The organism is Micromonospora humidisoli (assembly GCF_016900955.1).
Classification (GTDB): domain Bacteria; phylum Actinomycetota; class Actinomycetes; order Mycobacteriales; family Micromonosporaceae; genus Micromonospora; species Micromonospora wenchangensis.
In genome coordinates, this window is record NZ_JAFEUO010000001.1 from 1,093,870 (window position 1) to 1,149,688 (window position 55,819).

The 55,819-nt window shown below is 72.4% G+C and carries 53 protein-coding genes and 1 tRNA gene (2 of these 54 running past the window's edge); 31 read left to right on the forward strand and 23 right to left on the reverse strand.

Annotated elements, in window-relative coordinates; genetic code table 11:
• A protein-coding gene (locus JQN84_RS04805; RefSeq protein ID WP_204957153.1) for a DeoR/GlpR family DNA-binding transcription regulator crosses the window boundary here: on the forward strand, nt 1-676 show its 3' portion. Its footprint begins 101 nt before the window's first position; the window shows 676 of its 777 coding nt (coding positions 102-777); its start codon lies off the left edge, out of view; the stop codon is at nt 674-676.
• Between the two features lie 10 nt (nt 677-686).
• Here JQN84_RS04805 and JQN84_RS04810 read toward each other — a convergent pair whose 3' ends face one another.
• Together JQN84_RS04810 and JQN84_RS04815 are read right to left on the reverse strand one after the other, a co-directional pair.
• On the reverse strand, nt 687-950 hold the full coding sequence (locus JQN84_RS04810; RefSeq protein WP_372445901.1) for a hypothetical protein: 264 nt from the start codon (nt 948-950) through the stop codon (nt 687-689).
• Complete coding sequence (locus JQN84_RS04815) at nt 944-1,192, reverse strand: DivIVA domain-containing protein (RefSeq protein WP_204957155.1); 249 nt, start codon at nt 1,190-1,192, stop codon at nt 944-946. The genes JQN84_RS04810 and JQN84_RS04815 overlap by 7 nt, the downstream gene beginning before the upstream one ends.
• A gap of 305 nt (nt 1,193-1,497) precedes the next feature.
• Between JQN84_RS04815 and JQN84_RS04820 the strand changes: the two genes are divergently transcribed.
• The 4 genes from JQN84_RS04820 (at nt 1,498) to JQN84_RS04835 (ending at nt 3,358) form a co-directional block, all read left to right on the forward strand.
• Entirely contained in the window at nt 1,498-2,361 is an 864-nt protein-coding gene (locus JQN84_RS04820; protein WP_204957156.1) for a helix-turn-helix domain-containing protein, read from the forward strand.
• Entirely contained in the window at nt 2,358-2,585 is a 228-nt protein-coding gene (locus JQN84_RS04825) for a DUF397 domain-containing protein (protein ID WP_204957157.1), read from the forward strand. Before JQN84_RS04820 ends, JQN84_RS04825 begins: the two co-directional genes overlap by 4 nt.
• Nucleotides 2,586-2,729: 144 nt before the next feature.
• The gene (locus JQN84_RS04830; RefSeq protein WP_204957158.1) at nt 2,730-2,978 is read left to right on the forward strand and encodes a type II toxin-antitoxin system Phd/YefM family antitoxin; all 249 of its coding nucleotides are present in this window, start codon (nt 2,730-2,732) and stop codon (nt 2,976-2,978) included.
• Nucleotides 2,975-3,358, forward strand: a complete 384-nt coding sequence (locus tag JQN84_RS04835; protein WP_204957159.1) for a PIN domain-containing protein — start codon at nt 2,975-2,977, stop codon at nt 3,356-3,358. Before JQN84_RS04830 ends, JQN84_RS04835 begins: the two co-directional genes overlap by 4 nt.
• A 28-nt stretch (nt 3,359-3,386) precedes the next feature.
• Here JQN84_RS04835 and JQN84_RS04840 read toward each other — a convergent pair whose 3' ends face one another.
• Entirely contained in the window at nt 3,387-3,764 is a 378-nt protein-coding gene (locus tag JQN84_RS04840) for a winged helix-turn-helix transcriptional regulator (protein WP_088642232.1), read from the reverse strand.
• 116 nt (nt 3,765-3,880) lie between these two features.
• Between JQN84_RS04840 and JQN84_RS04845 the strand changes: the two genes are divergently transcribed.
• Both JQN84_RS04845 and JQN84_RS04850 read left to right on the forward strand, forming a co-directional pair.
• Nucleotides 3,881-4,246 (forward strand): DoxX family protein, encoded by a 366-nt coding sequence (locus JQN84_RS04845; protein ID WP_204957160.1) that lies wholly within the window; start codon nt 3,881-3,883, stop codon nt 4,244-4,246.
• Between the two features lie 57 nt (nt 4,247-4,303).
• Nucleotides 4,304-4,738: a hypothetical protein gene (locus tag JQN84_RS04850; RefSeq protein ID WP_204957161.1), complete on the forward strand. Its 435-nt coding sequence runs from the start codon at nt 4,304-4,306 to the stop codon at nt 4,736-4,738.
• Here JQN84_RS04850 and JQN84_RS04855 read toward each other — a convergent pair.
• Nucleotides 4,712-5,143: an NUDIX domain-containing protein gene (locus JQN84_RS04855; RefSeq protein WP_204957162.1), complete on the reverse strand. Its 432-nt coding sequence runs from the start codon at nt 5,141-5,143 to the stop codon at nt 4,712-4,714. The genes JQN84_RS04850 and JQN84_RS04855 overlap by 27 nt on opposite strands.
• A 101-nt stretch (nt 5,144-5,244) precedes the next feature.
• On the opposite strand from JQN84_RS04855, the gene JQN84_RS31900 reads away from it, so the two are divergent.
• Entirely contained in the window at nt 5,245-5,367 is a 123-nt protein-coding gene (locus tag JQN84_RS31900) for a hypothetical protein (protein ID WP_255553776.1), read from the forward strand.
• 82 nt (nt 5,368-5,449) lie between these two features.
• Here JQN84_RS31900 and JQN84_RS04865 read toward each other — a convergent pair whose 3' ends face one another.
• Nucleotides 5,450-6,304, reverse strand: coding sequence for an alpha/beta fold hydrolase (locus JQN84_RS04865; RefSeq protein ID WP_204957163.1), 855 nt, complete (start codon nt 6,302-6,304; stop codon nt 5,450-5,452).
• Nucleotides 6,305-6,360: 56 nt separating this feature from the next.
• Here JQN84_RS04865 and JQN84_RS04870 point away from each other — a divergent pair, with 56 nt between their 5' ends.
• The 3 genes from JQN84_RS04870 to JQN84_RS04880 all read left to right on the forward strand — a co-directional run bounded on the left by JQN84_RS04870 (nt 6,361) and on the right by JQN84_RS04880 (nt 9,387).
• Nucleotides 6,361-7,029, forward strand: coding sequence for a TetR/AcrR family transcriptional regulator (locus tag JQN84_RS04870; protein WP_204957164.1), 669 nt, complete (start codon nt 6,361-6,363; stop codon nt 7,027-7,029).
• A gap of 42 nt (nt 7,030-7,071) precedes the next feature.
• Complete coding sequence (locus tag JQN84_RS04875; protein ID WP_204957165.1) at nt 7,072-8,337, forward strand: Bcr/CflA family efflux MFS transporter; 1,266 nt, start codon at nt 7,072-7,074, stop codon at nt 8,335-8,337.
• Between the two features lie 63 nt (nt 8,338-8,400).
• Complete coding sequence (locus JQN84_RS04880; protein ID WP_204957166.1) at nt 8,401-9,387, forward strand: sporulation protein; 987 nt, start codon at nt 8,401-8,403, stop codon at nt 9,385-9,387.
• Between the two features lie 124 nt (nt 9,388-9,511).
• Here JQN84_RS04880 and JQN84_RS04885 read toward each other — a convergent pair whose 3' ends face one another.
• Nucleotides 9,512-9,796, reverse strand: coding sequence for a hypothetical protein (locus JQN84_RS04885; protein ID WP_176739158.1), 285 nt, complete (start codon nt 9,794-9,796; stop codon nt 9,512-9,514).
• Nucleotides 9,797-10,195: 399 nt separating this feature from the next.
• On the opposite strand from JQN84_RS04885, the gene JQN84_RS04890 reads away from it, so the two are divergent.
• Nucleotides 10,196-10,603 (forward strand): hypothetical protein, encoded by a 408-nt coding sequence (locus tag JQN84_RS04890; protein ID WP_204957167.1) that lies wholly within the window; start codon nt 10,196-10,198, stop codon nt 10,601-10,603.
• Between the two features lie 66 nt (nt 10,604-10,669).
• On the opposite strand, the gene JQN84_RS04895 is transcribed toward JQN84_RS04890, so the two are convergent.
• Together JQN84_RS04895 and JQN84_RS04900 are read right to left on the reverse strand one after the other, a co-directional pair.
• A complete protein-coding gene (locus tag JQN84_RS04895) occupies nt 10,670-13,000 on the reverse strand; it encodes a HelD family protein (protein ID WP_504739423.1) in 2,331 nt (776 codons plus the stop codon).
• A 188-nt stretch (nt 13,001-13,188) separates the two neighbouring features.
• Entirely contained in the window at nt 13,189-14,328 is a 1,140-nt protein-coding gene (locus tag JQN84_RS04900; protein WP_204957168.1) for a LolA family protein, read from the reverse strand.
• Between the two features lie 95 nt (nt 14,329-14,423).
• On the opposite strand from JQN84_RS04900, the gene JQN84_RS04905 reads away from it, so the two are divergent.
• Nucleotides 14,424-15,080: a response regulator transcription factor gene (locus tag JQN84_RS04905; RefSeq protein WP_204957345.1), complete on the forward strand. Its 657-nt coding sequence runs from the start codon at nt 14,424-14,426 to the stop codon at nt 15,078-15,080.
• 41 nt (nt 15,081-15,121) lie between these two features.
• Entirely contained in the window at nt 15,122-16,690 is a 1,569-nt protein-coding gene (locus JQN84_RS31220) for a HAMP domain-containing sensor histidine kinase (protein WP_239484929.1), read from the forward strand.
• A gap of 345 nt (nt 16,691-17,035) precedes the next feature.
• Here JQN84_RS31220 and JQN84_RS04920 read toward each other — a convergent pair whose 3' ends face one another.
• The gene (locus tag JQN84_RS04920; RefSeq protein WP_204957169.1) at nt 17,036-19,069 is read right to left on the reverse strand and encodes a tetratricopeptide repeat protein; all 2,034 of its coding nucleotides are present in this window, start codon (nt 19,067-19,069) and stop codon (nt 17,036-17,038) included.
• Between the two features lie 57 nt (nt 19,070-19,126).
• A complete protein-coding gene (locus tag JQN84_RS04925; RefSeq protein ID WP_204957346.1) occupies nt 19,127-19,588 on the reverse strand; it encodes a MarR family winged helix-turn-helix transcriptional regulator in 462 nt (153 codons plus the stop codon).
• 50 nt (nt 19,589-19,638) lie between these two features.
• On the opposite strand from JQN84_RS04925, the gene JQN84_RS04930 reads away from it, so the two are divergent.
• Nucleotides 19,639-20,160 carry a VOC family protein gene (locus tag JQN84_RS04930; RefSeq protein WP_204957170.1) on the forward strand — a complete coding sequence of 174 codons (522 nt, stop codon included), beginning with the start codon at nt 19,639-19,641 and terminating at the stop codon, nt 20,158-20,160.
• A 24-nt stretch (nt 20,161-20,184) separates the two neighbouring features.
• Nucleotides 20,185-21,090: a hypothetical protein gene (locus JQN84_RS04935; RefSeq protein ID WP_204957171.1), complete on the forward strand. Its 906-nt coding sequence runs from the start codon at nt 20,185-20,187 to the stop codon at nt 21,088-21,090.
• Here the strand turns inward: JQN84_RS04935 and JQN84_RS04940 are convergent.
• The 4 genes from JQN84_RS04940 to JQN84_RS04955 form a co-directional block, all read right to left on the reverse strand.
• Complete coding sequence (locus tag JQN84_RS04940; RefSeq protein ID WP_204957172.1) at nt 21,050-21,580, reverse strand: potassium channel family protein; 531 nt, start codon at nt 21,578-21,580, stop codon at nt 21,050-21,052. The genes JQN84_RS04935 and JQN84_RS04940 overlap by 41 nt on opposite strands.
• A gap of 127 nt (nt 21,581-21,707) precedes the next feature.
• A complete protein-coding gene (locus JQN84_RS04945) occupies nt 21,708-21,887 on the reverse strand; it encodes a DUF4236 domain-containing protein (protein ID WP_007075522.1) in 180 nt (59 codons plus the stop codon).
• A 116-nt stretch (nt 21,888-22,003) separates the two neighbouring features.
• Nucleotides 22,004-22,459: an RrF2 family transcriptional regulator gene (locus tag JQN84_RS04950; RefSeq protein ID WP_204957347.1), complete on the reverse strand. Its 456-nt coding sequence runs from the start codon at nt 22,457-22,459 to the stop codon at nt 22,004-22,006.
• Between the two features lie 7 nt (nt 22,460-22,466).
• Nucleotides 22,467-23,381 (reverse strand): helix-turn-helix transcriptional regulator, encoded by a 915-nt coding sequence (locus JQN84_RS04955; RefSeq protein ID WP_204957173.1) that lies wholly within the window; start codon nt 23,379-23,381, stop codon nt 22,467-22,469.
• Between the two features lie 167 nt (nt 23,382-23,548).
• Between JQN84_RS04955 and JQN84_RS04960 the strand changes: the two genes are divergently transcribed.
• Complete coding sequence (locus JQN84_RS04960; RefSeq protein WP_204957174.1) at nt 23,549-24,325, forward strand: glucose 1-dehydrogenase; 777 nt, start codon at nt 23,549-23,551, stop codon at nt 24,323-24,325.
• Nucleotides 24,326-24,398: 73 nt separating this feature from the next.
• On the opposite strand, the gene JQN84_RS04965 is transcribed toward JQN84_RS04960, so the two are convergent.
• Nucleotides 24,399-24,830: an SsgA family sporulation/cell division regulator gene (locus tag JQN84_RS04965; RefSeq protein ID WP_053653619.1), complete on the reverse strand. Its 432-nt coding sequence runs from the start codon at nt 24,828-24,830 to the stop codon at nt 24,399-24,401.
• Nucleotides 24,831-25,123: 293 nt separating this feature from the next.
• Here JQN84_RS04965 and JQN84_RS04970 point away from each other — a divergent pair, with 293 nt between their 5' ends.
• The 6 genes from JQN84_RS04970 to JQN84_RS04995 all read left to right on the forward strand — a co-directional run bounded on the left by JQN84_RS04970 (nt 25,124) and on the right by JQN84_RS04995 (nt 31,339).
• On the forward strand, nt 25,124-25,756 hold the full coding sequence (locus JQN84_RS04970) for a TIGR02611 family protein (RefSeq protein ID WP_204957175.1): 633 nt from the start codon (nt 25,124-25,126) through the stop codon (nt 25,754-25,756).
• A gap of 56 nt (nt 25,757-25,812) precedes the next feature.
• A tRNA-Val gene (locus tag JQN84_RS04975) sits at nt 25,813-25,884 on the forward strand.
• 712 nt (nt 25,885-26,596) lie between these two features.
• Complete coding sequence (locus tag JQN84_RS04980) at nt 26,597-27,385, forward strand: SCO2525 family SAM-dependent methyltransferase (RefSeq protein WP_204957176.1); 789 nt, start codon at nt 26,597-26,599, stop codon at nt 27,383-27,385.
• 221 nt (nt 27,386-27,606) lie between these two features.
• On the forward strand, nt 27,607-29,448 hold the full coding sequence (locus JQN84_RS04985) for an SCO2524 family protein (RefSeq protein ID WP_204957177.1): 1,842 nt from the start codon (nt 27,607-27,609) through the stop codon (nt 29,446-29,448).
• Nucleotides 29,448-30,377 (forward strand): SCO2523 family variant P-loop protein, encoded by a 930-nt coding sequence (locus JQN84_RS04990; RefSeq protein WP_204957178.1) that lies wholly within the window; start codon nt 29,448-29,450, stop codon nt 30,375-30,377. Before JQN84_RS04985 ends, JQN84_RS04990 begins: the two co-directional genes overlap by 1 nt.
• Nucleotides 30,374-31,339, forward strand: a complete 966-nt coding sequence (locus JQN84_RS04995) for an SCO2522 family protein (protein ID WP_204957179.1) — start codon at nt 30,374-30,376, stop codon at nt 31,337-31,339. Before JQN84_RS04990 ends, JQN84_RS04995 begins: the two co-directional genes overlap by 4 nt.
• Nucleotides 31,340-31,343: 4 nt before the next feature.
• Here JQN84_RS04995 and JQN84_RS05000 read toward each other — a convergent pair whose 3' ends face one another.
• Entirely contained in the window at nt 31,344-32,303 is a 960-nt protein-coding gene (locus tag JQN84_RS05000) for an SCO2521 family protein (RefSeq protein ID WP_204957180.1), read from the reverse strand.
• Between the two features lie 244 nt (nt 32,304-32,547).
• Here JQN84_RS05000 and JQN84_RS05005 point away from each other — a divergent pair, with 244 nt between their 5' ends.
• The 7 genes from JQN84_RS05005 (at nt 32,548) to JQN84_RS05035 (ending at nt 47,669) form a co-directional block, all read left to right on the forward strand.
• Nucleotides 32,548-36,753 (forward strand): HEAT repeat domain-containing protein, encoded by a 4,206-nt coding sequence (locus JQN84_RS05005; RefSeq protein WP_204957181.1) that lies wholly within the window; start codon nt 32,548-32,550, stop codon nt 36,751-36,753.
• Between the two features lie 62 nt (nt 36,754-36,815).
• On the forward strand, nt 36,816-38,618 hold the full coding sequence (locus tag JQN84_RS05010) for a RyR domain-containing protein (protein ID WP_204957182.1): 1,803 nt from the start codon (nt 36,816-36,818) through the stop codon (nt 38,616-38,618).
• On the forward strand, nt 38,608-39,120 hold the full coding sequence (locus tag JQN84_RS05015) for a hypothetical protein (protein ID WP_204957183.1): 513 nt from the start codon (nt 38,608-38,610) through the stop codon (nt 39,118-39,120). Before JQN84_RS05010 ends, JQN84_RS05015 begins: the two co-directional genes overlap by 11 nt.
• A gap of 50 nt (nt 39,121-39,170) precedes the next feature.
• A complete protein-coding gene (locus tag JQN84_RS05020; protein ID WP_204957184.1) occupies nt 39,171-39,602 on the forward strand; it encodes a hypothetical protein in 432 nt (143 codons plus the stop codon).
• A gap of 59 nt (nt 39,603-39,661) precedes the next feature.
• Nucleotides 39,662-43,345: an RICIN domain-containing protein gene (locus JQN84_RS05025; RefSeq protein WP_204957185.1), complete on the forward strand. Its 3,684-nt coding sequence runs from the start codon at nt 39,662-39,664 to the stop codon at nt 43,343-43,345.
• An 86-nt stretch (nt 43,346-43,431) separates the two neighbouring features.
• On the forward strand, nt 43,432-46,641 hold the full coding sequence (locus tag JQN84_RS05030) for an ATP-binding protein (protein ID WP_204957186.1): 3,210 nt from the start codon (nt 43,432-43,434) through the stop codon (nt 46,639-46,641).
• A gap of 113 nt (nt 46,642-46,754) precedes the next feature.
• Nucleotides 46,755-47,669, forward strand: a complete 915-nt coding sequence (locus JQN84_RS05035; protein WP_204957187.1) for an NAD-dependent epimerase/dehydratase family protein — start codon at nt 46,755-46,757, stop codon at nt 47,667-47,669.
• A gap of 24 nt (nt 47,670-47,693) precedes the next feature.
• On the opposite strand, the gene JQN84_RS05040 is transcribed toward JQN84_RS05035, so the two are convergent.
• Nucleotides 47,694-48,167 (reverse strand): MarR family winged helix-turn-helix transcriptional regulator, encoded by a 474-nt coding sequence (locus JQN84_RS05040; RefSeq protein ID WP_204957188.1) that lies wholly within the window; start codon nt 48,165-48,167, stop codon nt 47,694-47,696.
• 98 nt (nt 48,168-48,265) lie between these two features.
• Between JQN84_RS05040 and JQN84_RS05045 the strand changes: the two genes are divergently transcribed.
• Entirely contained in the window at nt 48,266-49,111 is an 846-nt protein-coding gene (locus tag JQN84_RS05045; RefSeq protein WP_204957189.1) for an alpha/beta fold hydrolase, read from the forward strand.
• Nucleotides 49,112-49,162: 51 nt separating this feature from the next.
• On the opposite strand, the gene JQN84_RS05050 is transcribed toward JQN84_RS05045, so the two are convergent.
• From JQN84_RS05050 to JQN84_RS05075, 6 genes are all read right to left on the reverse strand, one after another.
• Complete coding sequence (locus tag JQN84_RS05050) at nt 49,163-50,821, reverse strand: glycoside hydrolase family 27 protein (RefSeq protein ID WP_204957190.1); 1,659 nt, start codon at nt 50,819-50,821, stop codon at nt 49,163-49,165.
• A gap of 171 nt (nt 50,822-50,992) precedes the next feature.
• The gene (locus JQN84_RS05055) at nt 50,993-51,433 is read right to left on the reverse strand and encodes an Rv0361 family membrane protein (RefSeq protein WP_204957191.1); all 441 of its coding nucleotides are present in this window, start codon (nt 51,431-51,433) and stop codon (nt 50,993-50,995) included.
• Between the two features lie 96 nt (nt 51,434-51,529).
• Nucleotides 51,530-53,788, reverse strand: coding sequence for a catalase (locus JQN84_RS05060; protein ID WP_204957192.1), 2,259 nt, complete (start codon nt 53,786-53,788; stop codon nt 51,530-51,532).
• Nucleotides 53,789-53,878: 90 nt separating this feature from the next.
• Nucleotides 53,879-54,325, reverse strand: coding sequence for a hypothetical protein (locus JQN84_RS05065; RefSeq protein ID WP_204957193.1), 447 nt, complete (start codon nt 54,323-54,325; stop codon nt 53,879-53,881).
• A gap of 51 nt (nt 54,326-54,376) precedes the next feature.
• A complete protein-coding gene (locus JQN84_RS05070) occupies nt 54,377-54,853 on the reverse strand; it encodes an iron chaperone (protein WP_307821013.1) in 477 nt (158 codons plus the stop codon).
• A 223-nt stretch (nt 54,854-55,076) separates the two neighbouring features.
• Nucleotides 55,077-55,819: the 3' portion of a hypothetical protein gene (locus JQN84_RS05075; protein WP_204957194.1), read on the reverse strand. The gene runs 19 nt beyond the window's last position; 743 of the gene's 762 nt are visible here — the last part of the coding sequence; its start codon lies beyond the right edge, outside the window — the gene reads right to left on this strand; it ends in the stop codon at nt 55,077-55,079.

The following is a 55,819-nucleotide window of genomic DNA, read 5'->3' on the forward strand; positions in this document are numbered from 1 at the left end:
GACGATCCGCCGCGACCTGGAGGTGCTCGCCGAACGGGGGCTGGTCGACAAGGTGCACGGCGGGGCGACCCTGGCCGGCCCCGGGTCCGCCGAGGAACCCGGCTTCGCCGCGAAGTCGGTCCGCCAGCAGGGCGAGAAACGGGCCATCGCCGGCCGGGCCGCCCGGATGGTCGAGCCGGGGATGGCCGTCGCGCTGTCGGCCGGCACCACCACCGCCGCGCTGGCCACCCTGCTCGGCGACGTACCCGGGCTGACCGTGGTGACCAACTCGATCCCGGTCGCCGACGCGCTCTACCAGAACCCGCGCGTCGACCAGACGGTGGTGCTGACCGGCGGCATCCGTACCCCGTCGGACGCGTTGACCGGGCCGGTGGCCGAGGCGGCGATCCGTACCCTGAACGTGGATCTGCTCTTCCTCGGCGTGCACGGGATGAGCCCGCGCACCGGGTTCACCACCCCCAACCTGCTGGAGGCGGCGGTCAACAAACGGCTGATCGGGGCGGCCCGGCACCTGGTGGTGCTGGCCGACCACACCAAGTGGGAGACCATCGGCATCGCCACCATCGCCCCGCTGGCCGAGGCCGACCTGCTGATCACCGACGCCGGGCTGCCGGCGGACGGCCGCCGGCAGATCGGTGAACAGGTCGGTGAGCTGGTCGTCGTCGAGGTCGACTGACCCTGGCTCATCAAACGGGGTCGCACGGCCCGTCGTGGTCGGCCCGCGCCCGGCAGCGCCGCCGGTCCGGCAAGATCCGGTCACAGAACACCCACCGTCGTACGTCCTGGGCGTCCTCGGCGGACACGGTGGCCCCGGCGACCTCGACCCCCGGCACCAACGCCAACGACCGGGCCAACGCGTACGCGAACCGCAACGCCTGCTCCCCGGCCGTGACCGTGAGGGGCAGGTGCAGCACGTAGCGGGGACCGGTCGTCGGCCCGTGGCTCAGCACGGGGGACGGTTGGCCTGGGCGCTGCGGCGGTCCCGCAGCAGCCGCTTGAGCCTGGTGTTCTCCCCGGTCAGCCGGGTCACCTCCTGATGCAGGCTGGCCAGCTCCAGGGCGAGCCGGATCAGGAACCGGCGCACCTCCCGGGGGTCGAGGCCCCGCCGTCCGAAGCCGGCGGTGGGGAACTGGTGGTCGCGGACCAGGACCGGATGCAGCCGGGCCGGCAGGGTGCCGTCGTCGCGGATCATTCGTCGCCTCCTGATGGGGTACGGGGTCGCGGGAACCTACGCCGCCGTGATAGGTATTCAGCAAGTCGGTCGGAGCCGGAATTCGGCTTCATGTTGAGACCCGACGAGATCCGGTATGCGGCTGCCACCCGCGAGGCCGGCTTTCGTCACCTTCTCGGCTGTTGGCACAGCCGCGGTTACTGCGCTTGCACCGGGCGTCCCCGGGGGCCGGTGATCACCCTCACCCGAAGGCCACATTTCCAGTGGGTTGGAACTGGAGCAATGGTTCCTTCGCGGGCCTCGTCAACTTTTTCGAGAGGTGGATCATGCCGCACAAGCCGTTCATACGGACCCTGCGCGCGCAGTGGCTCGGCCAACAACTCCGCGCCCTCCGGGAAGAACGCGGAATGACCTTGAAACTCGTCTCGGAGCACCTGCAACGCGACATGTCCGCGCTCGGCCGCTACGAGCGGGCGGACTGGCCGATCCGCAAGGGCGACGTCATCGCACTGCTCGACCTCTACGGCTTCCACCACGCCGCCGAGCGGGCCCGCCTGCTGGCGCTGGCCGAGGACGTGTGGCGCACCGACCGCTGGGACGAGGACTACGGCGACGTCGTCGACTCGTCCTTCATCGAGTACCCGTGGTTGGAGAGTCGCGCCGACAAGGTGTGTTGCTTTCACATGACCCTGGTGCCGGGGCTGCTCCAGACCCGGGCCTACGCCGAGGCGGTGATCCGGAACGCGGCGGAGCCGGAGGCGTCCGAGTCGATGATCAACCGCTGGGTCGAGCTGCGGCTCTCGCGGCAGGAAGTGCTCTCCAAGGAACGCCCGCTCACGATTCATGTGGTCATCGACGAGTCCGTCGTGCGTCGTCGGGTCGGTGGTGTCCAGGTCCTTCGGGACCAGCTCGCACACCTGGTGAAACTCCAAGCCCTGCCGCATGTCCGCATTCAGATCATGCCGTTCTCGGTCGCCCTCCACCAGGGACTCGATGGCACGTTCTGGATCTTCCATTTACCCGAGCCGTATCCTGCGGTCGCCTACGTCGAATCCCTCGGCGGTCGGCTCTACATGGAGTCACCAAAAGCCGAGCGCTTTCTCCGGGCGTACGATCGTCTGTCGAAATCCGCACTCAGCAAAGATGAGTCGACCGCCCTGATGGGGGCCATTGCAGAGGAGTTGGCATGAACGAGGCTATGCCCGAGGTCGCCTGGCACATCAGCACCAAGAGCGACAGTAACGGCGGGAGTTGCGTGGAGGCGGGGCCGTTGCTCGACGGCTCGGGTCGGGTGGCGGTGCGGCACAGCAAGGCGCGGGACGCGGCGACGATCGTCTACACGGCTGACGAGTGGGCGGCTTTCGTCGGCGGCGTCAAGGACGGCGAGTTCGACTTCGCCAACGCCTCCCACTGAACGTCGGCTCCGGGAGGATCTTGGTGATTTCGGCCCTCCAGGGGGCCATCTGCCGCCAAGATCCTCCGCCGCCGTGGTATCGCGGTGCGCCTGTCCGTAGTGAGGTTGGCCAGCACCGCGTAGCACATGTGCTACGTTGGTCTTATGCATGAGGTGGGGCTTCGGGAGATGCGGCAGAACGCCAGCGACCTGGTGCGTCGTGCGCAGGCGGGTGAACGTTTGACGATCACCGTTGCCGGCCGTCCGGCAGCCGTGCTCGGCCCGGTCAGCCCTCGGACCTGGCGGGAGTGGGACGACCTCGCCGGGGTGTTCGACCAACCTACGGACCCCGCCTGGGCAGACGATCGGGATCTCTTGGACGGTGTCGTCACCGACCCGTGGGCAGAACGGTGAGTCGGGGCATCCTCGACACCAGCGTCCTCATCGCCAACGACGTAACACCGATCCCGGGTGAGCTGGCCATCAGCGTTGCCAGTCTTGCCGAACTCCAGTTCGGTGTCCTGGTCGCCAAGACCGCCGAGGCGAGGGCACTCCGGTTGGCGCGGTTGAGTGCTATCCAGCGCCGATTCGATCCGCTGCCCATCGATGACGTGATCGCCGACAGCTACGCACGACTGGCTGCCCGCGTCGTCGAAGCCGGCCGTCAGCCGCGCGCCAGAGTGATGGATCTGCTCATCGCCGCGACCGCACACGCCCATGACGCCGCCGTCTACACCCGCAACGCCGGCGATCTCGCAGGACTCGAAGACCTGATCACGATCCGCACCATCTGACTGACCCGGTGATCTGACAACGTTGCCGTCATCCGGACTTGTCCTGGTGGAGCGCTCGGCTGGCCTCGATGTGGGGGACGTGTTCGATGGCCCAGCCGGCGAGGGCCAGCGCGGGCGGGATGAGGCTCTTGCCGGTGGGGGTCAGCGCGTACTCCACCCGGGGCGGTACCTCCGCGTACGCCGTCCGCGACACCAGGCCGTCGCGCTCCAGGTGGCGCAGGGTCAACGTCAACATGCGCTGGGAGATGCCGGGTATCTGCTGGTGCAGCTCGGTGAACCGCAGCGCGCCCCCGTCGAGGGTCGCCACGATCAGCAGCGTCCATTTGTTGCAGATGCGGTCCAGGATCGCCCGGATCGTCCGGCCGCCGTCGCCCCGGATCATGCAGGTGTGTTCGTACTGCGACATGACCACCCCCTGTGCCTTACGCACACCCGTGTGCCTTTTGTAAGCCCTCCGATAGTGACACATGATGTGGCTAGTTCCTTCTCGTAACCATTGGGTTCAGAGCTGGAGGGCCCGTCATGACACTCGCCTACTGGATCGTCGCCGCGCTGCTGGCCGTCTTCTACCTCTACGCCGGGGGCAAGAAGGTCGTGCAGAGCCGGGAGCAGTTGCAACCGATGATGGGCTGGGTCGACCGCGTACCCATGCCCTTGGTCCGGACCATCGGGGTGCTGGAGGTTCTCGGCGCGGTCGGCCTGGTCCTGCCGCCGCTGACCGGGATCGCACCCTGGCTCGCGGTCGCGGCGGCAGTCGGGCTCGTCCTGATCCAGGTCGGCGGTATCGCGGTGCACCTGTCCCGGGGCGAGACCCGCCAGATCGGGCTCAACGTCGTCCTGCTGGTGACCGCCGCCGCCGCGATCTGGCTGGCCACCGTCTGGGTCTGAGCCGCACGAGGGTCGTCCGCTGGCCGACGCACCGCCGGCACCAGGCAGAATGCCGGGATGGCACTCGACAGGTCCGGGAAGTTGTGGCGCGGGGAGAACGTCGACGACCTCGCCGACTACCTCCGCTACTTCGCGGCCGGCGGCTACCCGGTCGACACGGTGGTGGAGTCCCGGTGCGCCGGGTGCGACGGCCGGGCCTTCCGCGTCGACATCGACGAGGAGGAGGCGACCCGGCGGACCTGCCTCGCCTGCGGCGCGGTCGCCTTCATCGGCGACAGCGCCGACTACTGGGTCGAGGCCGGTCACGACTCCTGCTCCTGCCCCTGCGGGGGTGAGGAGTTCGCCGTCGCGGTCGGCTACGCGCTCGGTGCCGACGGCGAGGTGCGCTGGGTCAGCGTCGGCCTGCGATGCCTCGCCGACGGCACGCTCGGCGTCTACGCCGACACGAAGATCGACTACCTCCCGTCACGCCACCTCCTCGACCAGGCGTGAGCCGGGCGGCCCGTCCAGGGTGCGGAGCAGCGCCGGCAGGCCACCGTGCACGAGGGGGAGGCTGCCCAACTCGCTGAGCCCGACCCAGGCGAGGTCGTCATGCTCGTCGGGCGCACGGTTGGTGGGGGAGCCGAGCCAGGCTCCGACGTGCCACACACCGATGTGTACGGCGTCCTCGCCGCTGCCGGACCGCAGGTCGCCCAGCCGGGAGCAGGACTCCGCGACGATTTCGACGCCGACCTCCTCGCGCAGCTCACGGGCGAGGGCCTGTCGATCGGACTCGCCCGCCTCGACGTTGCCCCCGGGCAGATCCCACAGATCCGGGTACGCCAGGCGGGCCGGACTGCGGTGCACCAGCAGGACCGCGTCGTTCACCACCAGCGCCCCGCAGACGACGATGTGCATGCCGGGATTCGAACACAGGGGTGGGACAGTCGGGCCGTGGTCGGGTCCGGCCGTACCAAATTCGGTGTCGTCGGCGTCGTGACGCCCGGTATCCCGGGCAGATGCGTGAAGAGGTGCTTCCCGGCGGTAACACCACGGGTGCCGTGTTGATCGACGGTGTCGTCCACAAGCGGGCGTCGCGGTGGACGACCACCGAGGCCCTTCCGGCCAGCTTCTGGGCGTGATCCTGACCGGCTTCCCCGACGGCGGGCCGGCGTCGGTCGCGTCACACGGTCGACGCCGGCCCGCCCCCCGTTCGCCGGCTCGTCAGGAGCGGGCGCGCTCCGAGGTGACCGGGGTGGTGAAGAACTCGGCCAGCGCGTCGACCAGGTGCTGCGGAGCCCGGTTGAGCGCGTCGTGACCGGCGCGCGGCACCACCAGCGTGCGGGCGTGCGGCAGTGCCCCGGCCAGCGCCTCGTTGATCGGCCGGTAGTAGGGCGGGCCACTGCCGCCGCAGGCCAACAGCACCTCGGCGGTGATCCCGGCCCACCGCTGCGGCGGGCTGTCGTGGTGCTGGATCAGCGCGCTCTCGTCCAGGGTGGACGGCAGCAGCTCGCCCATGCCGCGCCCGATCGGCGTACGCAGGAACAGCCGGCAGATGGCCACCTGGACGGCCAGCGGCAGGCGCGACGTGGCCGACTGGGTGTTGAGGCCGGCCCCGGTGATCGCCATGGCGCGGGCGATGTCGCCCGCGTGTGCCGCCGCGCGGGCGGCGGGCACCCAGTCGAGCGGGAACAGGCTGTTGACCTGCACCGCCGGGTCGTAGAGGGCGAGCCGGTCGATCGGCAACCCCCGGGCGGCGGCGCGCAGGGCCACGAAGCCGCCGCCGCTGTGGCCGAGCACGTTGCCGACCCCGGTGGCGGCCAACAGCGCGGCGAGGTCGTCGACGTCCTGCTCGCCGTCGTAGGGCTCGGCGCGGGCCGCCGCGTCGTCCCGCCCGCGACGGTTGTAGAGGTGCACGGTGAACCGGTCGGCCAGCCGCAGGGCCAACCGGCGGTAGATGCCGATGGTGACGCCGCCGCCGTGCACCACGATGATGCCCGGCCCGCTGCCGGTGGAGTGGAGCACGATCTCGGCGTCGTCGGCCGCCGGTACCCGCTGCACGGTCCAGTGCTGTTCCATCTCGTCCTCCCCGACATCGAAACCGCGAACGGCGTTTGCAGTTTTAGAGTGTAGCGGTGACCTCACCCGACGAGCCAGCGCGTCCGCCGATCTGGTCCCGGCCGGCCCGGGGGCAGCGCGGCCCCGCGCCGTCGCACTCCCGAGACGAGATCGTGGCCGCCGCGATCGCGGTGGCCGACGCCGACGGCATCGGCGCGGTCTCCATGCGGGCGGTCGCCGCCGCGCTGCACACCGGCGCCGGCTCGCTCTACCGCTACCTGTCCTCCCGCGACGACCTGCTCGACCTGATGGTCGACCGGGCCGCGGGTGAGCTGTGCCCCTACCCGGAGGCCGGCGACGACTGGCTCGACACCATGCTGCTTCTCGCCCGTCGGCAGCTCGACCTCTACCGGCGGCACTCCTGGCTGGTGGCGGTCCTGCCCCGGCCGACCGCCCCCGGCCCGCAGAGCCTGGCCTGGTTCGACCACTGCCTGTCCGTCCTGCGGCCGGTGCCGGCGGCGACCACCACCAAGTTCGAGGCGATCGCCATGATGACCGGGGTGACGTCGCTGTTCGCCCGGCAGGAGACCGCCGCGCCGCCGGTCGGCTTCACCGGCATCGACCTGGCGGCGTACCCGAACCTGGCCGCCGCCATCACCGACCCGTCACCGTCCGCGCCCCGCGACCTCTTCGCCACGACGGTGCGCAGCGTCCTGCGTGGACTGCTCGTCGACGACGCCGGGTGAGGTGGGCTGACGCCCGACGGTCAGCTCGTCTACGGTCCATGGGTGACACCTCCGCGGGTCAAGACGCCGTCCACGTCGTACCGACCCGGCCGGGCGGCGGGCAGGCCGTCCATGGTCGCGCTGGTGCTGCTGACCGGGGTGGGGCCGTTCGCCACCGACGCGTACATCGCCGCCCTGCCCGAACTGCGGCGCTCCCTGGACACCAGCGCCACCATGGCGCAGCTGACCCTGACCGCGTTCATCATCGGCGTGGCCGCAGGTCAGCTCCTGCTCGGCCCGGTCAGCGACATCCGGGGGCGGCGCGGCATCGTCCTGGTGAGCACCGTGAGTTTCGCGTTGCTGTCGCTGCTCTGCGCCGCCGCCCCGACCGCCGGGGTGCTGGTGCTCGCCCGGCTCGGGCAGGGGATCGCGGCCGGCACCGGGGTGGCGCTGGGCCGGGCGATGGTGACCGACGTGTGGCAGGGCGACCGGGCCGCCGCCCGGTTCGGCAGCATCGCCTCGGTGACCTTCCTCGGCCCGGTGCTGGCACCGGCGGTCGGCGGGGTGATCCTCGACCACGGCACCTGGCGTACCGTCTTCCTCGCTCTCACCGGGCTGGGGGCGGCGATGGCGGTGGCCGCGCTGGTCGGCCTGCCGGAGACGCTGCCCGCGCACCGCCGGCACGACGGTGGCCCGCGTGCGGCGCTGTCACGGATGGCCGGCCTGCTGCGGGACCGGACGGTGCTCACCAACCTGATCGTGCTCTGCCTGGCCATCGCCGGCTTCTTCACCTACATCGGCGGCTCGGCGTTCGTCTTCCAGACCGCCTACCGGGTGGACGAGTCCCGCTACACCCTCATCTTCGCCACCAACGCCGCCGGCATGGCCGCCGCCGGGCTGCTGTTCCGGGTGCTGGTCAGGCGGCTCGGCGCCGGCCGGCTGCGGGCCGTCGGGCTCGCCGCGTCCACGGTGGCCACCCTCGTGCTGCTGGTCGTCGCCCTGGTCGACCGGCGGGCCGGGGGGCCGCTTGCCGTGCCGTGGACGCTGCTCGCCGTGGTGGTCGCCGGCATGGGCCTGACCCTGCCGGCCAGCACCGCGCTGACGCAGGAGGCCGGCCGGCGTTCCGCCGGCACCACCGCCGCGCTCCAGGGTGGTCTGGGTTTCCTCGCGGGTGCACTGGTCACGCCACTCACCGGTCTCCTCGGGTACGCCACCCTGCTGCCCATGGCCTCGGCCATGGCGGTCTTCTTCGTGGCGGCCTGCGCGGCGCTGATGCTGCTGGCCCGCCCCGGTGTGCCCTTTCAGCCACTTCACAGTCCTGGCGGTTAGGGTGCGCAGGGTAACCGTGCGTGCTCCACGGTGGAGTACGCCGACCGTGAAGCGGGAGTTCCGATGGTCTTCAAGAAGATGCTGAGCGCGTTCGGGGTCGGCGGGCCCAGCGTCGACACCGTCCTGGCCAACCCGAACACCCGGCCCGGCCTGACCCTCGACGGCAACGTGAACCTGATCGGCGGGGACGCCCCCGCCAACATCGAGCAGATCGGCATCGGCCTGGTCACCCGGGTCGAGATCGAGGGCGGCGACAGCGAGTACGCAGGCGTCATGGAGTTCCACCGGATGGTGGTCAGCGGCCCGCTCCAGCTCGCCCCCAAGCAGCAGCTCGCCATCCCGTTCCAGTTCCCGGTGCCGTGGGAGACCCCGATCACCGACGTCTACGGTCAGCGTCTGCACGGCATGACCATGGGTCTGCGGACCGAGCTGGCCATCGCCCGGGCGGTCGACAAGAGCGACCTCGACCAGGTCAACGTGCACCCGCTGCCGGTGCACGAGCACATCCTCGGCGCGTTCCAGCAGCTCGGTTTCCGGTTCAAGCACGCCGACCTGGAGCGGGGCCACATCCGGGGCTCGCAGCAGACGCTGCCGTTCTACCAGGAGATCGAGTTCTTCGCCGCGCCCCAGTACGCGCAGGCCATCTCCGAGCTGGAGCTGACCTTCGTGACCAGCCCGCACGGCGTCGAGGTGGTGCTGGAGTGCGACAAGCGGGGTGGCTTCCTCAGCTCCGGGCACGACGTGTTCGGCCGCTACACCGTCTCGCACGCCGACGTCGACCGGGTCGACTGGGTGCGGGTCGTCGACGGCTGGCTGCGCGAGACCACCGCCACGTACGGCAACCTGCGCGCCTCCTCCGGATACGGCGCCCCCACCCACGGCTACCCGATGCACGGCCACGGCCACGGTCACCACGGCCGGGGGCCGGGAATGGGCGGCGTGGTGGCCGGCGCGGCGCTCGGTGTCGTCGGTGGACTCGTCGCCGGTGAACTGATCGAGGACGCCTTCGAGGGCGACGACGACGGTGGCGACTTCGGCGACGACGAGTGAGCTGAGACCGCGCCCGACGCCGGGCGGGCCGCCGAGCGGCGGCTGACATGGACCAGCGATGGCCCCCGGGAGGAATCCCGGGGGCCATCGTGATCAGCAGCTCACGCTGCTGGGATCAGCCGGGTCAGCGACGACCCTTGCGCTCCGCGCCGGAACGCCGCGCCGAACCCGCCTTCGCCAGGCCCCGGCTCACCAGGTAGGCGCCGGTCAGGGCGGTCAGGAACCACCACGCCTGCGTCGGGTTGTTGATGTTCAGGCCGTTCGTCGCGGTGCCGCGCCAGAAGGCGGAGATCACCACGACCGCGACCGCGGCGGCGTAGACCCAGAACTCGGTGGTCAGGAACGACTGCTTGGTCTCCGTACCCGGAGACGGCATCGGTTCCCGGTGCCCGTCGTGCATCGCCGGCATCTGCCGGGTCTGCTCGTTCATCATGGCGTTGCGCTGGACGGTGTCCTGCATCGGCCGGTTCATGGGCCTGGTGGATGCAGCCTGCGTGCTCATCTGGTCCTCCTCAGGATTTGATGAGTACCTGCAACTCCCTCGCCCCGCTACCGCGGTCGGCCACGGCACGGTTCACCTGCTGTGGCGGGGGCACCCTGGGTCTACCCCCCGCCGGTGAGCAGGTAACACCGGCTCCGGCCGGAATTTCGTCGCCCGCCGGGTCCGCGTCGCGGTGCCCCGACCGTGGTACGCGCCGCCCCGGCCGGCCAAGGGCTGTGGTGTCCGGCCGGCCAAGGGCGGTGGTGTTTGGTGGTGCGGCCCCCGGGCACGCAGTGGGTTCCGTCGAGACCCTGTGAGGTGAGGAACGTGCGCGACGACGACAGGATGCGGGAGTCCACCCGTCAGGCCGAGGAACGGCTCACCGCCGGGGCGTACGGTCCCGGAGCCCTGGACGAGGTGACGGTGCCCCGGATCGACGTGACCCGGGCCCTTCAGGAGGACGACCCGGACGACGTGGCCCACGTGCCGGTCGACCCGGAGGTGCTGCGCGACGGCGGCCCCACCCGGGGCCAGGGCGCGCTGACCACCACCGGAGGCACGGCCGGGCCGGCCAGCGTCAGGCGGGTGGCCCGGCAACCCGAACGGCACCCGGGCACGGTGGCCCCGACCACCACCGGTGACGCCACCACCGGCGGGCTGAGCACCCCGACCGGCGGCCCGGTCAGCGACCAGTCCGCCAGCGCCGTCGAGATCGGCGACTTCTCCGACGACTGACGTCGGCCGCCGTCGACGCCCCGGCGGCCGGGTCGGAGGGGCCCGCCCCCCGACCCGGCCGCACGGTCAGCCGGCGGGGCGCAGCACGCCCAGGCGGCGGGTGGCCCGGGTCAACGCGACGTACAGGTCGCTGCGCCCCCGGGGTGACTCGGCCACGATCCCGTCCGGGTCCACCACCAGCACCGAGTCGAACTCCAGCCCCTTGGCCTGGCCGACGGTCAGCAGCACCACCCGGCTCTCCAACTCGGGCTGCTCGCCGACGGCCGCCTCGGGCAACGCGGCCAGCAGCACACCCGCCAACCCGTCGGCCCGCCCGGCCGGCACGATCACCCCGAGCCGCCCCCCGCCGTCGCCGGGACGGCCGTCCGCGTCGCCCCCGGCCAGCTCGGCGGCCTCCGCACGGGCCGCCGCGACCAGTTCCGCGCCGAGCCGGTCCGCCGCGACCGTCCGGTCCCACGGCGGCACGCCGCTGTGGCGTACCGACCGGGGTGGGCGCAGCGCCGGGTCGATGCCGGCGAGCACCTCGGCGGCCACCGCCATGATCTCGGCCGGGGTGCGGTAGCTGACGGTCAGCTCCTCCAGCCGCCAGCGCCGCGCCACGTACGGCTCCAACGCCTCGGCCCAGGACGGCGTGCCGGCCAGCGCGCCGGTCTGCGCCACGTCCCCCACGATCGTCATCGACCGGCTCGGGCACCGGCGCATCAGCAGCCGCCAGGCCATCGGCGTCAACTCCTGCGCCTCGTCGACGATGACGTGCCCGAACGCCCACCGCCGGTCGGCGGCGGCCCGCTGCGCGGTGGTCAACCGGTCGGTCTCCTCCTGCCGCTCCAGCAGCCGGTCGGCGTCGATCAGGTCGGTGACGCCGAGGATCTCACCACCGTCGGCCTCGTCCTCCACGTCGATCGAGCGGGAACCCCTGGCGATCTCCAGCACACCCTCGGCGTACTCGCGTTGGAAGGACCTGATGCGTTCCCGCCGGGCGGCGGCGGCCCGCTCGTCCTCGCCGAGCAGCTCCGCGGCCTCGTCCAGCAGCGGCACGTCGGCCGGCGTCCAACCACCGCCGGCCGGACGGTGCAGCAGGGCCCGCTCGTCGTCGGTGAGCATCGGCGCGGCGGTGGCGAGCCGCTGCGGCGAGGCGTACAGGTCGGCGAGCAGCCGTTGCGGCGTGAGCACCGGCCACAGCTCGTCCAGGACGGCGGTGATCTCCGGTTCCTCCCGCAGCTCCCGGCGGATCTCGGCCCGGTCCGCCTCCTCCAGCAGGTTGTCCCCGCCGAGCGGGTCGGCCCCGATCCGTTCGGCGACCTGGTCGGCGAGGGCGTGCACGATCTCGATGTCGAACAGGGCACGGGCCAGGTTGTGCGGGCGGTCGGTACGCCGGACCCGGTCGCGGGCCCGGCGTATCGTCTCCGGGTCCAGCCGGAGCACCTCCCGTTGGGGCAGTTCGATCTCGATCGGCTCGTCCGGCACCCACTGCCGGTCCCGGACGGCGGCGGCGAGCACCTCGGCCAGCACCGCCCGGCCCTTGAGGGCTGCGGTCCCGGCCGGTTCGGCACGCCTGGCGGTGACCCCGGGGAAGAGGTCACCGGGGGTGCTGAGCAGCACCCCCGTCTCGGCCAGCGCCGGCAGCACCTGCGAGATGTACCGCAGGAACGTCGCGTTCGGGCCGACCAGCAGCACCCCCCGGGTGGAGAGCTGCTGCCGGTGGGTGTAGAGCAGGTACGCGGCGCGGTGCAGCGCGACCGCCGTCTTGCCGGTGCCGGGACCGCCCTGCACGACCAGCACCCCGGGCAGGTCGGCCCGGATGATCCGGTCCTGCTCGGCCTGGATGGTCTCCACGATGTCCCGCATCCGGCCGGTCCGGCCGGCGCCGAGCGCGGCGAGCAGCGACGCCTCACCTGTCAGTTCCTCGTGGCCGGTGGGGGAGGCGGTCGCGATGTCCAGCACCTCGTCGTTGAGGCCGGTGACCTTCCGCTCCCGGGTGCGCAGGTGCCGCCGTAACCGGATGCCCTGCGGGTTGGCGGCGGTGGCGAGATAGAACGGCCTGGCGGCGGGGGCACGCCAGTCCATCAGCAGCGGGTCGTAGTCGCCGTCGGTGTCGAAGATGCCGATCCGGCCGATGTAGTGCCGGCTGCCGTCGGCCCCGTCCAGGCGGCCGAAGGCCAGCCCCTGCTCGACCGCCGAGAACTGCTCGACCTGGTCGGCGTACATCTGGACGGCGCTGTCGCGTTGGGAGCGGTCCTGCTGGGTGCCGCCGCCACCGGCGCGCAGTTCGTCGGTGAGCCGCCGGCCGGCCTGCTCGCGCATGGCGTCCAGCCGGCCGTAGAGCATCGAGACGTACTCCTGCTCACGGCCGATCTCGTCGTCGTGTTGTCGCAGCTCGTCCGGGTGCGTTGACAAGCCGTCTCCTCGTCGCTTAGAATCATGCGCGGAATGGCTCTTCAGCCATTCCTTTTTGCATTTCGGGAACTGTTCAAGATACCGCCTGCGGCGTCCCCCCACCAAGCCTCCGCCGTGCCGGACACGACGAACGGGGGCCCGGGCCGGCGCGAGCCGGCCCGGACCCCCGAGGGTCGTGACGTGCGGGATCAGCCCCGCGCGGCCTGGTACAGCCGCTCCGGCGTCACCAGTCCGGCGAGCACCCGCCCGTCGTCGGTGAGCAGCACGCTGAACAGTTTCGCGGAGAACAACCGGCCGCTGCCCCAGTCCCCGCTGACCTTCGGCAACCCGTTGAGCAGGTCGAGGGCCTGCGCCGCGCCCGGACCGTCGGCCGGGCCCGGCTTCGCCGCATCACCGGCCGGCGTCCGCGCCAGGTCCGCCGCGCCGGTCCGCGCCACCAGCACAGTGGTCCAGCCCGTCCCCACCGTACGCAGACCTGCCTCCTCGGCCCCCGGACGCTGCGCGCCCGGCTTGCCGTCCTTGCGGTGCGGGCCCCCCGTGGACCCCGGTCGTCCGGCGGTCTCCTCGGTCACCTTCACCCCGGGCGGCGGGTTGAAGGTGAACTGGTCGGCGTCGGGACGACGGTAGTCGACCTGCGTGAACGCCACCTCGAACGCCGGCTGGTCGGCCCCGTCGGCGAGCACCTCGAACCGCAACGGCACGTGCTCCGTCGCGTCGATGGCGATCCGCACCTGGTGCACCAGGGACGCCTCGTCACGCGGGGTGAGCACCAGCTCGTACGCGTCCCGCCCGGCGACCGTGGCCGACCGGCCGGTGGTCACCAGCGTGCTCGGGTCGACGGCGGCCAACGCCCGCTCGGCGGCATCCTTCGGGGTGACCGGCAACGCGCCCTCCGCCGCCCGCCCGGTCGACTCCGGCAGCGTCCGGTGCGTCGCCGTGTTGGCCTTGCTGTCCCAGGTCCACACGTCCCGGCCGGAACGGATGACGTCCCGCTCGCCGAGGGTGTCGAGCAACGCGACCCGCTGCCGGTCCGGCCCCGAGTACCAGACCCGCAGGGTGTGCGTGCCGGTGAGCAGCGCGGCGTCCCCGCCGGCCAGCCCGGCCAGCGGCGGCAGACCGAGGTCGGCCCGCTGCACCACGGTGCCGGAGAGCCCGTCCAGCCGGGCGGTCTGCAGGTCGACGAGGAGTTGGGCGGCGCTGCGCGGCGGCAGGGCCGGCTCGGCGTTCGCGGCGAACGTGCCGATCGCGGCACCCCCACCGACGACGGTGACCGCGGCGGCCAGCGGCACCAGCCACCGCAGGGTGGAACGGTTCTTCAGTACGGACATGAGCGCACCTCCTGCGACCATCCTGCCGGTTCGCTGCTGTGAGCCCGCTGAGGACGACGTCGCGGCCCGTCGCGTCGAGGTGGCAGGCTGGAATGATGCGGGTGCTGGTGGTGGAGGACGAGGCCCGGCTGGCGGCGGCGTTGCAGCGTGGCCTCACAGCCGAGGGGTTCGTGGTGGACACGGCCGGCACCGGCCCGGCCGGGTTGGACGCCGCCCGGCACGGCGGATACGACGCGATGATCCTCGACGTGATGCTCCCCGGCCTGTCCGGTTACGAGGTGGTGCGCCGGCTGCGCGCCGACGAGCACTGGCTGCCGGTGCTGATGCTCTCCGCCAAGGATGGCGAGTACGACCAGGCCGACGGGCTCGACTGCGGGGCCGACGACTACCTGACCAAACCCTTCTCGTACGTGGTGCTGGTGGCCCGGCTGCGGGCGCTGCTGCGCCGGGGCGCACCGCAGCGGCCCACCGTGCTCGCCGTCGGGGACCTACGGCTGGACCCGGCCCGCCGTCGGGTCACCCGCGCCGACGCCGAGGTGGTGCTCACCGCCCGGGAGTTCGCGCTGCTGGAGTACCTGATCCGCCGCCCCGGCGAGGTGATCTCCAAGACCGAGCTGCTCGACCACGTCTGGGACGCCAGCCTGCGGACCGCCCCGAACGCGGTCGAGGTCTACGTCGGCTACCTGCGCCGCAAGATCGGCCGGGACCGGTTGGAGACCGTCCGGGGCGCCGGCTACCGGCTGATCCCGTGAGCCGGCTGCGCTGGTCGGCGCTCGGGCTGCGCGCCCGGCTGATGGTGCTCGGCGTGGCCGGCCTGTCGGTCGGGCTGGCCCTGGGCGGGGTGGTGCTGCTGGTGGCGCTCGGCTGGACGCTGCAACGCACCGTCGACGAGGAGGCGTTCCGGACCGCCGACGCGGTCGCCCGGCTCGCCGGAGAGGACGCCCTGCCCGACCCGCTGCCGGTGGCCGGTGGGCAGCTACGGGTGCAGGTGGTCGACTCCGCCGGGCGGATCCGGGCCGCCTCCATCGACGCCGACCGGCTGGTGCCGATGGTCCGCCCCGACCAGCTCACCGGCACCGGCCGGCAGCGCACGGTGGTGCCCGGCCAACGGCTCGGCTGGGAGGGGCCGGTACGCGTGGTGGCGGTACCCGCCTGGTCGGCGGGGGAGCCGGTGACCGTGCTGGTGGGCCGCTCCACGGTGGACGTCAGGCACGCCACCCAGGCCGCCCGTACGGTGCTGCTGGTCGCCTTCCCGCTGCTGGTGGGGCTGCTCGCGGTGGTCGCCTGGCGGGTGGTCGGGGCCACCCTGCGCCCGGTCGAGGCGCTGCGCAGCGGAGCCGCCGAGATCACCGGGCGGGACGCGGCCGGCCGGCTGCCCGTACCCGCCTCCCAGGACGAGATCCACCGGCTGGCGGTCACCCTCAACGACATGCTCGACCGGTTGGCGGCGGCCCGCGCCCGGCAACGGTCGTTCCTCGCCGACGCGGCACACGAACTGCGCAGCCCGCTGACGAACATGCGCACCGAACTGGAGGTGGCCCAGCGCCTCGGCGACCGTACCGACTGGCCGGCCGTCGCCGCCGACCTGCTCACCGACACCGAACGGCTGGGCCGGCTCGTCGACGACCTGCTCCTGCTCGCCCGACTCGACGAGCAACCGGCACAGCAGGTCGACCACCTCGGCGCGGCGGAGCCGGTGGAACTGGGCGCCCTGCTCACCGAGGTCGCCGCCCGCTGGCCCGGCCCCACCTCCGCCGCGGTTCCTGCTCTGCTGCCGGGCGGCAGCGGCGGCGCTGCGGCGGAACCTGCCGTGTCGCCGCAGGCCGCCCTCGCGGCGGATCCGCCATCGTCGCCGGAGTCCACCGCCGCCGGGGCGGGTTCTGCCGTGTCGCCTGGGGTTACCGCCGTCGGGTCGGAGCCGGCTGTGTCGCCTGGGGTTACCGCCGTCGGGTCGGGGCCGGCTGTGTCGCCACAGGTCACCGTCGTCACGGCGGCAGGTCCGGTGTGGACCGTCGGCGTCCCCGACGAACTGCGGCGGGTGCTGGGGAACCTGGTCGACAACGCCGTCCGGCACGCCCGTACCCGGGTGGTGCTGGCGGTCGAGCCGACGGTCGACGGGGCGTACCACCTGGTGACGGTGACCGACGACGGGCCGGGAATCCCGGTCGCGGACCGGGAGCGGGTGTTCCGCCGGTTCGCCCGGCTGGACGAAGGACGGGCCCGGGACGCGGGCGGCGCCGGCCTCGGCCTGGCCATCGTGCGCGAACTGGTACGCCGGGGCGGTGGCACCGTGGACCTCGACGACGCCCACCCCGGCCTGACCGTCCGCCTACACCTACCGCTCCTCCCCGACCCCGACTGACCGCCCCCCTCCCTCCACACACCCACGCGCTCGTGGCCCCCGCCCACCCGCTCATGTTGATCAAGAGGTTTGCGTCACTCCACGCCGCTCGGGCTGACGCAAACCTCTTGGTCATCCGGCTGGGCGGGGTGAAGGGGGCGGTGATCAAGGGGTTTGCGTCACTCCCGCCGCTCCGGTTGACGTAAACCTCTTGATCACCCGGCTGGGCGGGGTGGATGGAGCGTGATCAAGAGGTTTGCGTCAGGAGTTCGCTGGGGGTGACGTAAACCTCTTGATCAACATGAGCGGGCGGGGCGGGGCGGGGCTGGGCGGGTTGGGGTGGGGATGTGGGCGGGTGGGGGTGGGTTAGCGGCGGGTGGTGCAGACGCGTTTGGCTCGTGCGACCACGTCGGTGGACCAGACGACGGCGACGGTGAAGCAGTAGTTGGTGGTGCGGTCCAGGCCGTGTACGACGAAATTGTCGGTACCGGGTGGGAGAGTCTGGAAGGGGCGCGGGTCCTGGCCGGCCTGGGCGGCGGAGAGCACCACGGGGCCCTCGCTGCCGGCCGGGTACGTCCAGGTCAGGGTGATGCCGTCGGGTCGGTCGCGTAGCGTCACCCGCCCGGGTGGGGTGCCCGGTGAGGCGGGTGGGCCGGCGTTCGGCGTGGCGGCGGTCGGGGCGGCTTCGGTCGGCGCGGCGGGCGGTGGTGCGTCGGAGCCGCCCACCTGGGACACCCCGGCGATCACCGCGACCGCGCCCAGCAACACCACCGCCACGCCGGCGGCCACCAGCGGTACGGCACCCGGGCGGCGTCGGGGCGGGGCGTGTCGGCGTGGCACCAGCACGGGCAGCAACCGCGACGGGTCCACCGGCGGCTCGGCCGGCGTGACCCGGCGGACCCCGGCCGCCTCCTCGTCCCGGCGGCTCTGCGACAGCGGCGGGGCATAGCGAGCGTCCCGCCAACCGTCGGGTGTGGACCCGTTCGCCCCTGCTGCGGCCTGCTCGGGCGGCCAGTGTCCGCCCTCGTCGATCCGCCCCGCCCCGGTCGGGTAGTCCGCCCCGGCCGGATAGCCCGGCCCGCCGGGACGACCGGACCCGCCGGGATGGCTTGACCCGCCGGGATTTCCGGGCCCGCCGGATCGACCGGGCCCGCCGGACTGATCTGGCGCGCTGAAGTGATCGTGCCCCGATGGGTAGCCGGATTCGGGCGGATAGCCGGGCCCAGGCGAATGTGCCGGTCCGACCGGACGACCCGCGCCGACCGGACGACCCGCGCCGGCCGGAGAGCCCGACTCGGCCGGGTGGCCCGATGCCGGGTAGTCGGAGCCCGGGTAGTCGGAGCTCGGGTAGTCGGAGGTCGGGTGACCTGGGGTCGGGTAGCCGCTGCCGGCCGGGTAACCGGTATCGCCCCGGTAGCCGGCATCGCCCGGACCGTCGCCGGCCCGGTAGCCGGCTCCGCCGGGCTGACCGTCCCAGGGGCCGTATCCGCTGTCGGCGGGGTAGCCGGGGCCGGGGCGGGCGGCGTCCGGTGGGTAGCCGGTGTCGTCGGCGGGCATCCGCTGGCCGGGCACCGTCGGCGGGTACGCATCGTCGGGTGACGCCGGGCCGGCCGACCAGGGCGGCAGGTCGGGTGGACCCTCTGCGGGCGGTGGGGTACGGGCGGCCGGCACCACCGGCGTGCCACGCTCGGGGGTGGGCTCCTCGTCGCAGACGTGGTCCGGGTCGGCGGCTGCCCGGGCCAGGGCCGCCACCTGCCGGGCGAGCGGGTCGTCGGCGGCGAGGTGTTGGCGGGCCAGCTCGCGGGCGAGGGCGAGGTTGTCGTGCGCCTCGTCGAACCGGCCGCAGTCGCGTTGCATGGCACCGAGCCGGGCGAGCATCTTGATGCCGCTGGCGTGGCCGTCGCCGTACACCTCGCGGTGCAGTTCCCAGGCGTCCTGGAGACGTTCGCGGGCCTCGGAGCACTGGCCCCGGGCGTACTCCACGGTGGCCAGGTCGGCGTGTGCGGCGAGGACCCGCAGCGACTCGGGACCGTCCCAGGCGGTCAGTTCCAGGATCACCTCGGAATAGAGGCGGGCGGCGCGGGCGTCGCTGCCGACCCGGTGCAGCACCGCCGCCAGGGTGGCCGCCGTGGAGATGGTCCGCTGGTCGGAGATGCCGTACAGCCGGCTCGACGCCGCGTACGCGAAGGCGGCCCAGCCGCGCGCGGAGTGCGGTTCGCCGAGGGTGACCAGCAGTCGGGCCTGGAGCCCGGCGGCCTCGGCCAGTTCGGGGGAGGCGTGGTCGGGGCGGGGGTCCGCGTCGGTCAGCGCGTCGGCCAGCAGCCGCTGGGCGCCGACCAGGTCGCCGGCGGACACCAGGTGCTGCGCCTGGAGGGTCAGTTCACCGAAGCCGGAAGACACGCCCCATCGTGCTTGGCCGGCAACGGTTAGTACAACCCTTGCCGGTCGGCAACTTGGTCAAGAACCGGTCAGGTGGGCGACCAGCGTCTCGCTGATCCGGCGCAACTGGTCGACCTGGGCGGGGCTGAGCGCGTCGAACAGGTGCCGGCGTACCCCCTCGACGTGGCCGGGCGCGGCGGCGGCGAGGGTCGCGAAGCCGGCGTCGGTGAGCACGGCGACCTGCCCACGCCGGTCGGTGGGGCAGTCCTCGCGGCGCACCCAGCCGGCCGTCTCCAGCCGGGCCACGGCGTGCGACAGTCGGCTGCGTGAGGAGCCGGTGAGGTCGGCCAGGTCGCTCATCCGCAGCTGCCGGCCGGGCACCTCGGAGAGGCGGACCAGGATCTCGTAGTAGGCGTGCGGCATCCCGGCGTCGCGTTGCAGCTCGCGGTCGAGGGTGTCGCTCAGCGCCCGGGAGGCGGTCAGGAAGGCACGCCAGGTCTGCTGCTCGTCGGGGTCCAGCCAGCGGGTCATGACGACCATCATAACCGGAATAGTTGAACGCTCAACAAAACCGCGCTAGCGTGGTGGACATGGGAATCCACCGCCTCAACCACGCCGTGCTCTACGTCTCCGACCTGCGTCGCAGCATCGACTTCTACCGCGACGTGCTGGGCTTCCGCCCGGTGCCGATGACCCCGGACGGGTTCCGGGGCGCGGCCTTCCTCCAGGCCCCCGACTCGACCAACGACCACGACCTCGGCCTGTTCGAGATCGGCGCGTCCGCCGGCCGCTCGCAGGCCGGCCGGGCCACCGTCGGCCTCTACCACCTGGCCTGGGAGCTGGACACCCTCGACGAGCTGGGCGCCACCGCGCAGCGGCTGGCCGCCGCCGACGCCCTGGTCGGCACCTCCGACCACGGCACCACCAAGAGCCTGTACGGCCGCGACCCCGACGGGCTGGAGTTCGAGATCGTCTGGATCGTCCCGGCCGCCCTGCTCGACGAGGACGCCCTCGCCGCCCGCAAGCGGATCGGCCGGCTCGACCTCGACCGCGAACGGGCCCGCTACGGCGGGCAGACCCGGGGCGGGGTGGGGATCTCCGTCCCGGCCTGAACCGCCGTACGGTAGAACGACAGGATGTCGATCGACGCCGTCCCGGGCGGACTCCTTGTCCGTCAGCTCGACCACTGGCTGCCGGGGGCCCTGCACCGCTCCCGGCGGGCCACCCTCGCGCTGGCGTACGCCGGTGACCCCGGTACCGCCGAGGCGGCCCTGCGGGTGGTGGCCGGCTTCGCCGACCGGTTGCGGGGTCGCCGGCTCACCGTGCTGGTGCTCGCCGACGGCGGTCCCGAACTGCCCGCCCGGCTCGGCGTCGTCGAGGCCGGCCTGCCCGGCGACGTGGCCGTGCACGTGGTGCCGGGCGACCCGGCCCGGCTGCCGGTGGTGCTCAAGGCGGCCGGGGCGGCCGGCGCGCCACTGCTCACCCTGGTCGACGGTGCGGCACCGGAGCCGGCGCTGCTGGCCGCCACGGCGACCGGCCGACCGGCCGAGGTGTTGCTGAGCACCACCACCACCGCCACCCTGCGACCGGCCCTGACCGCCGCCGGGTTCCCCCTGGTCACCGAGGTCGAGCTGGTCCCCGCCGACGGGGCACCGGCCCGCCTGGTCGCGTTCGGCACCGGGCTGGACAAGAGCCTGGAGGCGTTCAAGGAGGCACTCTGGGCCACCGGGGCCGACGTCGCCGCAGCCGGCATCCGCTACCGGGACCCGGCCGGTGACCTGCTCGACGTGGGGGCGGACCCGCCGACCGGTCCGCTGCGTGACGCGCTGCTGGCCGAGCTGACCCGCCACGGCCCGCGTACGGTGACCGAGCTGCGTCGGCACACGCTGACCGCGACCGCCTACCGGGCCGGGGACGCCGGGCACGCGCTCGCCGAACTGCTGGACGGTGGCGCGGTCACCCGGGACCCGGAACACGGGCGGCTCGGCGGGGACGTACTGATCAGCGCCGGCCCCGCCCCGGCCGCGCGGTCAACCGTTTGACCACGATGGACGCCCCGGTGGCGATGATGCCGATGCTGAACAGCATCTGCACGCAGACGACCGCCTTGGCGAGCTGCCCCTGGGGGTGCACGTCGCCGTAGCCGATCGTGGTGAGGGTGGCCAGGGCGAAGTAGAGCGCGTCCAGCCGGGTACGCAACCCGGAGAACTGCGCGGGCCCGCTCGCGGCTACCACGTAGTCGGCCACCGCGAACGCGAGCAGCCCGGCGACCAGGGCCACCACCAGCCGGCTCAACGACCGGACCTCGTCGTCACCGACCGGTTCGCCGACCCCGAGCTGGCGGCTCACCTGGCGGGTGACCAGGACGGTGACCACACCGATCAGCACCAGGGTGCCCGCCGCCCGCAGGGTCAGCCGCACGCCGTTCGGATCGGGCTCCAACGGGATCAGGAAGTAGCTGACCACCAGCAGGCAGCAGGCCGCCAGGGTGTGCCGTCGGATCCGCCGGTAACTCCCGTCGTCGCTGGCCATGCGGCGATTCTGCGCCGAGGCCGTCGCCGGGATCCGGCGAATGCCGAACCTGACCGGAGGCGGGCCCGCTGCGCGGACGGCGAACGGGGCACCGGCGGACCGCCGGTGCCCCGTTCGCGGAAGGGCGTCACGCCCGGGACTTGTCCTGCTTCCAGGACAGCGGGCCCGGCAGGTCGACCCGGTGCGCCTTGGCCCGGGAGTTCCACGACCAACGACCGATCTTGATGCTCCACGACGAGAAACCGTTCTCGGTGAAGTTCAGGATGATCGGCCCGTACTTCTTGCGCTTACGGAACATCAGACCCATCGTGGCGCTCCCTTCGCGTTTTCTGTCCTCGCTGCCGTCTCGGCCCCATAAATGCCCGCATCCACGGAAACCGAAACCTGGTCAGGTCCAGGCTGGACGGATCGGCGTACCGACCGTCAGCGCGGCTCCCACGCGTCGGGCAGGGTGGTCAGTTTGCGGACGTGCGTCGGAAGCCGCCCGCTGACCACCTCGGCCAGGGTCACCTCGTCGAGCACCTGCCGGACGGCGGCACGCACGGCCACCCAGAGTCGGGGAAGGTTCTCCGCCGAGCCCTCGTACCTGGTCTCCTCGGGGCGCAGCCCGCGTACCCCGGCCAACGGGCCCTCGACGGCGCGCAGGATCGCCCCGACGGTGACCTCGCGCGGTGGCCGGGCCAGGGTGTAGCCGCCCTCGGCGCCGCGCTGCGCGCGGACCACACCGGCCCGACGCAGGTCGGCCAGGACCGCTTCGAGAAACTTGCGCGGCATGTCCTGCTCGTTGGCGATCGCTTGGGTGGAGAGCAGGGAGGGGTAGGCGGTGGCCAGGCTCAGGGCCGCTCGGACCGCATAGTCGCCGCGCGCGGAGATCTGCACCATGTCATCATGCCCGTCCGTCGGGTTCTGCGGGGTCAGCGGGTCGCCGTGGTCGGACGATACGCGTCGACGGGCGCTCCCGGGCGGCCCGGAACGCCCCCGGGCTCACCCCCACCTCGCGGGTGAAGAACCGGCCGAAGTTCGTCGGTTCGGGGAAGCCGAGCTGCCGACCGATCCGGGCCACCGGCTCGTCGGTGGCGGCGAGCAGCCGCCGGGCCTGGAGCGCGACCCGCTCGTCGACCACCTGCTTGGCGCTGCGGCCGGTCACCGCCAGACAGGCCCGGGTCAGGGTACGCACCGAGCAGCCCAGCCGGGCCGCATAGTCCTCCACCCGCCTGGTGTACGGGTAACCCGCCTCGACCTCCCGGCAGAACCGGCGGAACGTGGCCGTCTCGGTCCGCTGCGGGTCGGAGTCGTCGGGCGTCCCGCCGGAGTTCCGGGTGTCGGCCAGCAGGGCGAGCCGGATCAGCAGCACCGCGAGCTGGTGCCGGAGCAGGGTGTGCGCGGCCGGATCGTCGCGGTGCCGGCGGTGGTCCACCACCAGTTGGGAGACCACGTTGACGACGGCGTCCTCGTCCGGGCCGGTGAGCTGGTGGTGCTGCGGCACGGCGTTCGTCTCGACGTCCAGGCCGCGCAGCGCGTCGGCGCGCCAGCGGAGAACGACCGCGTCGAGCCGTGCGGTGCAGCGCAGCACCTGGCCCGGGGTGGCCCGCAGCAGGGTGCCGGGGCGGCAGGGCAGCGCCCGGAAGTCCAGCTCGACGAGGCCGTGCCCGTCGGTGACCAGGACGAGCAGATCGTGGTCGAGCAGGACCGGCCGGGGCGCGCCCGGGCCTGGGACGAGGTCGCCCAGATCGAGGATGTCGATCTCGGGGCGGGGCAGATCGGGACGGGTTGCCGGGGTGAGCTGACCGGAAGGGACCATCGTCTTCGACCGTAACCGGGGACGGCTGAGGTCGCATCCCGGCGACGGGACTCTGTCGCGCCTGCGGCGGACGGACGCCTCGGTGGCTACCCCGGTGGGGTTGTCCGGCTGCCGGGACCGGGCTACGTTACCGATCGGTAAGGACCGCGACGTGCGATGGGGTGCCCATGACGGATCTGTTCTCGGTCGACGGCAAGACGGTCCTGGTCACCGGCGGCTCGCGGGGGATCGGCCTGATGATCGCCCGGGGCTTCGTCCGGGCCGGTGCCACGGTGGTCGTCTCGTCGCGCAAGGCCGACGTGTGCGAGGCGGTGGCCAGGGAGCTGTCCGCCGAGGGGCGGTGCGAGGCGATTCCCGCCGACCTTGGCGACGACGCGGGTGCCGACGCTCTCGCCGCCGCCGTCCACGAACGGTACGACCGGCTCGACGTGCTGGTCAACAACGCGGGGGCGACCTGGGGCGCACCGTTGGAGTCGTATCCGGGCAGCGCGTTCGACAAGCTCTGGGCGGTCAACGTGAAGGCGGTGTTCCGGCTCACCACCGCGCTGCTGCCGGCCCTGCGGGCGGCGGCCTCCGACGACGACCCGGCCCGCGTGATCAACATCGGCTCGATCGACGGGCTCCGGGTGCCGGCCATGGAGGTGTACGCCTACTCGGCCACCAAGGCCGCCGTGCACATGCTCACCCGTAATCTCGCCCACCAGCTCGCCGCCGAGCGGATCACGGTCAACGCGATCGCCCCCGGCCCGTTCGAGAGCAAGATGATGGCCTTCGCCCTGGACGACCCCGCGACCCGGGCGGCCATCACGCAGCAGGTGCCGCTCGGCCGGATCGGCCGCCCCGACGACATGGCGGGTGCGGCGATCTTCCTGGCGTCGCGGGCCGGGGCGTACCTGACCGGCGCGGTGATCCCGGTGGACGGGGGCATCACCACGCACGGCTGACCGGCGTACCCGGGCGGTGGACGGCCGGAGCCGCGCGGACTCGGCAGATCCGCGCGGCTCCGGGGCAGACTGGTCAGCGACCGGCGAGCAGCCGGGTCACCGCCGTGTCGACGTCCAGGTGCTCGGCCTCCCGGCCGCGCGGGACGACGACGTAGGTCCGGCGCAGGAAGCGCACCAGCACGCTGCGCGGGACCTCGAACAGGGCGTTGCCGTCGGGCGACGACAGGGCCAGCGCGACGAAGTCGCCGCGCGGGGTGGCCCAGGGCCAGACCCGCACGTCGCCGATGCCCGCCGGCTCGTCCAGGCCGGTGACCAGCAGTTCGCGGGCGAACGACCAGCTCACCGCCTCGCCGCCGGCCGATTCGGCGTGGAACAGGACATGGACCGCATACGGGTCAGCAGGGTCGTAACGCAGGCTGGCACGCACCGGCAAGGCGGTGGCGTCAGGCGCGACGAGCCTTAGCGACGTCTCGACCTCTACGGTCGTCGGTCGGATGACACTCATGGACGTTCTCCCCCCGGCACCGCTGCGGAACGCGCGTGTCCCGCTTTTCCCATACTCAGGCGCTACTGCTGGCTACGCTCCGCCATACGCTGACTTCACCCAGTGGTGGGAAGGGGGTCCGAATCGCCGCGAGAATGTGAGAATTCTTGTAGGATTTCCGGTTCTGCCCAGTCGGGAGCCCGTCCGAAGTCGGGTGGTTCAGTCGTCGACTTACTCCGGTAACGTCCAGTGGTCTGCGCAAGTGACGGGCCGGGACGACACTGGGGGGTGAAATGGCCGCGAAGCGTTCCTCAATGGATGCGGTGAGTAGGGCCGAGTCACCGAAAGTAGGGGCCCGGGCAGCCAAAAGGCGGGGTGACAGGGTGCCGATCAAGCCACCGGACCGAGACGGTCGGACGACCTCCGACGCCGGTCGTGCCGGCCGGGTCACCGGCGCACCCCGCAACTCCCGCGGCCGGGCCCGACCGGCCAATGGACGCGCCCGCGGTGGGGGAGGTCGATCCGGCCGGACCGCCCTCGCCGCCCGTCCCACCGGCTGGCGCTGGCGGGTACGCACCACCCTCGACCTGATCCGGGCCAACCCCACCGGCCGCGTCGCCCTCAAGATATTCATCGCGGTCGCCGGGGCGCTCGTGGTTACCGTCGGCATCGCCCTGATCCCGTTGCCCGGCCCCGGCTGGCTGATCGTCATCGCCGGCCTCGCCATCTGGGCCGTCGAGTTCCACTGGGCCCGCCGGCTGCTCGGCTTCACCCGTCGCCACGTGCACGCCTGGACCCGGTGGGCCGCCACCCGCTCCCTGGCCGTGCGGTTCCTGCTCGGCTCCGTCGGCCTGGTCTTCGTCGCGGTGGTGCTCTGGCTCTCGCTCAAGTACAGCCTCGGCATCGACCTCGTCGCCCAACTGCTGCGTTACCTCGCCACGACCTGACCGGCACCCCGGGTTTTTGGCTCCGCCGCACGATCGGGTAGAGTCAACGGCGCTGAGGGCGATTAGCTCAGTGGGAGAGCGCTTCGTTCACACCGAAGAGGTCGCTGGTTCGATACCAGCATCGCCCACTCTCAGTTCCGCAGGTCAGAGGCCGCTTCCCGGGTTCGGGAGGTGGCCTTTCTGCTCCCGGGTGGGATTCCCGCGTTGCTCTACCGCCGGCCGTCGTGGTGGGCCGGCCGGGCGCAACGCGCAGCCCCACCGGGCTCGGACGCAGGTCGGGACCGCGCGGGCGGCACGATTGCGCGGGATGTTCGGGCGGGACGGTGGGTGCGGCATGGTGGGTGCGCGTCCTTTCGATCTGATGACATCAGCGAATCAGGCACATCCCGTCCGGCGTGGTCGATTCGGCGGGCGGGGCGGATCGACCGCGCTTGCCGAATCGGCGGGCTGGTCGGATCGGCGGGTGTGGCCGGACCGGCGGGTGTGGGCATGCTCGATTCGGTAGGTGTGGCCGCCGCGCTCGGGCTCGGGCGGCCCTGACTGTGGGTGGGATCGCCCGGGTGTGGGCAGTTCCGCCGCCCAGTGCGGCTGGCAGTCGCGGAGGAAACCGCTGTCGGTGCGGTATCCGTGGGTGGCCGTCGTCAGTGATTCGTCAATGTCATCAGATCGAAAGGACGCGTAGGGGTATACCTGTCCGCCGCTCCGGGCCCGCCCGCCGCTGGTCGCAAACCCCGCGACTCTTGCGGGCCGGCAGCACTTTCCGATACACAAAGGGCGGTGCACCGAGCGCGTCCGGGACCTCACCGAAGGTCGTCCGCCGACATCGATGGAGGCGCAATCATGGCGTTGACCCCGGCGGCTGGTGGTGGCGACCCGTCGACGTCGCCGGTGCCGATTCAGGCACTGCGGCCGGCCAATGCCGAGGTCCAGTGGGACGGGTTCGATCCACAGACGTATGTCCGACACAACTACGGGGAACTGCGGGCCGATGATCGGGAATTCCTCCGCCGGACCAGGGACTTCTTCGCCGGAGCGAAGATTTCCGATGCGCGCTGCGTCGATGTGGGGTCGGGGGCGAATCTCTATCCGACGCTGTCGCTCCTGCCGTTCGCCCACACCGTCGATCTGTGTGAATGGTCGACATCGAATGTGTTTTGGCTGCGTCAGCAGGTCGACTCCTACGACCCGATGTGGGATCCGTACTGGCAGGTGTGTGCGGAGCACCCGGCGTACGCTGCGCTGACCGATCCGCGGCGGCGTCTGGCGCGGGTGGCCCGGGTGTCGCGGACCAGCGTGTTCAACCTGCCGACGCACGCCTGGGACGCCGGAACGATGTTCTTCGTGGCGTGTTCCATCTCGGCTCACCGGTCGGAGGCGGAACGGGCGATCGCCCGGTTCCTCGGTGCGCTGCGGCCCGGGTCGCCCTTTGCCCTGGCGGTCATGCTCGGCTCCGCCGGTTACCAGGTCGGTCGGCGGTCGTTTCCGGCCGTGTCACTGGCCCGCTCCGAGGTCGTGGCCGGTATCGCCGCGAGTGCGTACGACCTGGACGTGCACGAGGAACACGCCCGGCCCCCGTTGCGTGACGGCTACGTGAGTATGTTGCTGACCACGGGTCGTACCCGCCGATAGCGACGACACCGGCGTCAGTCGGTGCCTCGACGGTGGCTGCGGGCCTGGTCCACACCCGATCGTCGGCATGCCGACACCCCTGCGACAAAGCGCTTCGGACGGTGCTCGACCGGCCCGCTACCATGACGGTGCACGTCATTGTCGGCCACCGTGGATCTTCGCGCGTACGGCAACAACAGCGGTGCAGAGTCGGTGACTACAACAACAGACGGCGGTGGATCATGCGGATACAGCCGCGCCAGGAGATCCTCGACATCTGGCGGGCCACGGTGCGCAGTTGTTGGGACAATGGTGAATGGCGCTGGGGCGGCCGGAGCGGTAGCAACTCGATCAGTGACGCGGAACAGTTGCTGACCCTGCTGCTCCCCGCAGCCAAGGTTTCCGAGCTGTCGCTCGACGACCCGAACCGGGTCGACGACGAGGTGATTGAGGCACTCGGATCGCTCGGCGACGCGATCAAGATTCCCCGTCAGCTGGTCGGCGTGATGGTCGACTATTTCCGCCGCTACACCGACGAGGCCGGCACGCCGATCTTCGCCGGTGGCAGCTACCTCACCCCGACGGAGGGTGGCCCGCCGCTCACCGAGGAGCAGCGCTCGCTGGACATCGTCGACTCGTTCGCGGTGTCCGTAACGCTCACGTTGGCGACGATCGGTTTCGTCAAGGTCTACCGCAAGGCCACCCAACGGCGTGATCTCCTCGCCCAGTTGGACGAGCTGGAGGCGATGGCCAACGTGCGGCTGACCGCGGCCATGGTCGGTCTGCTCCGCAGCTTCAGCACCTCCGTCTTCACCTCCTCCGAAGAGTACGGCGAGCGGCTGTGCAAGATGGTCAACCAGGACGACCTGCCGCGCCGGGCAGTCGTGGACGCGCTACGCGAACAGTTGCGGGACACGATGGCCAGCCTGCGCAGCGTGCTGCTCGGGTCGGGTCGGGTGACCGAGGATCTCGACAACAGCGAGATGCTCTTCGAGTGCGGCTGGTCGTGGGGCACCATCGCCGACGCCGAGGAGGTCCCGACCACCGAGCCGATCGGCCGGCAGCGCCCCGGGTCCGCGGAGAACGCCCCCTACCTCTACTTCACGGTCATCGCGATGGACGCCATCGATGACCTGAACTCCGAGCGCACCCGCCTGCTCGGCCTGCTCAACGAGGAACAGCAGCGACTGTCCCGGGCGCTGCAACTGCGGTGGGAGCTGACCCGGACCTACTGGGCGACGGTGGCGACCTTCGGCAACCGGCGACGCTGGCCGATCGAGGACATCCCGTGGCGGACGACCGACGGCGACCGCACCGACTACTACACCCTCCAGACGACCTCGCTCGCGGTGAAGGGCCTGCTCGCCGTGGGGCGCGGCGGCGACGAGGAACTCGGCCGGATCGCCTCGGTGCTGGTGGAGTTGGCGCAGCGGGCGCGGATCACCAGGCGCGCGTCCCCCGGCGAGCCGGCGCTGCTGGTGCACGCGCCCGGCAAACAGGTGATCCTCAACGACCGTGACTCGAATGCGATCATGACGTGGAACGTCAACGAGTTCTCCACGGTGCTGCTCCAGCGGGCGATCACCGTCGCCGGCCTGCTGAACAACGCCCGGCGGCGCAGCGAACTGCTCGAACTGGCGGACGAGGTGTGGGACCACCTGCTGCTGCGGCGCATCCCGGACGGTCGGCACCGGGGGTTGTGGGACCATGCGGGCGGCGCGTTCCCGGGGTTGGCGCCGATGCCCGAGGCACCCTCCTGGTACCTGACCGAGCGGGCGGTGCACGCAATGGTCAACGCCAGTCAGCTGCTCTCGGAGCGGCCGTTCCCCCGGGCCAGCGGGCTCGTGGCGTACGCCCAGGATCTCGTCGACGAGGCCGAGTACCTGTTCGACCGGGAGCTGATGCGCGGCACGTTCTCGGGTGTGGCGCTGCAACGCAGCATGCGCAGCATCCGGGCCAGCCTGCACCGGGCCCAACTGCTGGTGGACGAGCGTCCGGGCACGGCGGCGGCCCTGGCGAACACGGTGTTGCTGAAGATCAACGATGTCACCACCGGTCAGCAGAAGGGCAGCGAGGGGATCTGATGCTGGTCTTCGTCACGTCCCATAAGGGTGGTACCGGTCGGTCGGTGACCGCGGCGAACATCGCCTACCGCAGCGCCCTGTCCGGCCGGTCGACCTGCTACCTGGACTACGACTTCGGCTCGCCGACGGCGGGGATCACCTTCCAGATCCCGCAGGCCGTCAACGGCGTGGAGGGATCGGGGCCCAGCCGCGGCGGTCTGCACCGGTACCTGCGCGGGGAGATCCCGTTGCCCGAGCGGTTGGACGTCTGGGGCACCTCCGAGCGGGCCAGCCTGCGCCAGCGGCCCGTCGGCTCGGGTTCCCTGGTGTTCCTGCCCGGTCAACGCAACGGCAGCGAGTTCAGCTTCACCAGTGACATCGCCAAGCGCTGCGCCGAACTCTTCCTCCGCCTGGAGGAGGAGTTCGACCTGACCCTGGTGGACCTCAGTGCCGGTCGTTCGTACGCCAGTCAGATCGCCCTGGCCGCAACCGCCACCCCCGCCCTGGGCAAGGTGACCGCCCGCTGGTTGGTCTTCCACCGGTGGACCCCGCAACACGTCACGGCGGCGGCGGACCTGGCCTTCGAGGCGGGCGGGATCCTGGCCATGGGCGAGAAGTGCGGCCACGACGCGGAGCGGCTGCGGGAGTCGCTGCGGTTCGTCCGCACCGCATTGATCGACTCCCGCGGGGACGAGGTGGTCCATCTCGACCTCGCCCAACAGGCGTTCCTGCGTAAGTGCGACGACGAGTTGTCGGAGCTGGCCCGACGTAAGGGGGTCGGCCGAACCACCAGGCTCGGCTCGGTGCCGCTGGACCCGCTGTTGCAGTGGCGGGAACAGCTCATCTCGGACCACGACGTGCAGACCAAGATTGCGAATGTGAAGACGGTGGACGCCTTCGTGGACCTGGCCGCGAAGCTGTTCGACGAGACCGCGTGGGAAGCCGTGTGAACGACGTGGACGTCAGGTTCCGGGAGGCAGCTGCGGTGGGTCGTACGGAGAGTGTGGCGTACGCGCACCTGTCGGTGGAGTTGGGGCACTTCTACGCCGAGGACTTCGGCGCGGGATGTCAGGATCTGCGGGACAGGTTCGCCCGGATCGCCGAGTGGTCGGCGATGATCCCGGCGCTGGCGAACCGCGGGCTGACGGCGGGCCGCCAGCCCCGGATCAGCACCTGCTTCATGGTGGACGACTACTTCCACCGGTTCGGCACCCCGCGCGAGGTCATCGCGCAGGTGCAGGGCGCGGCGGCGGCGCAGGGGCTAGTGCTCGACTACGTCGCCAGGGAGTCCAGCTTCGCCCGCCACGACGGCGTCGAACTGGCCCGGATGGTCGTCGACAACCTGGTGGTGGAGCCGCCCCGGAACACCACAGGCAGCCGCCCTCCGTTGAGTGAGTCGGGCTGGCTGTCCAACGGCATGCGCTCACCCGGTCACGTCGACGCGCCGGCGATGACGTTGCCCCGACCGTGGTCCCCGCCGGTGCAGTCAGGCGATCCCCGGCACTCCATCTTCGTCGACGTCGAGCTGTGGTCCGGCGAGTCGAACGCCCGGGTGTGGGCCTGCGCCCTACTCGCCTCGGTCTGGCAGATGGCCAGGCTGGGCGTGTTGCGCCATCGCGGCGAGACGCTGGTGCAGCCGCACCTGCTCACCGGCGAGCTGCCCGACTCGTGGGACGCGCTACCGGCCGTCGTCCAGTTGAATCCGGCCGCCGCGCCGTTCTGCGCGTACCGCACGCTGACGCTGATGGATACCCAGTACCTGCCTGTGGAGTTGGCGGTGCGGACGATTCTCGGCCAGGTGGCGGTGCCTCCGGCGATCGCGCAGCAGATCACCAGTCGGGCGGGCGGCGAGGGCCTGCGACTGCCCGACGAGCTGGTCGACCGGTTGAGTTACGTGTTCATCGGCGGGTGAGCGGTCAGTGCCTGCTGCACGGCTGGCCGGTCGACATCCGGCCGGCCAGGTCACGTAGCAGGGTCAGGTTGGCCACGGTGATCTGGTCCCGGATCCAGTTGACCGACGAGTTCCACTGCCGGCTGAACCCCGGCACCTGTTCGAGCCGGTCCCAGACGGGTCGTAGCCGGGGGTTCACCCGGGCGCCGGGCAGCCACAGGTGCAGCAGGTGCTCCAGCACCGGCCGCAGCCGCTCGACGTGTTCCTGGCCGGAGGCCGAGCGGGCGACGGCGGCCTCGACGAGGGAGGAGAGCGTGGTCAGCAGCCAGTCGTGCAGCGCGAGGTCCTCGCAGAGGCCGGCCACGGCGTCCGGTACGTCCTGAGGATCCAGCACCAACTCGACCGTACGTAGCGTGGGGGAGTCTACGGTGACCACCGCCGAGACCTCCCGCTCCGGCCGCGGCGAGACCTGCGCGGCCCAGCGCAGCCGGGTACGCGCCGCGCGCAGCGGCGGACGCCGGTCCAGCAGGTCGGACATCTGCACACCGTCGAGCACCCGGCCGGTGATCGCCTCCAGGTTCAACACGTCCGCGTCGTCGCCGCGCAGGAATCCCGCGGTCAGATCCGCAGCGTCCAGTTTGCCCACCGTCTCCACGATGCCCGGGTTGGCCAGGTAGTGCGACCACGGCCGGCGTCGATCGCCGCCCGTAACCCGGATGACCGAGGACGCCTGCACGATCCGGCCGCCGGTGACGATCGCCCGGGTGACCACCGCACCGACCCCGCGTAACTGCCGGCGTCGGGCGCTGGGCAGCCAGCAGTCCACCCCGGTGCGGACGTCGGGCGAGACCGCGTAGAGCGACGGACGGCGGGAGGTCAGCACCGCCTCGCCCTCGACCAGGCGGAGCACCTCGGAACTCTGTTCCTGGGCCAGCGCGGTGCTGTGCTGCAGCAGGTTGGTGTGCACCTCACCGAGTGTGAGCATGACTTCCTCCGCATCACCGCATCCGTCCGCGCCGGCTCGCGGAATGCGTCCCGAAAGGAACTCTCGTGAAAACGAGACCGGCCCGCTCGGATCTGAATCCGTGCTGTCGACATCATAGGCCCGGCTTCCGCGGGAATCCCACGCGCAGCAACGCGCGTCGAGTGTCCGTCGAACATAAGCAGGTGACGACGGCTGGTACTTTCAAAGTAGCGGTCGCCAGTCTCCCTCCTGGAGTTTGCCGTTCATGAAGGTCTACATTTCGGCCACCCAAAAGGACCTGCTGGAATACCGCGTGGCCGTGCACGCCGTGGCCCGTCGGCTGAAGATCGAGGACGTCGCCATGGAGGCGTACGGCGCCGACGTCCAGAAGCCGCTGGAGCGCTGCCTGAACGACGTCCGGGACTGCGACCTCTACCTGGGACTCTTCGCCTGGCGGTACGGATTCCGGCCGCCCGGCCAGACGTCCTCCATCACCGAGTTGGAATACCGAGCCGCGCTCACGGCCGGAAAGCCGTGCCTGGTCTTCCTGCTCGCCGACGACGCGCGCTGGCCGGGCGACATGGTGGACCGGGGCGCCGACGGCGAACGGATCCTCGAACTGCGTCGGGAGCTCAAGGAGCACCACCTGTGTGACTTCTTCTCCAGCGTGGACGACCTGACCGCCAAGGTGATGGCGGCCCTGACCGACGTGCTCAACGGGCGGTCCCAGGTCCGCGGGCCGGCCGACCCGGGCACCCACCTGCCGGAGGAGATGCGGGCCCGCTACTACCGGAACCTGTCGCTGATGTACGAGGCGGTCCCGGTGAACGCGGTGTCACCCCAACCCACCATCGGCTACCTGACCGTCGGGCTGCCGAAGGTGTTCGTGGAGCCCCGCGTGCACGAGGAAGCCCGCCCGGAGATGCCGCTGGCCTGGTGGCGCCCGGCCGGGACCACGCCGGACGGTGACGACGCGGGGCTGCCCGGGGTGGTGAACCCGGAAGAGGTCGAGCGGCTGCGGGAGGAGTACGCGGCCAAGGACGCGCCGTTGCTGTTCGACGTGGTGGGCGATCCCGCCCGACGGATGATCGTGCTGCTCGGCGACCCCGGGTCCGGCAAGTCGGCGGTCGCCCGCTACCTGGCGCTGGTGCTGGCCGGGGTCTGCGCCGAGCCCCGGCTGGCGGCGCTGGACGGCTACCTGCCCGTGTTGATCGAACTGCGGTCGTACGCCACGCACCGGGGCGACGGGCGGTGCGACGGCCTGCTGGACTATGTCGGCCACAGCCAGCAGAAGGGCCTGACCGGACTCGACCAGAAGGCGCTGGAGTCGTACCTGCGCCGGGGTGGCCGGGCGCTGTTCCTGTTCGACGGCCTCGACGAGGTGTTCGACCCGGCCCAGCGGGAGGAGGTGGCCGCGCAGATCGCCACCTTCGCCAACGAGTACCCGGGGGTGCTGACGGTGGTCACCTCACGGGGGGCGGGATACCTGCGGCAGACCTTCGCCAACGCCGGATTCGACCATTTCACGATCGAGGATCTCGACGACGGGCAGATCGCCCGTTTCCTCGACAACTGGTACCGCTACGTGATGGCCAACGGGGCGCAGGCGGAACGGCAGCGGCGGCAGTTGCTCGACGTGGTGCGCAACTCCCGGGCGATCCACGAGATCGCCGGTAACCCGCTGCTGCTGATACTCATGGCGATCGTCGGCCGGGGCCACCCGCTGCCACGCAACCGACGACGGCTGTACGCACACGTCACCGACGTCCTGATCTCCGAGTGGGACGTCACCAAGCAATTGCGGGAGAGCCACGGCGAGGTGCCGGCGTTGAACCTTGATGCAAAGCGTCGGCTGCTGCGGCAGTTGGCATTCCGGATGCAGTTCCGGGAGTCGGGGCTCGCCGGCAACTGTATTGAAACCGATGAACTGGCGCTCATCTTCCGGGACCACCTCGTCACGTTCTACAGTTTCGGTAACGAGCGGGCGCTCGCCATGGCCCACTCGATGATCGACAGATTGCGCCAGCGGAGTTTCATCCTGGAACGGTACGGGCTGCGACTGTTCGGGTTCGTGCACCGCGCGTTCCTGGAGTTCTTCTGTGCCGAGGAGATCGTGGACGGGATCGAGCACGGTCGGGACTCCTGGGGCCCCGACCGGTTGCGTGCGCTGTTCCGCGACCACTGGGCCGATCCGTCCTGGCGGGAGGTGCTGCGGCTGGTGGGCGGCGCACTGCCCGCCCAGAAGGCCAACGACCTGATCGTCCGGCTCGCCACCGAGGGGACCCGACCCTGGCCGCCGCTGAACCTCACCGGCCCGCCCTGGAACCTGGTGCTCGCCGCGCAGTGCGTGGCAGAGGCCGCCCAACCCGCCGACCTGGTCGAGGCGGGCGAGGCCGTGCTGCGCCAGGTCGTGCTGCTGGTCGAACACGGCATCTCCCTCGACGATCCCAATCTGGTCGACCTCACCGAGCAGGAGTTGCTCTCCTCGATCCGGGCGCTGGGGCCGGACTGGCCCGGCCGGGCGACCTTCCTGCACTGGTACCGCCGCCGGGGGATACGCACCAGTTGGCGCACCGGCTCCGCGTTCGCCACCCGGATCGCCGTCGCGCTCTCCACCGCCGACGAACAGCTGGAGGAGTTGCTGCTGCTGGAGCTGGGGCAGGGCACCGAGCGGCACGCCCACCTCACCCTGGTCGCCGGGCTCGCCGAGGCCGCCACCCGGATGGCCCCCACCGGCCGCCGCCGGTGCCGTGACCTCCTGCTCGCCCAGGCCCGGAGCGAGGTTTCCACCGCGGTACGCCAGGCCGCAGCGCGGGCCCTGGTCACCCACTTCGGCGTCGACCCCGACCTGCCGGACGTGCTGCGGGAACTCGTCGACTCCGCCGATGTGGCGGTGCGCACGCTGGCCGTGCAGGCCCTCGGCGGTCGTACCGAACTGTCCACCGACGTCCGCCGGATGGTGGTCCGGGCCACCACGGACCCTGCCGCCACCGTGCGGAGGGCGGCCGTCGGGGTGCTCACCGCGCGCCCGAGCGAGCTGCCGGACGCCCCGGGGACGCTGCGGCGACTGCTGGAGACCGACCCCGACCCGGGGGTGGCGCAGCGGGCGCTGGAGGGCCTGCTGGCCCTGCCCGAACAGGTCGGGACCGCCCGCGCCGTCGCGCTAAGTCGGGTGGACGGCGATTCCCCGGACGAGGTACGGCGTTGTCTGCTGACCACCCTGCTGCCGGGGCCACCGGGCCCGGAGAGCACGGAACTGCTGCTGAAGCTGGCCGGCTCGGACAGCTCCGCGCGGCTGCGCACGGCGGCGGTGCGGCTGTTGGCCTCCGGGCCCGATCCGCAGGGACGGTGCCGGGCCCGGCTGGTCGACCTGATCGCCCACGACGAGGATGCCTCCGTACGGGCTGCCGCCGTGACCGCGCTGATCGACCGGGACCGTGCCGAGGAGACCGGCTGGACCGTGGTGGCGAACGCGGCCCGGGAGGACGACGACGCGACGGTACGCCTCGCGGCGGTGCGTGCCCTGGTCGACGCGTACCCGGACCACCGCACCGGGGAACTGCTTGTGGAACGCGCCCGCCGTGACCCGACGGCCAGCGTCCGGCTCGCCGCCGTCGACCTGCTCACCGGGCGACCGCGGTTCGGTCAGGCCACCCGTGCCCTGCTGGTCGGCCGGGCTCTGGAGGAGCGGGACGCGCTGGTCCGGTTGCGGGTCACCCGTAGCCTGGCCAGCCTCGCCGACCTGTCCGACCCGACGGTGCGGGAGTGCCTGGCCGAGCAGGTCAGCAGAGATCCCGATCCGACCGTGCTCCGCGCGGCGGCCGAGGCGCTCGCCCGGCACGACGGCTCCGCCGCCCTGCTGGAGACGCTGTGCCGGCGGGCCCGACGGGACAGCTACGGCGGCATCCGGCTGGCCGCGGTGCAGACGCTGTGCCGGTACGGCAGCGCCGACGTGGTGACCGACGTGCTGCTGGAGTGCATCGACCTGGACACCGACCCGGCCGTGTTCGACGCGGCGGTGGGCTGCCTGACCGGGCAGGGTCCGACGTCGATGGCGGTGACGTTGCGGCTCATGCGTCGGCTGGCCGACGAGGACCCGGCGATCCGCGCCCGGGTCGCCGCCGCGCTCGGCGAACACTTCGGCGTCGACCCCGAGGTGCAGGTGCTGCTCGTCGGTCTGGTCCGCGACGACGCGTCCCTGGAGGTCAGGCGTCGGGCCGTGGAACAGCTGGGGGCGAGTGTGGCCGACCGGGCGGAGGTGCCGGACCTGCTGCTGGGTCTGGTGGACGACGACGACTGGGAGATCCGCCGGACCGCGCTGCTCGCGTTGACCAGGCATCACTGGCGGGACCCACGGACCGGTGGGTTGCTCGTGCGGCTCACCCACCGAGGCGAGGACGACAGCACCAGGCGGCTGGCCGGTCAGCTGCTCGCCACACTGCCCGGCACCAGGCCCGACGACTTCCCGTGACCGGCCCCGGACGGGCGCTTCGCGACGGCTTCTGATCGACCGCGTCAAATACCATGGGCCTCATGACGGACCCGGTCGTCGGCTCGCCCCGCCGGGCTGGCTGGTGGCTGCGGGGGCTGTTCGGGGCCGTCGGACTGGCGGCGCTGATTCTCGGTTACGTCGGCTTCGGGAGCCTGCTCGCGACCCGGCCGGAGACCGTGCACGACCGGTTCGACGTGCTCTACTACGACCTGCAACTCTTCGTGTTCGGTGCCGAGCCGTTCCAGAACCCGGGCCCCTACCCGTGGCAGTTGCAGGTCGCCCGGTTCGCCGCCCCGTTGTTCACCCTGCTCGCCGTGGCCGAGGCCGGCCGGCTGCTGCTGGCCGCCGAGAGCCGCCGCCTGCGCGCCCGACGGGCCCGTGGCCACGTCCTCGTCTGCGGTGACTCCCGGTTCGCCCACATGCTCGCCGACCGGCTCTTCGCCGACGGGGAGCGGGTGGTCGTGGTGCGGTCCGTGCCGTTCGGCCCGTTGGAGTACCGCCGCCGCCGCTATCTCGGCGTCATCGGTGATCCGACCAGTGCCGAGGTGCTGCGCGGCGCGGGGCTGCCCCGGGCCCACACCATCTACGCCTGCGGTGAGGACGACGACCGCAACCACGCCATCGCCAACACCGCCAGCCGGCTCGTCCGGGACGGACGGCAGCCACCACGGGTCTACGTCCTGGTCAACGACTCCGAGATGTGCCTGTCGCTCCAGGCCCGGCGGCTCGGCGCGGCCGGCTCCAGCCGGCTGCGGCTGGACTACTTCCACGTCGACGACGTCGCCGCCCGCGCGCTGTACCGACACCATCCCCTGACCGGCACGGCCGACCGGCCCACCCGGCTGCTCGTCGCCGGCACCGGCGGGTTCCGCCGTGCCCTGCTGACCGAGACCGCCCGGCACTGGCGGGCGTGCCGGGCCCAGGCGCCCGTCGGTGTCGTCGTTCCACCCCTGCGGGTGGACCTCGTCGCCCCGGACGCCAGCACCGAACTGGAGGAGGTGACGTCCCGCTACCCGTTCATGGGCACCGTCTGCGAACTGACCGCGTACGACGGAGACCTCGACGGTGTCACGCTCGGCCGGCTCGGCTCCGGCCGCTACGATCGGATCTACGTCTGTTCCCCGGAGGAGATCAGCGGCTTGCAATTCGTGCTGGACTCACCCGGTCTCTGGCAAGGTGTCGAGAGCTGCGTGTTCGTGCCGGTCTACCGGCAGGCGGCGTTGGCGGCGGCCTTCCACGGTGACTCCCACCATGACCTGCTCGACGAGGTGCACGGCAAGCTCCGCCTCTATCCGGTGCTGACCCGCGCCTGCGATGCCCGGCTGATCGGCGACGACCTCACCGAGCGGCTGGCCCGCCTGATCCACGAGCGCTACCTCGATGCGCAGCAACGGGCGGGGCTGCGGCTCGGCGACGGCCCGGCGATGGTCGACTGGTCGCTGCTGCCCGAGTCGCTGCGGCGGGCCAACCGGGCCCACGTCCAGGACATCGCCGCGAAGCTGCTGAACCTCGGGTGCGTGGTCGCACCCCGGCGGGGTGGTAGCGGTGACGTCTCCGCCGGGGAGGCCATCGACGACCGGATCGAACTGCTCGCCCGGCTCGAACACGAACGGTGGTGCCGGGAACGGCGGGGGGAGGGCTGGGCGTACGGCGAGCCCCGCGACGACGTCGGGCAGCGGCACCCCTCCCTGCGGCCGTGGGACGAGCTGCCCGCCGAGGTCCAGGAACGCAACCGCGAGGAGATCCGGGCACTGCCCACGGTGCTGTCCGACAGCGGCTTCGAGCTGATCCGGCTGCTGCCCGGGGTGCCCGCGCCGCGGAGAGGACCGGCTGATGTCGACTGATGCCGGGCTGGAACGCGTCGGTGTGACCGGGCACATCCACCTGACCCGTGACACCGAGGTGCTCGTCGCCGACGCGCTCCGGGCCGAGTTGTGCCGGCTCGGCGACCGGCCGGTGCGCGGGGTCACCTGCCTGGCCGGCGGCACGGATCAGATCTTCGCGCGTACCGTCCTGGACCTGGGCGGCACGTACGAGGTGATCCTGCCGGCCCGGGACTACCGGGACGCGGTCATCGCCCCGGGGCAGCGGGCGGGCTTCGACGAGTTGCTCGACCGGGCGGTGACCGTCGTGCACACCGGCCACGACCGGTCGGGCACCGCCGCCTTCGTCGCCGCCAACCGGGAGCTGGTCCGTCGGGTGCAGCGGCTCGTGGCGGTGTGGGACGGCGAGCCGGGTTGTCACGCGGCGTCGACGGACCGGACCGTCGACCGGGCCCGGCGTCGGGGCATCCCGGTCTCGGTCCTCTGGCCCGCCGGTGCCCGTCGGCAGCCGCCCGGGGCGTAGTGAACCGTGGGTTCACTGTCTGTCCAGTGCGGCGACCTACCCTCGCGGGTATGACATCGAAGCGGTTCGAACCACGGCGGCTGCTGGCCTCGGCCGTCGCGGCGGTCGGCGCGGTCGCCCTGGTCGTTGCGCCGACCACACCCGCGGCGGCCTCCACCATCCGCGACGGGTGGGTGCAGCTCTGCCCCTGGGGCAACTACCGGGTGCACCTCGAATACCTGACCCTCAACAACCAGACCGTGCAGCTGGGTCCGGTCCTGAACCCGGGTGCCGACTGCTGGTGGGGACCGATCCCGACGGGTAGCGAGAGCACCCTGATCTCGGTTGTCGGTCACTTCAACACCAGCAGCGACACCTTCGCGGTGATCGGCCCCAACCGGAAGTACGAGACGTTCTACAACGGCGTCGACGGGATCGGCATCGCCGCCGAGGGCACGACCGCCTCGGGTGGCCGCAAGGACGCGCACTACTACCGGTACTGAGCCCTTACCCGTACCGGGCCACCACCGGTACCGAGCCACCACGGAACTGGGGAGAGTCGATGGTCCGCGCTGCCCGCGTACTGCTGGGGTTGTTGCTCGTCGCGTCGGTGGCGGTGCCTGCGCCGACGGTGGCGCGGGCGGTGGCGGCACCGCCGCCGGCCGGGGCGGCGTCGCTTTCGGCGGGTGTCGCCGGGGACGCGGACCTGACCGCCGGCAACCGGATCGGCGGGGTCGCCGGGCTGCCCGACTGGTCCCGGGTCGGCTATCTCGGCGGCCAGTCGTTGCCGTCGGACGCGGACCTGGCGGGCGGGTCCTGCACGATCGACGCGGCACGACTGGCCACCGAGTTCGGGGTCCGCGCCGACGACGCGGTGGACGACAGCGTCGGCCTCCAGTCGGCCATCGACCGGATCAAGGCGAACTGTTCGCCGTCGGGCAACCCGCACCGGCTCTCGCTGATCGGGTTGCCGGCCGGGCGGATCGACATCTCCCGGCAGATCTACGTCGACGCGAACTTCCTGGTGCTGCGGGGGCAGGGCGCCGGCAGCGGCGGCACCCGGGTGGTGTTCCGGCCGGACGTCAACACCCGGTACGACACGCTGACCGCCGACGGCAGCCGGTGGAACCAGGACACGATGACCTTCGGTTCGCCGCCGGACACCGGCACCGGGGGGTGGATCTGGCCCGGTCGCGCCCTGTTCAAGGTGCAGACCCGCGAGGTCGCCGACCGGTACGCCGACGAGTGGGCCGCCGCCCCCGCCAACCGCAAGGACCTGTTCGAGGGATCGATCAACCAGCACTGGGCCTCCGGCCAGAAACTGGGTTCCGCGTCGACCGACCCGGGGTTCTCGGCCCGTGCCGGGCAGACCGTGATCCGCCTGGACGCCAAGGCGAAGATGGACGGCTTCCGCGTCGGCGGCTACGTCTGGGTCGGGGTCGCCAACAGCCTGCGCTTCTACGAGCAGCAGGGGCTCGCGCCCGACGATCCCGGCACCCGCGAGAACCTGCACATGCGCCAGCAGATGTTCCGGGCGATCGCCGTGAACACGTCGGCGAAGACCGTCACGCTGGACCGCCCGCTGGAGTACGACGCGCCCGTCGACTCCACCTCGGACGGCTCCGCGCCGATCGCCGGCAACGTCTACACCAGCAAGATCACCCCGCTGCGGGCGGTGGAGGGGGTCGGCTTCGAGAACTTCGCCTTCTCCCAGGAGATGGAGGGGCTGCCGAAGCTGCTCGGCGGCGTCTACCACCCCAGCCCGACCGACGCCGTGCACAACTACGGCAACCTGGCCCCCGAGTACGCCATGCACGGCATCGCGTTCAAGTGGGCCGCGAACAGTTGGGCGCGCGGGCTGGCCGGGTCGATGACCGGCTCGCACCCGATCGTCACCGAGGTCGCCCGCAACCTCCAGATCGAGCACAACACGTTCGACGGGGCGTGGAACAAGGGCAAGGGCGGCAACGGCTACCTGCGCGGCAGCCGGGTGTGGGACTCGCTGTGGGCGTACAACACCAGCCGGAACCTGCGACACTTCACGTTCCAGTGGTCGGCCAGCGGCAACGTGGCGTTCGGCAACGACCTCGACTCCGACCTCAACCTGCACGGCGGCTGGGAACGCTACAACCTGTTCGAGGGCAACACGGTCCGCGTCCCGTACGAGCACCGGTCGGGCAGTTGCACCGCCAACTGCGGCGGCGAGGGCGGCGAACTGGAGGACGGCACCTGGTTCCCGATCTGGTGGGCGGCGGCGGCGAAGGCGATCAAGTGGTCCGGGGCGTCCGGTCCGCAGAACGTCTTCCACCGCAACACCATGATCAAACAGTCCGTCCCGGGTGGCCCCTACCTGCCCTACGAGCCGTACTCCAGCGACGGCGGCGACGCGGAGGCGATCTACCAGTTCGGCTCCGACGCGGCGAACCCGCGCGCGTTCACCCCGCTCAGCCAGGGCGGCGCGCCGATCAAGGACTGGTCCGGCCGGGAGACCGTGAACTACGCCGGCCAGGGTGTCGCGGTACGCACCGGCGAGCGGTGGCCGTCGCTGTTCCTGCGCGACGTCGGCCAGCTCGAACCGCGCGACGGCAACCGGCGGACGGTCGTCACCTGGAACATGCAGGGCGCGGGGTCCAGCGCGGGCGGCAGCTACGAGAACAAGTACGCGACAGTGCTGGGGTTCCTCAGCGCGGGAACGCTGGCGGTGGCCCTCCAGGAGGCCGGGTCGCCGCCCGCCGGCAGCGCGCACGAGATGGCGCGGCACGCCCAGCAGGTGTTCGCCAACAACGGCATCTTCCCCCCGGTCTACGAGTACTACCTGGGCACCCTGCTCGGTGAACCCACCCGGCACCTGTACTGGCTGAACACGGACACCTCGACCCAGGGCCCGAACCGGGTCAACCTCGCCATCGCCACCGCGCAGCGCGCCGACCAGGTCGCCGTGGTCGCCGGGCAGGCGGGCGCCCGGCCGGCGCTCGGCGTACGGATCGGCGAGACGTTCTTCTTCACCGTGCACGGCTGGGCGGGCAACGGCAACGACATGCCGACCACGTTGGCGAACATCCGCACGTACATCCAGAACAACCCCGGCCCGAACGGCACCTACGAGTGGGTCGTGCTCGGCGACTTCAACCGGGAGCCGCAGAACCTGCGCAACGCGCTGCCGGCCAACCAGTTCGCCGTGATGGCCCCGGACGCCAACACCCATCCGACGACGGGCCCGACGAACACCCTGGACTACGCGGTGACCGACTTCGGCAACGGCGCGCCGACGCTCTTCCGGGCGCACACCGAGAACACGATCACCAACTCCGACCACCACCCGGTGACCTACGGCTTCGACCTGCGCGCCGCCGCGGAGGTGCCGCCGCTGTCCACACCGACGATGCCCGGCCGGGCCCTGCTGCGCAACGCCGCCACCACCTCCGTCGCCGACGCCGAACCCAACGGGGGGCCGCTGGTCGTGGATACCGCGTACGACCCGTCGCGGGCGCAACAGTGGCGGCTGGACTGGGACAACGAGGTCTCCGGCTACCTGCGCCTGCAACGGGTACGGGAGGGCAACTCGACCGACGACCGCTACCTGGGCCTGGCCGACGCGGCCCCGGACGCCCGCGCCGCGCTGGGCTGGTCACCGTCGCTGGCCCAGCTGTGGCGGCCGGTGGCCAACGGCGACGGCACCTACACCCTGCTCAACTACCTGACCGGGCAGGCGCTGACGGTGCTGCCGGGCGACTTCGTGCTGGCCGCCCGGGACGCCACCGACTCGCCGTACCAGCGCTGGTTCCTCGCGTCCTCGACGGACCTCGAACTACGGCGCGACATCCTGCCGGTCGTCGCGCCCGCCGGCACGGCGGCCGAACTGGGGGTGGCCGGCCCGGACGGCGTCGAGGGCCGGCCGGTGCAACTGCTCCCGGCCACCACCGGCAGCCGGGAGTGGCAGCCGGTGCCGGCCGGGCAGCGCGGTGCCGACAGGTGCTTCTACCTGCTGTACGGCGACGAGTACCTGACCTCGACCCCGGACGGGGGCCTGCCGCAACCCGGCGCGCACGTGGTGCTGGACGGCTACGACCCGCACAGCCAGGGGCAGGTCTGGTGCGTGCACCAGGACACCGCCTCGATGACCATCTACAACAACACCGTCGTGCAGGGCCAACTCGTCCAGACCTACCTGACCGACCACGGCCTGCACGCGCACCTGAGCGTGGAGTCCGTGCCGGACACCGGGCGGGAGGGCTGGCGCTGGTGAGGTGACGCGGGGGCGACGACCCCCGCGCCCCGGGGCATGCTGCGCACCGGTCGGCGACGTCCTGCGGCGTAAGCTGAACGGCGTCGATGTCGTCGACGGTCGGGGGTCACCGGGGCGTGGTGGGGCTGTCGTCGGGAGATGGCGTCGAGGGTGGGCACCGGACCCGGCCGCAGGGCGCGCTGCGACTTCAGATCCTCGGCCCGCTGCGCGTGCAGCGGGGCGGCGTCGAGCTGGACCCGGGCCCCCGCCAGCGCGCCTACCTGCTGGTCCTGTTGCTGGCCCGCGCCGGTGAACCGGTCAGCACCACCGAGCTGATCGACCTCGTCTGGGGCGACGACGCGCCCGCGACCGCGGTCAACGTCATCCACAAGTACGTCGGTGCGCTGCGCCGCCTGCTGGAACCCGGGTTGCCACCCCGGGCGGTCGGCTCCTACCTGCACCGGCACGCGACCGGCTACCGCCTCGCCGCCACGGCGGAGCTGCTCGACCTGATGGCGTTCCGGGGGCACGTCGGGACCGCCGCCGCCCACCTCGCCGCAGGCCGGGACACCGACGCCCTCGACGCGTACTCCCGGGCGCTCGCGCTGTGGCGGGGGCCGGCCGGCGACGGCTACCCGCACCGGCCGGGCGCGGTCGCCCTCTTCGCCGCCCTGGACGGGGAGTTCTTCACCGCCGCCGTCGCCGCCGCCGACCTGGCCATCGCGGCCGGACAGCCGCACCAGGTCCTCGCCCCCCTGCGGCTGGCGGCGGCGATGACGCCTCTGCACGAGCCGGTGCAGGCGGCGCTGGTCACCGCGTTGGTCGCCGCCGGCCAACAGGCGCAGGCGCTGGCCGTGTTCCGGGCCGTCCGGGCCGACCTCGCCGAGCAGTTGGGGGTGGACCCGGGCCCGGCGCTGAGCCAGGCGTACCACCACGCGCTCGGCCGGACGGCACCGCCGGGCCTTGCCGTGCCGGCCGTACCGCCGGGCCCGACCGGTGACGGCCTGGTCGGCCGGGCCGGCGAACTGGCGGCCCTGCGGGACGCGACCACGGCGGCCTTCGCGGGCGGCACCGCGCTGGTGCTGGTCCAGGGTGAGCCAGGGGTCGGCAAGACCCGGCTGCTGCGGGAGGCCACCGCCGAGGCGGCGCGGCGCGGCGCGCTCGTCGTCTGGGGGCAGTGCCTCGACGGCGGTGGCGCACCCTCGATGTGGCCGTGGGTCCAGGCCATCCGGACCCTGCTCGACGGGATGCCCGACGGACCCGGGGCCGTCCCGGTCGGCCGGGAGCTGGGCAGCCTGCTGGAGCCGCGCCAGGACGTCCTCGCCGCGCCGGTGCTGCCCGACAACGGGTTCCCGTTCCGGCTCTTCGAACAGGTCGTCGCGATCGTCGCCGCGGCGTCGGCCCGGCGGCCGACGGTGCTCGCGCTCGACGACCTGCAGTGGGGCGACGACGCGTCCCTGCACCTGATCGGCCACCTGGCGGCCCGGCTGCCCGGCGGCACCACACTGGTCGGCGCGCTGCGCGACCACGCCCCCACCCCGGGCGTCGCGCTGTCCCGGATGCTCGCCGCGGTCAGCCGGCTCCCCGGCCACCAGCGGATCCGCCTGGGCAATCTCACCGAGTCCGAGGTGGCCGAACTCATCCGCCGGGAGACCGGCTCGACACCCACCCCGGAGTCGACCCGGAGCATCCTCGCCCGCACCGCCGGGAACCCGTTCTTCGTCCGGGAACTGTCCCGGCTGCTCACCGACCGGCCCCGGGGGTATGCCGGCGTGCCGGCCACCGTTCGGGACGTGGTCATCGACCGGATGTCCGGGCTGGCCGCCGGCAGCCGCGACCTGCTCCGGACCGCCGCGTTGATCGGCCGGGAGGTGGAACTCGGGCTGCTGGCCCGGGCGGCCGGGCTCGACCTCGACCGCTGCCTGGAACAGCTGGAACCGGTGCAGGCGCTCGGCATGCTCCGCAGCCGCCCGGACGACCCGTTCTCGCTGCGGTTCGCCCACGACCTGGTACGTGAGGCGGTGACCGCGACGACCCGGCCGGCACAGGCGGGACAGCTGCACCTGCGGATCGCGGACGCGCTGGAACAGGGCGGCGCGGACGCCGAGACGGTGGCCGAGCGCCTCGCCCACCACCTGTGGTCCGCCGGCCTGCTCGCCGAACCGGCCCGGACGGCGCAGGCGCTGATCCGCGCGGGCCGGCAGGCGGCGGGCAAGTCGGCGCTCGACGTCGCCGAGCGGTGGCTGCGCTCGGCGGTGCAGGTGGCCCGCGGTGCGGGTCTCGCCGCATGGGAGCTGTCCGCCCTGGCCCAGCTCACCGCCGTTCTCGGCATGCGGTCGATGTACGGCTCCTCGGTGACCGACCTGCTGGAACGGGCCGAGCACCTGGCCCGGGACCTCGGTCGGGAGCGGGAGGCGGCAGGTTTCCTCTACTCCCGCTGGGCCGCCCTGGTCCAGGCGGTCGAACTCGACCGCAGCGCCCCGCTGGCCCGCCGGCTGCTGGAGCGGGGGCGGGAGTCCGCCGACCCGTGGGTGCTCGCCTGCGGCCTGCACGCCTGGGGCCTGCAACAGTGGGACTACGGGGAGATCGGTGAGGCGGTCCGCTGGCTCGACAGGTCCCGGAACATGATCTTCGACGTCCCGCGCCGGGACGAGGACCCGGTGCGGCACGACCTCCAACTGCTGATGGCCGCGATGCTGGCCGAGGTCACCACGCTGCACGGCGCGGTGGCCGACGGCCGGGCCGTGCTCGACGGGCTGGAGGACCTGGCCGGCGACGACCCGTACATGGTCACGGTGTGGGCGTGCGCCGCCACCCGGATAGCGGTGATCGTCGGCGATCCGGTGCTGGCGTTGCGCGCGTCCGGCCGGGGGATCGCCGTCGACCCTGGGTTCTCGTTCGTCTTCCTCGGCACCTACCAGCGGCTGGCCCGCTGCTGGGCGCTGGCGGTGACCGGCCGGGATCCGCTCGGCAACGCGGACCGGGCCCGGCGGCTCATCGCCGCGCACCTGCTCGACCCGCCCCGCTCGGACGTCGCCGCCTGGCACGGTCTCCTCGGCGAGATGCTTCTCGCCGGTGGCGCGGTCGACGCCGCCGCGACCGCGCTCGACCAGGCCGACCACTATCTGGAGTCGTGCGGTCAGCGGCACCCGGAGGGGCTGCTGCTCCTGCTGCGGGCCCGGCTGCTGCGCGCGCGGGGCGAGCCGGTCGAGGTCGTCCGGGCCGCCGCCGAGAAGGCCCGGACGGTGTCGGCGGTGCGGGGCGCGTTCCTGCACACCCGCCGGGCCGAGCGGCTCCTCGCCGAGCTGACGACCTGACCCACCGCCGGTGGTGGCGGGACGTCGGTGCGGCGACCGGCACCGGGCGGCGTCGACCGCCGGCGGGGGAGCGTGGCTTGACAACCGGCCGGGTCCGCAGTGGACGATGAGACGTGAGAATCCTTGTGGTGGGCGGCAGTGGTCTGATCGGCGGGCACGTCGTCGAGGTGCTGCGCGGGCGGGGGCACACGGTGACCACGGTGGCCCGGACGGCCCGGCCCGGTGTCGACCATCTGCTCGACGTCGAGTCCGCCCCGACCGACGACCTGCGGTCGCTGCTCGCCGGGCACGACGGTGTCGTCCTCGCCACCCGGGCCGACGAGCAGCGGGTGCTGCCCCGGCCGATCCATCCGGTGCTGCGCCGCGAACTCGTCGACCCGGTGGTACGCCTGCTCACCGCCGCCCGTGCCGAGGGCCTCACCCGGGCGGTCCTGACCGGGTCGTACTACACCTTCTTCGACCGGCGGCATCCGCAGTGGCGGCTGGCGGACCGGCACGTCTACGTCAGGTGCCGGCGGGAACAGGCCGCCGAGGGCCGGGTCGCCGCCGGCCCGCAGCTCCCGGTCACCGTGCTGGAGTTGCCGTTCGTCTTCGGCCGGGCCGGCGACCGGCTGCCCAACTGGGCCGGTCCGCTCGACCGGTGGGCACGGTCCCGGGTGCCGCTGGCGGTCCCCGTCGGCGGCACCGCCGCCGCCTCGGCGCGCAGCGTGGCCGAGGTCGCCGTCGAGGCGCTCGAACAGGCGCGCGGCGCGGACGTCCCGGTCGTCGACGAGAATCTCACCTGGGCGGCCATGATGACCCGGATCGCCACCGCCGTCGGTCAGCCGCGTCGGGTCGGCCGCCTGCCCGCCCCCGCCGTACGGGCCGCGCTGGGCTGCGGTGGCCTGCTGCACGGTCTCGCGCGCCGGGAGGCGGGCCTCAACCCCACCCACCTCGCCGACCTGCTGCTGGCCGAGCTGTTCATGGAACCCACCACCGGCCGGTCGCTGGATCCGGCGCTGCGGGACACCTTCGCCCCGACCGGCTAGCCGCGCCGCCGGAAGCGAGCCCGTTCACCCGTCCGTCGGCTCGGTGCCGCCGCGCAGTCGTAGCAGCGCCTGCGGGGTGAGGCTGCGGGCGAGGGTCTCCAGGGCGGCGGTGAGCTCGGCGATCCGGGCCGGGTCGTCGGTGCCGAGGGCCGCGGCGAGCGCGCTGTCGACCGAGGCGGCCCTGATCTGGACGACCCGGTCGGAGAGCTGCTGCGCGGTGTGCAGCAGCAGCCGTCGCCGGTCGTCGGGGTCGGGGGTGGCCTCGATGGCGCCGGCCTCGCGCAGGCGGGCGGCGCAGACCGACACCTTGCTCTGCGGGAAGCCCGTCCGGTCGGCGATCTCGCTGACCGAGGTGCCCGGGTGGGCCCGGATGTCGCTCGCGACGATGAGCACGGAGCGGTGCAGCGCCGGGTGGGAGTCGATCCCCTCGGTGGGGATCGCCTCCTCGCCGAGCTTCATGAGGGTGCGCCCGAGGAGGAACAACTCGATGCCGTTCACCGGGTCAGGGTACATCAGAAAAGATTCATCATTTAAGATGCATCTGATACGATGCTTTTTGTCGGCGGGACCCGCCCGCCCGACGCAGGGAGACGCAGATGTCCGTCACCGCCACCCTCCGGACCGGCACGCTCGCCGTTCCCGGCGCCCGGCTCTACCACGAGGTGCGGGGCAGTGGCCCGCTCCTGCTGATCGGCCAGAGCGGGGAGGGCGACGCCCACCGGACCACCGACCTGGTGGAGCAGCTCGCCGACGCGTACACCGTGGTGACCTACGACCGGCGCGGGCTGTCCCGCAGCACGCCCACCGACCCGGAGCGGCCGGTGACCCTGGCCGACCACGCGGACGACGTCCACCATCTCCTGACCAGCCTCACCGACCGGCCGGCCGCGATGCTCGGGTGCAGCCTCGGCGCCTCGATCGGGCTGCGGCTGGCCGTCCGCCACCCCGGTCGGCTGCACACCCTCGTCGCCCACGAGCCGGTTTCACCCCGGCTGCTGCCCACCGCCGAGCGGACCCGCCACGAACGCGAACTGCTCGACGTCCAAAAGCGCTACGCGGCCCGGGGGCTGACCGAGGCGATGCGGGAGATCGCCCGGGTGCTCGGCATCGACCCGACCTGCCAGGAGGCCGAGCCCGACCTCACCCCGCAGCCGCTGACGCCGCAGCGCGTCGCCAACTTCGACACGTTCATCCGCCGGGACTTCACCGCGATCGTCGGCGACGACCTGCGCCCGGAGGACCTGCCCGGCTGCGGCACCCGGATCGTCCCGGCGGTCGGCGTCCGCACCGCGCCGGAGGTCTTCGACCGCCGGTGCGCGGACCGGCTGGCCGAGCTGCTCGGGACCACGCCGGTGGTCTTCCCCGGCGGGCACAACGGCAACACCACCCACCCCCGGGGGTACGCGGCCACGCTGCGCGAGGTCCTCGCCGCGCGGGACTGACCACGCGCCGCGCGCAGGCGGCGCGTCGTCGACCGGTGCCCGGCCACCGGTTCAGCCGCGACTCCACCGCTGGCTGGTCGCCCCGTTGCAGTCCCAGATCTGGGTACGGGTGCCGTTGGCCGTGCCGTTGCCCACCAGGTCCAGGCACCGGCCCGAGCCGACCGCCGTGACGGTGCCGTCGGCGTTGAAACGCCACTTCTGGTTCGACTGGCCGTTGCAGTCCCAGATGATCACCGACGTGCCGTTGGCGGTGCCGGCGTTGTTGACGTCCAGGCACTTGCTGCCGTAGACCCGCAGTTCCTGGCTGCCGGTCGAGGTCCAGGACTGGTTCGCCTGGCCGTGACAGTCCCAGACGATGGTGGTCGCGCCGTTGGTCTGCGCCGCGCCGTTGACGTCCAGGCACCGGCCGGCGGAGACGCTGCGCACGGCGGACGTCGTGCCAGGTGGCGGCGTGGTCGGCGGGGGTGTCGTCGGTGGGGGAGTGGTCGGGGGCGGCGTGGTGGGCGGGGGAGTGCCGCCGCCGGTCACCAGGAACATCGCCGCGCCGTGCGCCGGCACCGAGGCGCTGATCGTGCCGCCCGACGTCGAGCTGCTGTGCGCCCAGAGATCCCGCACCGCGTAGGACGAGGCGCTGCCGAGGCCCAGCGCGCTGGCCGTGGTGGTGACCGTGGCCGTGCCGCCACCCCGGTTGAGTAGCACCGTGGCCACCGCTCCGGTGGACATCGGCTTACGCCAGACCTCCAGGTCACCGCTGTCACTGATCTTGTAACCCTGCCGGCCACCCCAGTCCTGGTTGACCGCGATGACCTCGGTGTTGGTCAGGATGGTCCGGGTGGCCGCCGACATGGAGCGCAGGTCGTTGCCGGCCAGCAGTGGCGCGTTCAGCAGCGCCCAGAGGCTGAAGTGGGCCCGTGACTCGGTGTCGGTGGGGCCGTTGCCGACCTCCAGCATGTCCGGGTCGTTCCACGCACCGGGCCGGGCGTACGAGTCCTTGCCGACCTGCTGGTCGAGGATGCCCATGATGGAGTACCAGTTGCCGCCGATGTCACCGGTGTTGCGCCAGGAGTTGCCCACCGACGCGCCCCAGGTCCAGACGCTCTCCTGGCCCCAGTTGCACAGGCTGTAGAGGATGTTGCGGCCGGTGGCCGCCAGGGCGTCCCGCATCGCGGTGTAGCGCTGCTGTCCGCTGCGGCCGAGGTGGTCACCGCAGTTGTCGTACTTGAGGTAGTCGACGCCCCAGGACGCCCAGAGGTTGGCGTCGCGTTGCTCGTAGTTGATGCTGGCCGGGTAGCCGGCGCAGGTGGTCGTCCCGGCCGACGAGTAGATGCCCAGCTTGAGGCCCTTGCCGTGGACGTAGTCGGCGAGCGCCTTCATGCCGCTGGGGAACTTCGCCGGGTCGGCGACCAGGTCGCCGCTGGCGTTGCGCTGCTTGGTCGACCAGCAGTCGTCGATGTTGACGTACTCGTAGCCGGCGGCGGCCATGCCGCTTGCGACCAGTGTGTCGGCGGTCTGCCGGATCAGCGTCTCGTTGACGTTGCAGCCGAACGAGTTCCAGTCGTTCCAGCCCATCTGCGGGGTGCGGGCCAAGCCGTTCTCCAGCGCCTGCGCGGGCGGGGCGCTGCCGAGCACCGCCGCGCCGGTGACCACCGCCGTGCCCAGGGTCGCCGCCAGCAGTACGGGGGACAGCAGGGCGACTCGTCGTCGGAACATGCGCACGCTCCTTGCCGGGGTGCAGGCCACGGTTCGTAATACATCGACGTCCGCCAACGTAATTCGTCTGACATGTGACGTCAATATGCGCCAGTCGACCGCACCCGGGGCCGGCCTGCGCCGCCCTCGCCCGGGGGCCGCACCGCCCGCCGCCCGCCGTCCGGGGGTCGGTCACCGGACGTCCGGGCTGCATACCTTCCAGTCGCCGTCCTGCCGCTCGACGTTCAACCCCACCGTCCGGGGTGCCTGGTCCGAATAGGTGACCTCGGCGGTCACCCACCGCCGGGTCGGTGTATCGCCCGAACGCTCGACCGTCACGTCGGTGATCCGGAACCCGGTCACCCCGTACCCGCCCGCAGGACGGTCCAGCCAGTCCGCCCGCGACTCGCGGCGTCGGTCGGCCGCACACAACATGTCGTACGCGCCGTTGTCGTCATGTCTGACCACGGCGGACAGGTAGGCGTCGGCGGCGGCGCGGATGCCGGGCTCCTCCCTCGCGTCCTTGCGGGACAGGTAGAAGCCGGCGGTCGGGGTGCCACAGCAGAGCAGCACGCCGACGCCGACGATGACGATGGCGAAACCCCGCCCGGACAGCTCCTTCTCGGCGGCCACCGCACCGACGGTACGGGCCGGCGGCAAGGTGCCCGCCGGCCCCGCCGCGACGGGTGTCCACCGTGCACCACGGCGGACACCCGTCGACAGCTCCCGTCAGGAGATCGAGGCGGGGAACCGGTCCCAGACCCGGTGGGCGGCCAGCAGGGCCTGCGCGCCGGCGAGCACACCGGTCGGCGAGTCACCGGTCACCACGCCCGCCGCGCCGGCCACCCCGGCCAGCTCCAGCACCCGCACGCCCGCGCCCCAGGCGCCGATCACCTTGGCGTGCCGCCAGCACTCCTGCACCAGCAGCAGCACCCGGGGGTCGACGACAGTGGCGTCCGCCGCACCCGCCTTGGCGTCCCGGGCCGGTAGCGCGTCCGGTGCCGGAGCGGGGGCCCCGGCCAGCAGCAGCGCGTCCAGCTCGACCGAGCGGCCGGTGGCGAAGGTCCGCTGCACCGTCAGGTCGCCCACCGTGCCGCCGTGCGCGGCGATCACCAGCGGCACCATGCCCGCGGCGAACACCTCCCGGCGTACCTGCTCGACGTCGTCGGTACCGGCGTCGGCGTCGACCACGATGCCGACCGTCCGGCCGTCGGCCGGCCAGGTGCGGCCGAGCTGGGACAGCGTCGGGCTGGGCGCGACGTCGGCCAGCGGCACGGTCGGCTCCGGCGTCGGCAGGCCCAGACCGGTGGCCACCTGCGCACAGAGCACCGGGTCGATGTTGGCCAGGCACTGCAGCTGCCGTTCCCGGATCGCCTGGTGGTAGCACTTGCCCAACTCGAAGGTGTACGCCCGGACGATGTGCTCCCGCTCCACCGGCGACATGCTCAACCAGAACAGCCGGGCCTGGCTGAAGTGGTCGTCGAAGGAGGCCGGGTTGGCCCGGACCTTCGGGGCCTCGGCCACGGTCACCGGCACGTCGACGAACGCGTGCTCGGCGTCCCCGGCCGGGAACGGGTTGCCCCCGTCGAGCGAGTTCGGCCGGTACGGGGCGACCCCGGCGTGCACGGCGTGCTGGTGGAACCCGTCGCGGAGCATGTCGTTGACCGGCGCGTGCGGCCGGTTGATCGGGATCTGCGCGAAGTTCGGCCCGCCCAGCCGGGTGAGCTGCGTGTCGACGTACGAGAAGAGCCGGCCCTGCAACAGCGGGTCGTTGGTGACGTCGATGCCCGGCACCAGGTGCCCGAGGTGGAAGGCGACCTGCTCGGTCTCGGCGAAGAAGTTCGTCGGCGTCCGGTTGAGCACCAGCTTCCCGACCGGCTGCACCGGCGCCAGCTCCTCCGGCACCAGCTTGGTGGGGTCGAGCAGGTCGATGCCGGCGAAGGTCTCCTCCGGGGTGTCCGGGAAGACCTGCAGGCCGAGTTCCCACTCCGGGTACGCGCCGGCCTCGATGGCGTCGTAGAGGTCGCGCCGGTGGAAGTCGGGATCCATGCCGCTGAGCAGCTGCGCCTCCTCCCACTCCAGCGAGTGCACGCCCAGCTTCGGCTTCCAGTGGAACTTCGCCAGCACCGTCGCCCCGGCGGAGTTGACCAGCCGGAACGTGTGCACCCCGAACCCCTCCATGGTCCGGTACGAGCGCGGAATGCCCCGGTCGGACATGTTCCACATCGTGTGGTGCTGCGCCTCGGTGTGCAGCGAGACGAAGTCCCAGAAGGTGTCGTGGGCGCTCTGCGCCTGCGGGATCTCCCGGTCCGGGTGCGGCTTGCCGGCGTGGATGATGTCCGGGAACTTGATCGCGTCCTGGATGAAGAAGACCGGCATGTTGTTGCCGACCAGGTCGAAGGTGCCCTCGTCGGTATAGAACTTGGTGGCGAAGCCCCGGGTGTCGCGCACGGTGTCGGCCGAGCCCCGGGAACCCAGCACGGTGGAGAACCGGACGAACACCGGCGTCTCCTTCCCCTTGCGCAGGAAGCCGGCCCGGGTCACCTCCTGCGCGCCGTACCCGGTGAAGACGCCGTGCGCGCCCGCGCCCCGGGCGTGCACCACCCGCTCGGGGATGCGTTCGTGGTCGAAGTGGGTGATCTTCTCGCGGAGGTGGTGGTCCTGGAGCAGCGTCGGGCCGCGCGGGCCGGCCTTCAGGGAGTGGTCGGTGTCGCGCAGCCGGGCCCCGTGCGCGGTGGTGAGGAACGCACCCTGCTGGCCGTTGGCGACGGTCGGCGCGCCGGTGGCCGCGCCGGTCGGGGTACGGGTCTCCGGTGCGCCCTGCTCCTTCTTCGGTGGCAGTGGGTCATGCGGGGTGGTGGGCTCGTCGACGGTCGGCGGGGCGCTGCCCGGCGCTCCGGGGACCTCGGGGGTCATCAGCTGGGACACCTTCTCGGCGGCGGCGTCCACCACGTCCTTGACGACCTCGACCGGCTTACGGGATTCCATCTGGGCGGCACCTCTTCGGGGAGCGGGGAACGGGTGTTCCTCCCCTACCCGGGCATCCCGCCGCAAAACACGCCGGTCGGTCGTGGTGGCTCAGCGCAGTGCACGAAGGGTGACGGCGGTCACCGCGCCGTACGCCAGGTGCGGCACCAGGTCGGTCAGCCAGTCGGTGGCCGACCAGGTACGGGGGTCGGTCACCCGCAGCACGGTCAGCGGACCGTTGGAACCGATCATGGCCAGGCCGGTCAGAGCCAGGACGGACACGGCGGTGGGCAGCCGACGACCACCCGCCGCCGCGTAGCCGGCCGCTGCGGCCACCGAGGTGGCGTAGCCGAGCAGCGGCCCGAGCCCGGACCGGCGGTTCGCGGCCGTGCGCTGGTCACCGAGGTCGACGTGGGCCAGATCGGCCAGCCGGCCGGCGCTGTCCTCGGCGGCGCTGCTGGCCGGCCGGGCCCGCAGCGCCATGTCCAGGTAGGTGACGGCGTTGAGGGCGGACGCGCCGGCCGCACCGGCGATCAGGGCTCTGCTGGTGGGCGTCATCCTCCCCGGCTACCCGCCTACGGGACGCTGACACCCGCCGGGCGGTGACCGTCAGGAGACCGCCGTGGTCACCAGGTCCCGGACCCGCTTCTCCACCTCCGGGGTCCACGACCGCAGGGCGTACGACACCGGCCACAGGTCACCGTCGTCGAGGTTGGCCGACTCCTGGAACCCGAGGGTGCAGTACCGGTAGTTGAACTTGCCGGCGTCCTGGAAGAACACGACGATCTTGCCGGCCTCGTTCGCGTACGCGGGCATGCCGTACCAGGTCTTCGGCGACAGCTGCGGGGCCACCGTGGTGACCGTCAGGTGCACCCGCTCGGCGAGCGTCCGGTCCGCCGGGGCCATCTGGGCGATCCGGTCCAGCACCGCCTGCATGCCGTCGGCCTTCTTGGCGCCCTTGCGCCCCTCGGCCCGCAACTCGGCCGCACGTTCCCGCATCGCGGCCCGCTCCTCGGCGGTGAACCCGCCGCCGGCCTCCCCGCTGGTGTCGCCGTCGGTCGCGGTGGTCGCTTTCTTCGTGGACACGCGGGCTCCCTCGCTGGTCGGACGGGGCGCGGCACGCTGCCGGCCACCTGGGGTAAAGGCTATGACCCGGTCGGACCGACGGCTTCTCGATTCCTGACCGGCCGGGCCGACCCGCCCGGCGGCCGGGTCGCCCACCGGGCCGGGAACGCCCCGAGCGGCCCCGCCGGGCGGCGCTGCGGCGAGGCCCGCCACGCCGTGCGCCGGACCCCGGCGGGGCCGCCGGTCACAGGTCCTCGATCCGGTGCGTGGTGGAGCCGGTGGGACTGTGCACGACCACCGTGATGCTGCCGATCTCACCGCCCTCGGGCCCCGGCCACCACGCGGCCCACCATCCGCCCCCGGTGCTGGTCCGGATGGTCCGGCCGTCGGCGAGGACCAGGTCGACGCCGGTGACCGACGGGCCGACCAGACCCACGGCGTTGGAGTACTGGTCCCGGCCGGAGCCGACCGAACTGCGCGTCTCAAGGTTGACGGTGCCGGCGGCGGGAGGCGGCAGGGGGCCGTCCGCCAATGTCATCGCGGTCGGCTGGCCGTCGTCGACGCTCATGCACTCGATCACGCCCACGCCACGCTGCTGGATGAGCAGGGTGGCCACCCCCCGGCGCTCGGCCAGGAGCACGTCGGCGGGGCCGACCGGTGCCGTCGGTTCGCTGCCCACCCCGCTCGCGGCGCACCGGCGGGCCTGCGGCATGACCTGCTCGCCGGTGAGCGCGCCGGGCACCGGGGTCCAGGCGGCGAAGGCCCGGTCCATCGGCCCCGGTAGCAGCGCGGGCACGGTGACCGCGCCCACCACCGCGACCGCCCCGGCGGCGACCAGGCCGACCATCCCACGCCTGGTCACCGGGCGGCGTGCCGGTGCGGGGCGGGCGGCGGCCCGGCCTGCGACGATCCCGTCGACGACCGCGGTGGCCCGTTCCCAGTCGGCCGGGGTCGGCTGCACCCCGCGTGCCGGGTCCAATGCGGCAA

What these genes read in the sequence shown, in the direction of transcription:
- JQN84_RS31220 (WP_239484929.1), top strand. Translation starts at nt 15,122, where the DNA reads ATGGTGCTCGGCGTGGCCGGCCTGTCGGTCGGGCTGGCCCTGGGCGGG.
- JQN84_RS04820 (WP_204957156.1), top strand. Translation starts at nt 1,498, where the DNA reads ATGCCGCACAAGCCGTTCATACGGACCCTGCGCGCGCAGTGGCTCGGC.
- JQN84_RS04885 (WP_176739158.1), bottom strand. Translation starts at nt 9,796, where the DNA reads ATGCCGGCGATGCACGACGGGCACCGGGAACCGATGCCGTCTCCGGGT.
- JQN84_RS04955 (WP_204957173.1), bottom strand. Translation starts at nt 23,381, where the DNA reads ATGGTCCCTTCCGGTCAGCTCACCCCGGCAACCCGTCCCGATCTGCCC.
- JQN84_RS05005 (WP_204957181.1), top strand. Translation starts at nt 32,548, where the DNA reads ATGAAGGTCTACATTTCGGCCACCCAAAAGGACCTGCTGGAATACCGC.
- JQN84_RS04825 (WP_204957157.1), top strand. Translation starts at nt 2,358, where the DNA reads ATGAACGAGGCTATGCCCGAGGTCGCCTGGCACATCAGCACCAAGAGC.
- JQN84_RS04965 (WP_053653619.1), bottom strand. Translation starts at nt 24,830, where the DNA reads ATGAGTGTCATCCGACCGACGACCGTAGAGGTCGAGACGTCGCTAAGG.
- JQN84_RS04925 (WP_204957346.1), bottom strand. Translation starts at nt 19,588, where the DNA reads ATGGTCGTCATGACCCGCTGGCTGGACCCCGACGAGCAGCAGACCTGG.
- JQN84_RS05025 (WP_204957185.1), top strand. Translation starts at nt 39,662, where the DNA reads ATGGTCCGCGCTGCCCGCGTACTGCTGGGGTTGTTGCTCGTCGCGTCG.
- JQN84_RS04945 (WP_007075522.1), bottom strand. Translation starts at nt 21,887, where the DNA reads ATGGGTCTGATGTTCCGTAAGCGCAAGAAGTACGGGCCGATCATCCTG.
- JQN84_RS04840 (WP_088642232.1), bottom strand. Translation starts at nt 3,764, where the DNA reads ATGTCGCAGTACGAACACACCTGCATGATCCGGGGCGACGGCGGCCGG.
- JQN84_RS04985 (WP_204957177.1), top strand. Translation starts at nt 27,607, where the DNA reads ATGCGGATACAGCCGCGCCAGGAGATCCTCGACATCTGGCGGGCCACG.
- JQN84_RS04930 (WP_204957170.1), top strand. Translation starts at nt 19,639, where the DNA reads ATGGGAATCCACCGCCTCAACCACGCCGTGCTCTACGTCTCCGACCTG.
- JQN84_RS05015 (WP_204957183.1), top strand. Translation starts at nt 38,608, where the DNA reads ATGTCGACTGATGCCGGGCTGGAACGCGTCGGTGTGACCGGGCACATC.
- JQN84_RS05060 (WP_204957192.1), bottom strand. Translation starts at nt 53,788, where the DNA reads ATGGAATCCCGTAAGCCGGTCGAGGTCGTCAAGGACGTGGTGGACGCC.
- JQN84_RS04850 (WP_204957161.1), top strand. Translation starts at nt 4,304, where the DNA reads ATGGCACTCGACAGGTCCGGGAAGTTGTGGCGCGGGGAGAACGTCGAC.
- JQN84_RS04880 (WP_204957166.1), top strand. Translation starts at nt 8,401, where the DNA reads ATGGTCTTCAAGAAGATGCTGAGCGCGTTCGGGGTCGGCGGGCCCAGC.
- JQN84_RS04980 (WP_204957176.1), top strand. Translation starts at nt 26,597, where the DNA reads ATGGCGTTGACCCCGGCGGCTGGTGGTGGCGACCCGTCGACGTCGCCG.
- JQN84_RS04940 (WP_204957172.1), bottom strand. Translation starts at nt 21,580, where the DNA reads ATGGCCAGCGACGACGGGAGTTACCGGCGGATCCGACGGCACACCCTG.
- JQN84_RS04815 (WP_204957155.1), bottom strand. Translation starts at nt 1,192, where the DNA reads ATGATCCGCGACGACGGCACCCTGCCGGCCCGGCTGCATCCGGTCCTG.
- JQN84_RS05065 (WP_204957193.1), bottom strand. Translation starts at nt 54,325, where the DNA reads ATGACGCCCACCAGCAGAGCCCTGATCGCCGGTGCGGCCGGCGCGTCC.
- JQN84_RS05000 (WP_204957180.1), bottom strand. Translation starts at nt 32,303, where the DNA reads ATGCTCACACTCGGTGAGGTGCACACCAACCTGCTGCAGCACAGCACC.
- JQN84_RS04855 (WP_204957162.1), bottom strand. Translation starts at nt 5,143, where the DNA reads ATGCACATCGTCGTCTGCGGGGCGCTGGTGGTGAACGACGCGGTCCTG.
- JQN84_RS05020 (WP_204957184.1), top strand. Translation starts at nt 39,171, where the DNA reads ATGACATCGAAGCGGTTCGAACCACGGCGGCTGCTGGCCTCGGCCGTC.
- JQN84_RS05010 (WP_204957182.1), top strand. Translation starts at nt 36,816, where the DNA reads ATGACGGACCCGGTCGTCGGCTCGCCCCGCCGGGCTGGCTGGTGGCTG.
- JQN84_RS04865 (WP_204957163.1), bottom strand. Translation starts at nt 6,304, where the DNA reads ATGGAACAGCACTGGACCGTGCAGCGGGTACCGGCGGCCGACGACGCC.
- JQN84_RS04960 (WP_204957174.1), top strand. Translation starts at nt 23,549, where the DNA reads ATGACGGATCTGTTCTCGGTCGACGGCAAGACGGTCCTGGTCACCGGC.
- JQN84_RS04845 (WP_204957160.1), top strand. Translation starts at nt 3,881, where the DNA reads ATGACACTCGCCTACTGGATCGTCGCCGCGCTGCTGGCCGTCTTCTAC.
- JQN84_RS05030 (WP_204957186.1), top strand. Translation starts at nt 43,432, where the DNA reads ATGTCGTCGACGGTCGGGGGTCACCGGGGCGTGGTGGGGCTGTCGTCG.
- JQN84_RS04900 (WP_204957168.1), bottom strand. Translation starts at nt 14,328, where the DNA reads ATGTCCGTACTGAAGAACCGTTCCACCCTGCGGTGGCTGGTGCCGCTG.
- JQN84_RS04905 (WP_204957345.1), top strand. Translation starts at nt 14,424, where the DNA reads ATGCGGGTGCTGGTGGTGGAGGACGAGGCCCGGCTGGCGGCGGCGTTG.
- JQN84_RS04830 (WP_204957158.1), top strand. Translation starts at nt 2,730, where the DNA reads ATGCATGAGGTGGGGCTTCGGGAGATGCGGCAGAACGCCAGCGACCTG.
- JQN84_RS04970 (WP_204957175.1), top strand. Translation starts at nt 25,124, where the DNA reads ATGGATGCGGTGAGTAGGGCCGAGTCACCGAAAGTAGGGGCCCGGGCA.
- JQN84_RS05045 (WP_204957189.1), top strand. Translation starts at nt 48,266, where the DNA reads ATGTCCGTCACCGCCACCCTCCGGACCGGCACGCTCGCCGTTCCCGGC.
- JQN84_RS04935 (WP_204957171.1), top strand. Translation starts at nt 20,185, where the DNA reads ATGTCGATCGACGCCGTCCCGGGCGGACTCCTTGTCCGTCAGCTCGAC.
- JQN84_RS05050 (WP_204957190.1), bottom strand. Translation starts at nt 50,821, where the DNA reads ATGTTCCGACGACGAGTCGCCCTGCTGTCCCCCGTACTGCTGGCGGCG.
- JQN84_RS04990 (WP_204957178.1), top strand. Translation starts at nt 29,448, where the DNA reads ATGCTGGTCTTCGTCACGTCCCATAAGGGTGGTACCGGTCGGTCGGTG.
- JQN84_RS31900 (WP_255553776.1), top strand. Translation starts at nt 5,245, where the DNA reads ATGCGTGAAGAGGTGCTTCCCGGCGGTAACACCACGGGTGCCGTGTTG.